The sequence below is a fragment of the [Limnothrix rosea] IAM M-220 genome (genome assembly GCF_001904615.1).
Classification (GTDB): Bacteria; Cyanobacteriota; Cyanobacteriia; order Cyanobacteriales; family MRBY01; genus MRBY01.
Map to the genome: position 1 here is coordinate 1 of NZ_MRBY01000037.1, position 42,685 is coordinate 42,685.

Sequence of the window (42,685 nt, forward strand, 5' to 3'; positions counted from 1 at the left end):
GACGCGGTGAATGGGAGAGCGAGAGATCGGGAGATGTTTCTATGCAAACAATCCTACTAGCTTTCAAAAAATGCAAATTTTCGTTGCTTCCCCGTGTCTTTCCCTCTCCGTGTCTTTCCCACTCCGTGTCTTTCCCTCTCCGCGTCTCTTTTTCTCTAGAGAATTTTGGCTACATTCTTATCCATAACTGACGTTATAGTAAGATTCTCGCGTCTCCCTTTCCCTAAGAATTTTAGATACAATCCCTTAACCCAAACTGGCGCTAGATCAATTAAAGTGCCAAATTAAAGCGCCGCAATTTGTTTTGCAAGCTGGGTATGTAGTTTATGGCTAGCTTTGTAGGCAAGGTAGTGAGCCGTTGGAATTCTTCCTAACAAGCTTAAGTCACCAATTAGATCTAGTAATTTATGGCGGGCAGGCTCATTGTCAAAGCGTAGAGGTGGATTAAGCCATTTTTCGTGATCGCAAACTAGGGCATTATCTAAACTCCCCCCTTGGATCAATCCCGCTTTTTTTAGCTGCTCGATTTGATCGGCAAAGCCGAAGGTGCGGGCAGGGGCGATCGCCTGTTCGAACGGTTCTTTTGTTGGGGCCCAACTATGCCACTGATTACCGATAGGTTTGTAGGGAAAATCAATACCATAGCTAAACCGCACCTCCTCTGAGGGGAGCGCTGCCACAAACATATCTCCTTCGCGTATCCAGATGGGTGCTGGGATAGATTTAGCTGGCTTAGGATCCGTATCTAATATATGGACACCTGCCGAGGCGATCGCCGCGACCCATTCCTTTGCAGAGCCGTCTAATAAAGGTAATTCTGCCCCCGAAATTTCTATACGTGCGTGGTCAATCCCTAAACCCGTTAGGGCAGCTAATAGATGCTCCGTTGTTCGCACCGTGACTTCGCCATTACCGAGCTCTGTGGAAAGCATTGTTTGGCCGACAATCTCTATACAGGCAGCAATTTCCGGTTCACCAACGAGGTCTGTACGCACAAAATAACGACCCTTGAGGCGATCGCAGGGCATCAGCTTTACCGTCGTTTCCTTCCCAGAATGTAAGCCGACACCAGAACAGACCACCGTCGTTTTAAGAGTAGTTGCCATATCAAAAAGGGGGAATACTCCCCCAGAATTTACTTACGAATGACACGCGAGCCATGTTTGCTAGAAGCGCTCACCAATACCGAAGTGAATGCGGCTATCACCCTCATCATTGAGGCCATAGTCCACACGAATATTACCGAGGGGAGAATCCACACGAACGCCGATACCATAACCAAAGCCATTGCCGGGCTTGCCACGCGTTCCAGCCGGATCACCGGGGACATCATCGCCAGAACCAAGATCCGTAGCATAATCTACAAATAGCGCCCCACCCACGACAGAAAAGATCGGGAAGCGATATTCCGCTGTTGCTTGCAAGTAGCGACGACCACTACCCACATCACCTTCCTCAAAACCACGGACTGAATTACTACCGCCTAAAGAAAATGCTTCATAGGGAGGCAAATCACCAATAATGGCACCACCTTGAATATTGAAAGCGAGGGTATGGGGTTTATCTTTGCTAACGAGGGGCAGTTTTAACGGCGACGGGACGTAAAAGCTATGGCTACCGCGCACTCGATTGAAGAGAATACCACCGGAACCGAAAGGTAAAGTTTGGTCAGTGCCGATACGAGTAACCGAGCCACGGGTAGGAGCAGCGGGATTATTGCGCTTATCGCGCACAAGGTTAAAGCGCAGGGTAAAGAGATCGTCAGTACCATTGTCAGAGAAGCTGAGTTGATTACCAGCCTCGTCAATAAACTCTTTATCGCCATCGCTGTCAGTAATGCTCACTCGCTGATATTGGAAGCCTAGGGAACCGCGCCAATCGGAACGTGCGAAAACGTCTTTGCTGAGGGGACGGCTAAAGGTTACGCCACCACCAAGACGGTTAATTCTGGGGCGATCGCCACTTTCTAGAAGATCAACATCATTGTCACCGCCATCAAAAATTAGCGAAATCGAACGGCGACGGAAGGCATTAACCGTATAGGACGTACGGAAAGGATCATTAGCAATCCAAGGATCGGTAAAAGAGACATCAAACAAAGCTTCCCTTGTGCCAAGCTGTAGCTCCGTCGCGAGTCGCTGATTATTGCCGCCGAGATTTTGTTGTTGATAACTAACCGTTCCGAAGAAACCACTGGCCGAACTGATACCACCACCTGCGGCGATAGAACCAGTATTCGCCTCAATGACATTAAGATTCAGAATGGCTTTCGTGGGGTCTTCTTCGCCAGTGGTGAAATCAAGTTGTACATCTTCAAACAAGCCGAGGTTAAAGACACGCTGGAGGTCACGCTGGGCTGTATTGCGGTCAAAAACATCACCGGGTTTTAGCTCGACTTCACGGGTCACAATAAATTCACGGGTTTTGCCTTCGACAGGTTCATTATCTGAGTTGATGAAGTTAACGCGGATATCTTCAATAACCCCTTCAACGACAACGAGGGTGACAACACCATCAGGACTAGGTTCATCGATGCCAACGACTTTCGCTAGGTCGTAGCCATTTTCTTGATACCAGGCTTCGAGCTGACCAAGTTTGCCGCTGCCTTCTTGGAAATCGTTGAGGTTAATAATCTGACCATAGCGATCGCCGAAAATATTATCGACAACTGCCGGTGGTGTAATGCCCCGGTTATCGTCGAGGGGTAAAGCCTGCACCTGCACATCTGTCAGTACAGGGTTTGGCACAACATCGTAGGTGACCTTAACGCCAAGGACTGTATCTTCAGGGGTCGCTGTGACGTTGGCGAAAAGCCCTGTGGCATAGATACGGTTGACATCAGCACGAATCTGGGAAACGGTTGTGGGTCGTCCCGCTTGGGTTTCGATGGCTTGGACAACAGCTTGCTCTAAGTCAACATTATCGCCAACACCATTAATTGCAATTTCTGCGACTAAAACCCGTGCTTCGTTGGGCGCGCCTTGGGCAATGAGGAGTGCTTCGTCTTGCTCCTGTAAGTCAAAGCCAAGGATTTCTTTTGTTTCTAGGGCAGTAAGGTTTGTTGTTTCAACGAATGTCGCTGCGGGCGGGGAAATAATATCTTCTTTTTCAACAAGGCTTATTTGCGGGGCGATCGCCCTAGTATCCATCTCAAGGGCTTCTTGCTCTACAGACAAAGCCGCAATGGCTTCTATGGATTTTGTTTTAGTTGGTTCTACTTCACTACCACCAACCCCAAAGGCTCCATGGGGCGCTGATGTTGCGGTGAGCTCTTCATGAGCTTCCGGAGTCGTCGCCGCCACATCAAAGGTCACATTGGCTAGGCCAGACGAAACTTTCTTTTCTGGAATAGTAAGGTCAACAGAGGCTGTCGGTTTGACTTCACGCTCGATTGAAGATGCCGCAACCTCGACGGGTATTTCTGTCTTTTCCGAAAGGGTTTTTAGCACCACCTCCGGTGTTCTTTGACGGGTCTCAGCTTGAGCTGGTGACATCGAACCGAGGGCCACAATGGTTGCCCACAGTGCAAGGGTTCGGGAATCAAAACGGTCTTGAGTTTGTTTTTTTTGCACGTCCACACACCAAGTCAAACGAAAGTTTAAGGGCACTGCACTGGTTAGTAACAGTTGGGTAAAGTTTTCCAACAGGTTAATCTATTCTGCTGGATTGTACCAGAGTCGTTAGACGTGGAGTCCATCGATAAGTTTCACTGGGATATTAGGTGGCGATCGCCAATCTCACCTTAAGCCATAAGAGCTTTAGCTTGATCCAAGACCCTGGTCTGCACAGCTTGGTATGCATCTTCAACGTTCCCAAGATCTTTCCGAAAGCGATCTTTATCCATCACACGGGCATTGGCATCGGTAATGGTGTTGTCCCAGAGGCGGCAGGTATCGGGGCTAATTTCGTCAGCGAGCAGGATGACACCATTTTTATCTGTGCCAAATTCGATTTTAAAATCCACAAGGGTGATGTCACAGCTTGTAAAAAATTCCTGCATTAACGCGTTAATTTTCAGGGCGTAATTTGTTAATTCTTGCACCTGTTCCGGTGTGACAATATTTAGAAGGGCAAGGCGATCGCGGGTTAGGAGGGGATCACCGAGATCATCATCCTTAAGGAAAAATTCCACTAAAGGATTGGGCAACACAGTCCCTTGCTCCAGCCCCGTTTGCTTACAAAGGCTACCTGCTGCAATATTTCGCACCACCACTTCCACTGGCAAAATTGTCACAGCTTTCACCAACATTTCGTCCGGCTTCGGTTGGTCAATAAAATGCGTGGGAATGCCCTTGGTTTCTAGCCATTTGAGTAGCACCGAGGCGATCGTACAGTTCACTTCGCCTTTACCGCTAATGGTTCCTTTTTTTTGGGCATTAAACGCTGTCGCGTCGTCTTTAAAATAGGTCAGCAGTACCTCTGGATCGGCAGTACTGTAGAGAATTTTTGCCTTGCCTTCATACATTTTTTGCGGCTGATGATCACTCATAGGGGAGACTCTTCGATTTAAACCATTCACCATTGTATGTGCTGATGCCCGAATGGTTTTCTGAATGCTTTTGCTAATGGTATGCCACAATAATCGCGGCAGAATTTTCCCTTTTTTCCTGTGATCGCAATTTATCCCGGTAGCTTTGATCCCATTACCCTTGGTCATCTCGATATCATTCAACGGGGCGATCGCCTATTCGAGAAAGTCATTGTCGCAGTCCTCTGTAATCCCAGTAAATCACCCCTTTTCAGCCTTGAGAAACGTGTCGAGCAAATTAAAGACTGTACCCAACATTTACCCAATGTCGAAGTCGAAAGCTTTACTGGACTCACCATCGAATACGCCCGCCAACGCAACGCCGGAGTTTTATTAAGAGGATTGCGAGTGCTCTCGGACTTTGAAAAAGAGCTACAGATGGCACATACAAATAAGACACTTTGGGCTAACATCGAAACAGTATTCCTCGCGACGTCGAACGAGTATAGTTTTCTTAGTAGTAGCGTCGTCAAAGAAGTTGCTAAATTTGGTGGTTCTATTGATCACCTTGTCCCTGATAACGTCGCTAACGATCTCTACAAATGCTTCAGAGTTCCACCCCAACCGAAACCCCAGTAACTCCAGCGGAATCTTCGACGCTTTATAAAGATGTTGATCTTGATGTGCAGCAGCAGCTGACACAGTTAGAAGATATTATTTTTGATAGTCCCCATATTCCCCTGACGGGTATCACGATGGTGGAGGAGGAAAAGCTCCTCGAGCAACTCGATTTAGTGCGTGCCAGTCTCCCTAAGGTTATTGAGGTTGCCATGGAAGTACTCCAGCAAAAGGCACAAATTATTGTTGAGGCGGAAGAATATGCTGAAGAAATTATGGCCGCAGCAGAGCGCCGGGCAGCCCAACTCCTCGATGAAATGCCTTTAGTACGCCAAGCTGAACAAAATGCTGAGCAGATGCGCCAGGATGCTGAGCAAGAATGTTTAAATATGCGTCAGTCTTTAGCGGCGGAAGTGGAAGAAAATCGTCGCAAAGCCTATGAGGAAATTCGGGAAATTCGGGAAATGGCGATCGCCGAATCGACCGAAATCCAACAGGGGGCAGATGATTATGCCAATCAGGTATTGTCCGGCTTGGAGGGGCAATTAACGCAAATGTTAGGGGTTGTCCGCAATGGTCGCCAACAGCTACAGCCTTCATCGAGCAAGCAATCTGAGGCTAGTGAGCAGAAATCTGGGAAGGTACAGCGCAAGAGAAAACCTCCCACTTCCAACTAGATTCAAGTTTTCAGGGGAGTATTTTTCGGAATGCTCTTTTTTAATGCTTGCGATTACCTAAAACCTGCTGTTTTGCCATAGCGGACTGTCCGAAAAATCAGCTTATCGGTCTCTGGGTTGTAGAGGGTATAGGTAGCTTCTTTGGGCTGTCTACCCACATTTCCCACACCAATAATCAGGCGATCGCCCACATCATAGTTTTGCTCTTCTTCTACAGAGTCAAGGGTTGTGACAGTAGCAGCTAGCTTTGCCTTGGCAACTTGATATTTAAAGGTTTGACCCGATCGCCCACAGAATAAACGATTACTGCCAGTGCGCGCTAATCGATCCAATAAAATCAACGGCGATAGATCCGGTGTCAACTTTTCAAACACACCCAAACTACTCCCGTGAACCAGCAAACAATCTAGCTCTGCAAACCCAAAATGCAGACGACTAAACCATTGCACCATTTCCCTCGGCACATTATCCCAGAGTTGTCTGAGTACGAAACCTCCTTTCTCTAATACAAATAAATTTTCTTCCGGTTCCACTGCCAATCCCCGCACAATTAAGCATTGTTCTTCCCATGCGCCTTTACACACTTGGGGGACTAATTCGCCTTTTTTGGGGTGGCGAATACGCTCAACAACCACATTTCCCTCAGGAGTGCCATCGATGAGATCGCCCAAAATAAATAAATCCGTCACGGTGGGGGTTTGTCTGTGGACATCCCGCAAAACCGCTTCATAGGCTTCTAGATTGCCTTCAATGCCGCTTAAAATTGCCCAATGCATATTATTTATACCCCCCGCTCACAAAGATGGGTGGGATCATCGGCGCGTTCGGCAAATTCCATGCCCTTCGCTAATCGCCAAGCAAAGATTTTTGGTAAACCTTGCTCAATAATCGCCGCACAGGTTTTTTTGTAGTCGTATTCCACTTCCCGCATAGTCACTTGATCTGCGTCGGTGTCGTAAATAATGTAGGTGGCATTGGGGCGGCCATGGCGGGGTTCTCCGACTGACCCAGCATTGATAATTTGTTTAATCGAAGTGGTGAATTCCTGTTTGGCGGCGATCGCCTTACTAGAGTCAGTTTGCACAGAGAATTTCAGAGACCCTTCGTCTAAAGTTCGCACATAGGGCACATGGGTATGGCCACAAAACAGCACATCGGCTCCAGTACTTAAAACCCGTTCCAATGCAAGGAAACCATCTAATTCTGGCAAGAGATATTCATGCTGACTTTGGGGACTGCCATGGGTAAAGGCGAGCTGATCTTTTTTAATCACCTTGGGGAGTTGGGCGAGATATTCACGGATTTCTGGGTGAATAATTTTGTCTGTCCACACATGGGCGGCTTTACCGCGTTTTTCGGCCAAAAGGGAAGGATAGCTACAATCGCAGGCATTCAGCCCATCAACAATATCTTCATCCCAGCAGCCTTGGACGGTGGGGATATCCAGCGATCGCACTAAGGCTGCCACCTCATTGGGATAGGGACCGTAGCCGACAAGATCGCCGAGGCAATAAATTTGGTCTACTTTTTGCTCTTCAACGTCATCTAGGACGGTGATCAAAGCTTCGTAATTCCCGTGGATACAGGACAGAACTGCTAGTTTCATGGTTTTGGGTCAGTAAATTTTGGTAAAAGATTTCTGGGGAATTTTGATGATTAAAGGCTAGTGATTTAAACGGGATTTGCTTGGTTCTGTTGCTGAATTTGCTGGCGAATTTGCGCCTGATAGTAATCGAGCAATTCATCGTTTAAACAACAGTCAAGGATGGTGTCGGCGATCTGTTGTCCGTCGAGTTTTGTCCCGACCACCTCCAAGCCGCTAAATCGCTCAGGTCTACCGTCCAACCAGGGTTGCACGGCTAGCTCGTGGTAAAGGCTTTCGGATTGGTGGGAAACGTAGTCTAGATAAAAGGCGCGGCCATCAACGATTTCGAGAATCCCCTTGGCGCGCTGGATCTCGCCGTAGGCTCCGTCCGTTAATTCTTCCCAGAAAATATTGAGGCTGTCTGGGTCAAACACCTGTCCTCTTGTGGGCGATCGCCACACTTCTAGATTGCGGGAGGGTAAGGGCATGGCTACTTCGATCAGGTGATCTGCCCAAATATGCCACGGAGAAGTCGCCATTTGGTCGGAGACAAACGCCACTCGTTCACAGTTAAACCCTTCTGCTTCAAGCATTTTGAGTAATGGTTCGCCAGATTCCGGCGCGACATAAAAACCCAACTCCAATACGGCGATCGCCCCCTGTTGCAAGGCTTCGATGAGCTGCAATTCTTGCCCTTCCTCTAAAAATTGCCACGAGGGAAAATCTAGGGCTAGGCAATGGCGATCCACTGGGCAATCGGTCGTTTGGGGCGCGAAATAGGTCACGGCGATCGCTTGATCCGGAAATTGCTCTCGCAACCATTGGGTCTTTCCAGCTCCAGCCAACCCGGCGATCGCCAAAATTTTCGTTTTAGTCCAATCAATCATAAAGTTCTGCATTGTTGTCAGCCGATTCACTGGCTGGTGATCACATGAGATGTCATCCTCTATATTATGATAATGATTCTCATTCTTGCTTTTTTTGTTTTAAAAATGTCCCTCACTAGATCTGCCACCAAAGAAAAAACACAACAATGTGATATCGCAGTAGTCGGTGCTGGAATGCACAGCCTGACTTTGGTGCTGCATCTGCTCAAAAAGCGTCCGAAATGGCGTAAGCGCATCAAGGTTTTTGATCCCCATGGCCAGTGGCTTACTTGTTGGCATCATCAGTTTGCTGCCCAAGCTATTCCCCATCTGCGATCGCCTGCGGTGCATCATCCCCACCCCGATCCCTTTGCGTTAAGGCGGTTTGCAGAAAAGCGTGCCCAAGAATTATTTCCGCCCTATGATTTGCCCGGTACAAAATTATTTGCGGATTTTTGTCAGGCGGCGATCGCCGAATTTAAGATTGAAGAACAGATTGTTTCAGCCGCTGTCACCGATTTAGAGCCACCCACGGGAAACCAGCGGAAATTCACCCTTAATTTAAAACATGGTGATCCGTGGCAAGCACGGCGGGTGGTTCTCGCGACGAACCGAACCCAACGGCAACTACCTGATTGGCTCGAAACGATTGAAACACCCTATCCCGCAGATCGTCTGTGCCATAGTGACCAAGTGGATTTGCGGGGATTATATCTCCGAGGCGAACGGATTATTGTGGTGGGTGGCGGTTTATCGACAGGTCATCTCGCATTAGGGGCGATCGCCCGTCACGGAAAAGTCACAGTGATTGCCCGACGAGCCTTTCAAGAAAAATTATTTGATGCCGATGCGGGTTGGATGGGGCCAAAATATTTAAAAGGATTTCACGCGGAACCCGATTGGGAAAAACGACTAGGGATGGTACTCAATGCCCGTGATGGCGGCTCTTTAACGCCGACGGTGATGCGGAAACTCCGGCAGGCTGCACGCCAAGGTGCGGTCACCCTAAAACCCGATTGCCAAATTGCAACAGCTCAGTGGCGAGGTGATCATTGGCAACTCTATTGCGATAACGGTGAAATTATTGAGGGCGATCGCCTGTGGTTAGCGACAGGGAGTCGTTTCCATCTAGATGCGGAACCTCTATTGGGGAAAATCCAAGAACATTATCCCCAGAAAAGTATCCAAGGGTTTCCTCTCCTCGACCAATATCTGCGTTGGCAAGGCTGCGATCTATTTTTAATGGGAGGATTAGCGGCGCTTCAGGTTGGCCCCACTGCCCGTAATATTTCTGGCGCACGAATGGCCTGCGATCACCTTGTGCCAGCCCTCACCAAATCAAGTTTGCAAAGGGTTTATGGAGGCGTTGGTTGTAATCGAGTCAGTGCTTAACCCGCTAAAAATTGGTCAAGATTTGGCACGTCTAACCAGCGGCCTTCATCGTTGGATTTGTGGGTTAAATCCATCAGCAGCTGGGAATAAACACCTTCCTTGAGCGTGGGGGCGATCGCCGCATTATTTTCACCAATACATTTCGCGAAATGATCCACAACGCGAATAAACGGCGCTAAACGGCCATCATCAAAGGTTTTGGGGAATTGGTATTTTTCAGGGATAGAAACTTCTGTTAGCTCTTCTCCGGCTTTGCCCGCCTGAAGCGTAAAACCATGAACATAATCTTTGAGATTACTGCTGCCCAAAACGAGAGACCCCTTTTCGCCGTACACTTCCACCCAATGACCCCGACCGTGATAGGTCACTGAGCTAATATTCAGTTGGCAGGGCGTGCCGTCGGCTAATTCCAACATAATCAGACAAGTATCATCGGCATCGACAGGCTTGAGTTTATTGTCATCATTGGGATCGGGGCGTTCTTTAATGGCGCAACTGAGATGTCCGGAAATTCGCTTCACACCACCAAATAGCCAATTAATGTAATCAAAGGCATGGGAGCCCACAGCCCCTAACGCGCCGCCCCCTTGGGATTTCAGCGCATACCAATTCCAAGCTCGGTCTGGGTTAGCGCGGCTGGTGACAATCCAGTTGATGGTGATTAAACGTTTTTTACCAACAAAATCATTGTGCAAATATTCCGCGAACACCTGCCATGCGGGGACAAACCGAAATTCAAAATCGGGCGTAACGACTAAATTTTTTGCTGCCGCAATTTGATAAAGCTCCTTCGCTTCGGCGGCATTGAGGGTAATAGGTTTTTCGAGCAAGAGATGTTTGCCTGCTTCTAAAACCTGTTTTGCCATAACGTAGTGCAAAAATGGCGGTGTCGAAACAGCAACGGCATCCACCGCAGGATTGTTTAAAACGTCTTCGAGGCGATCGCCCCAATGAGCCACACCATGGGCTTCCGCAATACTTTGAGCTTTAGCAAGATCCCGGTTATAGATGGAAACGACTTCTGTGCGGTGATGATGTTGAAATCCCGGAAGATGAATCTTTTGTCCGAATCCTGTGCCGGCGATCGCCACTCCAATTTTTTGTTCTGCCATGATTTCCCTTCGCATTTTTCCCACGGACATTATCCCGGAAGAAGGGTAGCTTCGGCAAAATCGCCCTTAGACCTGACGCATCTGTAACCAAAGATTTTGGTATTGGGCTTCGGAGCTGGGCGGCAAAGATTCGATAATTTCGCTATTTTTATAGGTCTCTGGATTGACGAAAATGAGGGAATTTTCTGTGACCTCCGCGTCCAGATTTTCGGTTTGATAAATTAATGGTGAGGCGGCAAAGGTGGACTGGGCAAATTGGGCGATCGCCGATTCACTGCCACAAAATTCTAACCACGGCTTTAGATCAGCAAATTCTCGCTCGCTCTTTTGCGGTTGCACCCAGAGATCACACCAGAGCGCTGTACCACTTTTGGGGACAACTGCGCCCAAATTCGGATAGCGTTTCATTAAAGATAAAGCATCCTGAGACCAAGCTTGGGCCAGCCAAGTATCACCGGTGATTAACGGCTGGAGATAATTGCTAGAACTATAAAATTTGACGTTTTGGTGGAGGGTGGCGAGTTCTCCCTCTAGCTCGGCGATCGCCTCTGGATTTTGCTCATTGTAGGAATAGCCCAATTTTTTTAGCACAAAGCCAATCACTTCGCGGGACTGGTTAAGCAAGGAAATTTGACCCGCAAGATCTTCCCGCCAGAGATCTGACCAATCTGCCGGCTGCCAATCGAATTTCTTCAGTCTGTCCTTGCGATAGAGCAGCAATGTTGTGCCCCAGCGGTAGGGAATGCCCCAAATTTCACCAGATTGTGGGTCTTCAATAAAAGAACGCCAAGGGTTTTCGAGGGATTGCCAATTTTCGAGCTGCTCAATGTCTATGGGTCGGATCAGTTCGGCGGCGATCGCCTCCTTAAACCAGCCATTACCGATGGTGACAAGATCCGGTGGTTTGGGGGGCGTGTCAGATTGCCAAGGAAATCTTTGCTCGTAATTTTCGGGCGTAGTCGTTTGGATTTCTTCGAGGTCAGCAAATAATTTTGTTAGCTGTTCGACGGGTTTAAATTTAATCGGGTTTTGGTCAGGATAAGCCTGCCGAAAAGCCTTGAGCACTTGGGGTGAAACACTACCTTCAAGCACTCTCATCCGCAGCCGAGAATTTCGCGCCGCACCACAACCACCCAACATCGTAGCAAGGGCAACAGTTCCTGTAGAGATTAAAAATTGGCGACGACTGCTCATAGATCTATGGAGGACTTCAGCCTTTGATCATATAAGCCTTTGCCTCGAACCGGCACAGTCACCGCCGTAAAAATCCAGCGATTGTCGCCTGACTACTTTTTATAATTGCGGGTCGGGGGATATTCGCCATCGTAAAATTTGCGCTCATATTGACCCAGTTTCCACCAAGCTAAACCACCCAAGGAAATAATGGCGGCGATCGCCCCCATCACCGTCGTCGATAATCCCAAGACACCATGGAAAGGTAAAGCTAGCCATCCTAGGAATCCCACAATAATTAACCCTGCGCGAATCTTTTTGATATTAGCCAGCGCCGCTTTGCAGCTCGAACAATTTTCCGTGTGGGAATGGTAGCGCTCCATTAGCTTTTCTTGGCTCACTTCCGCCGGCGCAAAAGTTTGGTCGGCAAACGGTTCTCCAAAACTCTCCACCCATTTGCGATAGGCCAACACAAACAAATCCGAACCCGTCGGCAGATAACAAGTTTGCGCGTAATTTTTGTTGGATTTTTCTAATTCCCGCTCCTGGAGATGGAGGAAAATTTGATCATCTTCGAGAATCCCCATCTGGTTAACATGAGACCACCAACGCGGCGTGTACTTAAAAATTAGCCGTGGAATTACCGACTTAAAGCGAAAGGGTAATCGCACGATCGCCCGGCATTTTCCTTTCTCCGTCGGAATCGCGTAAACACAAGTCATCACCTGCCCAAAGGGACTATCCTCAATGTCATGCCACATGGCAGACGGCGCAAAAAATGTGGTTTTCTGAGAGCCTAATTTTCCCATGCGGGGGCCTTCTTCCCAGATGCCCGTAAAGCCAGTGTTTGCCACTTCCGAAACTTCTAACTCGAAGTCTTTGGCATTCTTACGATTCCCAACACGGGGATGGTGCGTAAAGGCCACATGACTCGTATCCAAGACATTTTCGAGTAATGTCGTTGCGTCGTAGGGAATGTCTCGAAACACATCCGCCATCACCCATTCACCGGGATATTGATCGAGGGCTGGAATCGTCGGCAATGGTTGGGTCTCCGCATTTTCGAGCTTGCCGAGATACACAAATAATAATCCTTGCTCCACGCGACAAGGGTATGTGGTTGCGGCTGCGCGCGGGCTTTCATTGGCTGTGCCGTCTCCCTTTTGGAATGGAATCTTTTCGCAGGAACCAGACTCCGAAAATTGCCAGCCATGGTAAGGACATTCGAGGCAACCATCGACGATGCGACCTTCCGATAATGGCACTAAACGGTGGGGACAAACATCAGCAAACACTTTCCATTGCTGCGATTCAGCGTGCCACCAAATCACCAGAGGCTTTTCGAGGAGCACAAAGCGTGTGGGCTCAGTTTTGCTGAGATCCTGCTCAAAATGAATGGGATACCAAGCCTCTAACCAGTCAAATTTTTCAGCGGAAACTTCCGGGGCGATTGAGACAACGTTTGCAACCATAGCCAGCCATTTAACGAAACACAGGCTCTAGCTTAACAAATCGCAATATTTCTCGGCAGGGCGATCGCCTCACTCAGCTTGAAAACATTGGCGTGACTAATAAATCTCTTTGCTTTGTCGTATGACGCTGCATAATCAATCCCGGAGAGCCATTAATCACTTAATCCCCTAACATTCTTTATTGAAAAAGCAATCTAACTAATCTGTTGTTTTAAATTTGTTATTTTAAATTTGTTATTTGAATTATTAGTTGATTAGTTTTTTCAGATCATCAACTAAAAATATCGCTACATTTTTTAATTCTGCGAAGTATCTTCCCCAGCAAAACCCTTTAATTTTTACCAAGGATTGCCCACCATATTAAAAGCGCTCCAGTAATAGGGATGGGAAAAATCTTGGGTCTGGACAACGGCTAACTCTGGGGCAATATGGGGTAACGGTTTTATTTCGCCACGGGTAATGCGATAGGTACTCTTCTTGAAAGTTACGTCGCCTCGCAACATCGCTAATTGTGCTTGGCGTAGGGCTTCTGCTTTGATGGGTGATGTTTTCAGGGCTCGGTAAAATTCTGTCATTAGGCCTAAAGTCCCTTCATCACTGACATACCAAAGACTGCCTAATACGGATTTCGCACCGGAGGCGATCGCCAAACCAGCAAAACCTAATTCAGCATCTTGGTTGCCAAGGGCAGTGCGACAAGCCGATAGCACCAGTAAATTTACGACCGGGCTACTCAATTCGAGTTTGGACAAATCTCGCAACGTTAAACGCTCATCCCAAAACTGAATATAGGAATTTTCCAAATTACCCGGTAAAAATTCACCATGGGTCGCCAAATGCACAATATTGTGGGGATAATGACGGCGAGCGGCGACTAGATTTTCCACCGTAAATTGTTCGTTGAGGAAGATCTCACCTTCACCAACCTGATCACGGACTCGACGGAGCTCCAAAGGCACCGCAGGCAAATCCAAGGTCTCATCAAACTCCGATGACCCCATCGCCAAGACAGAACTACCGTTTAGATCAACATAGTTAGTATTGGTCAGCTCAAAGCTCGGCATCGTACCCAAGCTATATTTCTCCACTAAAAACTGTTGACCATCATGTAGCGCAGCTAGGGGCAGTACCCGCAGACCAGAATCCATAATATAGGTGAGATTATCCACACCTGCTGCTGCCATTTCAGCCTCTAGAGGTTCCACCAGAATGCGGTGTAGTTCCCGTGCCGAATATAGGTAGGCGTTACGTAGACGGAGATTTGTGACGTGGCTAAAAAAGCGATTCGCTTGGAAGATAACCTCTTGGCGAGTGGCACCACGGATACGTTTACGTGTCTTTGTACCATCGGCTGTAACCATGACTAATTCCAAAACATCACTGGCTTTTCCTTGGGGTTCATCTTGAAATCGCCAGCGGCCACTGGGTCGGAAGCGCCATTCAACTTCTCCTTGCTCCTCGGCTTGACTATCGGTGCTGATATCAGGCCGAAAGAAAGCGTAGACCACAGCTGGTTCGGTATTGGTTTGGGTTTTAATTGTTTGTAGGGTTTTTTCTACTTGATCGCTGGGACGACTACTTTGTTCTTTTAAATTGAATTTTTCGATGTATGCATCTGCAAATTGGCGCTCTACATTCACTAAATCTTCAGTCGTAATGGCTAAATCTTCGACTGTAATATCTTTAAAGAAATCAACGGAAAAGCCTTCTATTTGTTGGCCATTGGCACTCGGTAATGTTTTGGGGAAATCCTCTTCACGGAACTCTTTAATATCTACTGTATCAATATCGGCTTCGAAGGAAGAACCGGCGGGAATGGTGATGTCGCCTTGGACTAATGCGCCGGCACTACCGTTGATACGACTGTCTCCAACTTGAAATTTTTGGTCATCGCCGCCACCGTGGGACAATTTGATTTCGCCGTTTGCTCTGCCGCCAATGGTCGAAATGCTGGCTTCGTCACCACTGGCCGCCTCAAAGGTTTCGGTGAGACGGATATGTTGTCCGGCAATCATCTCTACGTCACCGGCTCGGCCTAGTGGAGATTCGGCATTAATGTAGCCTGTTTGGATATCTCTGATCGGATCAATAAAGATATCTCCTGCATCTCCGGCCAGTGCACTGCTGTCAATATTGCCCGTGGCGATCGCCTGAATGGCTTTTACTGTAATGTCGCCGCCATTGGTCGTGATGGATTTGCTCGTTAAATCGCCGCTTTGGATTTCATCGCCAGCTGTGAGGGCGATCGCCTGTCCTTGGGTCGTAATATCTTGCGTTGTTAAATCACCTCGTTTTGCTGTTACCGTAATTTGCCCTTTTGCTGTGACTTTTCCGACATCGACATTTGTATCAGCAGCAAGCTTCACTTTCCCCTTTGTTGCAGTGAGATTATTGGTGGCGATCGCCCCTTGTTTACTTGTTAAGTGAATATCCGTTGCTGCGGTCAGATTATCGGCGATTAAATTTTGATCGGCTGTGACTTTTAAAGCAGCATTTTTTGCCGTGATATTGCTCGTTTTGATGCTGCCCGATGTGCTCTCTAAATTAACTTTTTCTGCAGCGATATTACCAATATTAAGATTGCCGACAGCGGTAACGTCTGCATTATTATTTGCCAGCATATTTTTGGTGGCGATCGCCCCGTTGAGACTTGTTAGATTAAGATTCGTTGCAGCGGTGACATTATCTAAAACTAAACCTTGCTCTGAAACTAAGGTCAAAGAGGAATCGCGCGCCACAACATTATTAGTTTGAACTAAGCCTAATTCACTTTTGAGATCGACTTGAGCTGCTGCAATATTTTTTGTCCTAATATTATTCTGCGCAAAAATATTGGCATTTTTCGCTGCCGCTAGGTTTTCTGCTTGTATAGAACCAAAATTACTTTTTAAATCTATTTTGCCACCAGTATTGGCATTTTTAATAGAAATATTATTCGCTGCAAAAATATTAATGCTACCCGTATTTGTCCCAATATCACCGCTGGCTATTGTACTGGTTTGACTAGACAAACTTACTAAATCTATTGCACTAATATTGGCTATATTAATACTTTGAATGGATGATATATTGACGCTACCATTTGATGTAGTTAGCGCCTCAGTTTGGACACGATTGGCTGTAAGAAGAATGTCTTGGACGGTATTTAGATCTTTTGTGTCAATGAACTCTGTTGCCGTAAAGGACAGGGAGCCAGAGACTTCTAGTAAATCTGAGGCTTGAATTGAGGCCGCGGCGGTTTGTAAATTTCCAGAAATATTACTGCCAATGAATTCGACATGGTTACGGTCTTGAATAAAAATATTTCTTGCTCGTACTAAATCAATTTGATAAAAATTATTATTGATATTATCTAAAATTACATCGGCATCAGTATCTATTGTTAATAAATCGGCGATTGCCAGTGGGTTTGCCCCTACAATATTGCCTGTCGCGCCGAGGGTTAGATTTTCTGTTTCAATGGAACCCAAAATCAAATTACCGCCGGAAGATAGACGGATTTCCGGAGCCTGAAGCTCAAAATTATTGGCTTGAATATTTCCAGATGTCGTGGTTAAGGTCAGCTCATCGCTAAAATTTAAATCGTTTAGAAGCTCGATGTCTTGGGCAGCAAAAGTCAATTTACTAAAGCCATCTCCTAAGCGGTTAAGTTCAAGGTCAGAAAGGTTTAGGCGACGATCTTCTACATCTGAACCAAGGGTCAAGGAAGTACTATTCGTTTTAGTGGATAAACTAAATTCTCCTGTGCCAAAAAGGCGATCACCGACATTAAGGTCATCTGTGTTTAGGGAAATATTTTTTAACGGGGTATTTTCCCCAAGTGCGTCAAGAAAATTAATTTCAGAGGCAGTGACAGTCAGATTATTAGCACCATCGACTTGGCCTTGAAATTCGACAATTTCGGTATTAGTACTGCCTAGAGTAATATCGCCAATATTAATATCTGATGCAAAGAAAAGCTGTCCTGAGCCAACGTCTATATCGCCATTAATAAACGTATTATTTTGGGATTTTAAGGTGATATTGCCACCACCTGTTTGAAGTTTTTGGTCAACTGTCAAATTATCTTGGCTATGAAAATTTAGGGACAATTTCCCTGTTTGATTTAGGCTGGGGGCGATCGCCCCATTGAGGGTTAATTTTTGGGCAGAGTCAAGGGTGAGCTGATGATCGGCAATATTATCTGTCGGCAGCGCAGAACTGAGCATCATGTCCCCGCCCTGACTCATGATGCCGCCGTTGCCGGCGATGAGGGATGCATTGAGCCATGTGGTATCTAGATAGCTGGTCGCCAAATCGGTAGCAAAGGGATTGGCAACATCAATGGTGGTGGTGTTTTGCGGTGTGCCAATCTCCACTGCCTGCGTCGCAATTGACCAATTATCAACTTGAAAAGGAGAGGTGATTTCCAGACCTTCTGGGGCGCTTAACGTGAGGGAATTTGCGGTAATGTCACCGTAAATGCCGACCCTTTTTGAGGCGATCGCCCCACTACCATTCGCAAAGTTTAAGCTGCCATTGGGCAATAAAACAAAGGTATGGTCTGCGTCAATATTTAAACTCTTCCCGGTAATGTTTGAATCAATGCCCACCTGGGAGCCGGCGATCGCCACATTACCAACGCCTGCATTAAGGGCACTTTCCGAGAAAAGAAGGCCAGCTGTTGGCGGGAGAGACACCCCAGAATTGAGTTGCAGTAAATCATTTTCAACGGCGATGCCCAAGGCAAATTCCACCGGATCTAAATCCAGATCATTGCCAGTCAGTAAACGGGCAAAATCGAGGGGGGTTAAGGTGCTGCTGCCGTTGGGGACAAACTCTAGGTTGATGAGACTACCCGCTTGAGACAATTTAACCGTGCCTGTTTCTGGCAAGGCTGTTAGGGTAATGCTGCCGTCGGTCGCCGTGAGAGTACCTGTGTTGACAATGCTGTGGGCGACAAGGTTAATTGCTTTTCCGTCTGCCACAGCCAAATCTGCACCATTGAGAATGATGCCTGCTGTTTCTAAAAATTCCAATCCAGTGGGTGTGCCGTTCAAAGCTTGATAGTCAGCGGCGGTACTCGTGGGAAGCCAAGTCCCATTACTAAACTGGAGGTTGTCTGCGGTGGTAGCGGTAAAGTCGCCGGGAATATTGAGGCTCGCATTTTCCCCAAAAATAATGCCCGCAGGATTGAGCAAAAATAAATTTGGATTGTTGCCGCCGAGGATTTCTAGAGCACCATTAATTTCCGAGGGATTGTCTCCGAGTACCCGGTTCAGGATATTGGCGATCGCCGGCGTGTTTTGCAGATCAAAAACAGCAGTTTCCCCAGTAGGCAGATCAAATTGATTGAAATGGTGGAACACATTGGTGCCATCACCAGAAATAATGCCTTGATCAATGGTGTGGCGATCGCCCGTCCCATTGACCTGAACCCTCGTTTGTGTGGCAGTATTCGGGTCAGTATCGGGCACAATCTGGGCGGAACCGAGCGTTGGCAGCACCAAAATAAATGAAGAACAAACCCAAATCCACACCCGATACAAACGAGAGCTAAAAAACATAAAGAGAACAAGTGGTAGAGCTTAAGAGATACTTTATCGAATCCCTTCGAACTTTTGATTAAACATTAATAAAATATATCTGTTCTAGTATGCCCTTAGCCTTGGGAAAAGCAATCAGCTATTAAGGGAAAATACTTAGATAAAATCAGTTTATTCATTGTTTTTCGGGTGTCGTCCTTTGTCATGGTCAGCAGCCTTTGGGGTCTAACCCCCTAGATTTTTGTGACGGCAGGCGTTTTGCGTCCCACACTTCCCCAAGAAAAAAACTCATTTGTTGTGGCATATTTTTCCAAATCTGGGCAACCACAAAGATTTATATGACTATTTACATGCCATGGCAACAAAAAAATCAATAACGTTAGTTTTTTACTGGATTTCAAGCCTTGATTCTTTAATTTTTAGAGCGTTATTTTGACAGATTGAATTGACAATATGAAGGCGTTTTTGGCATCCTTTTAGCAGAATTATCGAGTTGTTTATAGGAGTCAAAGACGTGATGTCTATTCCAAGCAAAAAACCAATTAAATTTGGCACGGACGGTTGGCGTGGAATAATTGCAGCTGATTTCACGTTTGAGCGGGTTCAACGGGTGGCGATCGCCGCGGCCTATGTCCTCAAGGAAAATTACGCAGACCAAGCAACATCCGATACTGTCATTGTGGGCTACGATCGCCGTTTTCTGGCTAATGAATTTGCCCTCGCTGCCGCCGAAGCTATCCAAGGGGAAGGGTTTACCGTTAAGCTCGCCAACTGTTTTTCCCCGACTCCAGCCCTCAGTTACGCCGCCCATCACCAAAAAGCACTGGGGGCGATCGCCATGACAGCCAGCCATAATCCCGCTGGTTATCTCGGTTTAAAGGTGAAGGGCGCATTTGGTGGCTCAGTATCGGGAGAGATTACGGCGCAAATCGAAGCGAAACTTGACGCTGGTATTCCCCCCAGCAACGGCACAAATGGCTCTTTAGAGTATTTTGATCCTTGGGCAGATTATTGTGATGGTCTCCAACGGTTGGTAGATGTGGAAGCCATTCGGGGGGCGATCGCCGCCGGGAAGCTCGAAGTCTTTGCCGATGTCATGTATGGCGCAGCATCGGGCGGTTTAACCCAGCTCCTCAATGAAACCATTCAGGAAGTCCATTGCGATCCCGATCCATTATTTGGTGGCCGCGCCCCAGAACCCCTAGAGAAAAATCTTTCCCAACTCAAACGAGTCATTCGGTCTGCGCAGGCACAAAATCCTGAGGCCATTCAAGTGGGATTTGTCTTTGATGGTGATAGCGATCGCATTGCCGCCGTAGACAGTGCAGGTAATTTCCTCAGTTCTCAAAAATTGATCCCGGTTTTATTGGCGCACCTCTCTCAAAATCGCGGTTATGGCGGCGAAGTGGTTAAAACAGTCAGCGGTTCGGATCTCATTCCCCTGCTAAGCGAGAGCTTTAATTTGCCGTTATTTGAAACGCCCATTGGCTACAAATACATTGCCGAGCGGATGCTGGACGAAAAAGTTTTACTGGGTGGCGAAGAGTCCGGCGGCATTGGCTATGGTCACCATATCCCTGAGCGGGACGCGCTGCTGGCAGCCCTCTATGTCCTTGAGGCGATCGCCACCTCAGGCAAAGACTTAGGCGATATTTACCAAGGGCTTCTAGATCAAGTCGGATTTTCCTCGGTCTATGACCGCATTGATTTACACCTGAAAGATTTCTCCATCCGCGATCGCCTCCTGAGCGAGCTGAAAGACAATACCCCGACCACCATTGCCGACAAAAAAGTCTTAGATTGCAACACCAAAGACGGCTACAAATTTCGCCTTGCTGACCAAAGCTGGCTCTTGATCCGGTTTAGCGGTACAGAACCCGTTTTGCGCCTCTACTGCGAAGCCCCCACCATAGATGACGTTAACAACACTCTCGCCTGGGCAAAAACTTGGGCAGAATCCTTTAACTAAACACCAACGGCTTGCCGCACAAATCCACCATTAGCCCTGCAGTCCAGCCAAAACATAATTAAAGGCGTAGGACGCAAACCCGCATTTTTATTGCAATATTTTTGACCAAAAAGTCAATTTTAGAGCATTAAATTCACCTGAGTTTGGGTTAAGCAACGTCAGTTATGGATAAGAATGTAGCCAAAATTCTTTAGAGAAAAGGAGACATGGAGAGGGAGAGACACGGGGAAGCAACGAAAATTTGCATTTTTTGAAAGCTAGTAGGATTGTTTGCATAGAAATATCTCCCGATCTCTCGCTCTCCCATTCACCGCGTCGTACTTCCGAGCATGCTTAAGCAAAACTCACGTTAAGCAGAGTTTGTCATGGCGGCACAGTAGACAGCCGCCAAGGTGGTGGGGAGCTCTCCGCAACTCATAGGTTTGGACAAAAATTGCGTGGGAACAATATCACTATTCCCGATGTCTTCGACTTCCCACATCTCCTTGTCCCAAAGAGTTTTAGATGCAATCTTTCAGCAAAACTAACGTTAAATTATGGCGGCGATCGCCCTAGAGTCCGTACAAGAAACCATGAATACAATCAATGAAATACTTAAAAAAGCCAAAGGCTAACATCGCATCTTTTTTTGCAGTAACCATGACCAACTAAGCCATCCTGACATTAGATATTTCTCAATTTAATTTGTGTTGGCGATCGCCTGTTGTTTAATAAGTTTTTGAACAGCAACAATTGTGCGATTTAGCTCTACATTTCGCCGCTTCGGATTCGCAAGATAAGCCTGTTGCTCCTGCTCGATCATTTCCACATCTTGCTCCACTAAACCATCCAATAACTTTTGTGCCGCACCAAAGAGAGAATCTTTCACAAAACGGCGGAATTTCACAGGTAATTTATGGAGCCGCCAAAACGCATTTAAAGACGTAAAGTGAATCAAATAAGCCTTTGTATGGGTCTCACTAGTCGGGCAAAACAAACAAGTAATCTTAAAATCATTCCCCAAAGTTGCATCCCAATTCGGGTAAACATAACTGACATCTAGCGGCTCAGGATGGAGCCTGCGCAGAGCCGGAAAAAAGAGCTGGGAAATAGACCAAATTTTGTCAATCTTATAATAACTCTGGGCTTCATAATGGGCATCAACCCTTGAATCCGTTGCTTCTAAATCCTCTAATTTTGCTGATGTCCATGCCTGATAATCATTGTGCAAATGACCATGGTACATATCCATCAAATTTTCGATGAGATAGGAAAAATGCCCCTCACATTCAATCACTGAAACCGTGACAATGTAATTCAAATGATCCCATTCAGGTAACGCAAAAGGCTCAATATTTTGGGCTTCTAAAATATCTGGATCACCGGGAAAAACCCACACAAAGCCATCCTGCTCCCGCACGGGTAAAGAACGAATCTTGCAGCTCGGACGCTGTTGATTTTCCGCCAAATAGGGCACATGGGCACAGGTTCCGGCCGCATCAAATTGCCAGCCATGGTACGAACATTCAAGGCGATCGCCCTTTACCTCACCAGAACTCAGCTGAACTTGACGGTGGGGACACCGATCCTCCAAGGCATGAACCTCTCCCCGTGTATCGCGAAACAACACAAACTTTTCCTTCCAGAGCGTAAAACCAAAGGGTCGATCCACCACCTCCGTACTACGGGCGGCCACATACCAATGATTTTTATTGATGCCACACTGCCGGACATCAGAAGACCCCGATACCGTGACCACTGATCGCTGAGTTGAAATTTGTTGCATGGGAAGGAAATCTCAGGGAACTTGGATTTATTTAAACAGATCCCTCCCCGAAATTCACTGATTTTCAATAAATTTGCAATTCTTATTTTTCTAAAAAAAGATCCCTCAGGCATTCCCCATAGTTTCCCCAAAGTACTTTCACCTTTTCCACAGTTTTCCCAAAGTTTTCCACAGCTTTAAACGTGTTTCTACGAATTACGATGATCCTTGGGAAATTCGTTTTTTTTCTATCCACAGCCGTTGATTACAGTTGTATTATTTAAGTAATAACAACAAAAAAGTGCTGAAAGCCTTATTCTTTCGTTGTCAGTCGCCAGAGGAGCACTGCCTTGTTACATTTTGCAATATTGACAAAACCACCCCTAGTTAGACAACAATAGGGCGGCATGGAGAAAAATTTACCCCGCTTTAACCTCGTAACAATCCCCTAAATTTTTGAAGCGAATTTTTTCTTGCACAACATATTTTTCACCCGTCCATTGAGTAGAGTTGGCAAGGTATAAGGCAATGATGAATAGCACCACTGTGAGCATTTTGGCAGAAATCCCTGAGGCACTCCACGAGTCACTACAGGTTTATCTTGAGAACCATTCTAGTTGGGATCAGGACCGTGTTTTTGCGGCTGCTTTGTCTCAGTTTTTGCTCCAAACAGGAGAGGGGAAAACACCGGAGGAGGCGGAGAGCTATCGTTCTTGCGCCAGAGTATACTTAGAGACGCTGTTTGAGCAGTCAAAGTCTTACTAAGGGCATTTTTCGTATTTTTCATGGGTCAAACGACATCGTTAGTTATTCCCCAGTTAATTGTGGGTTTAGGGAATCCTGAGCCGAAGTATGATCGCACTCGCCACAATATTGGTTTTGAGTTTGTTGATCGCCTCGCAAGTGACTGGGGTGTTTCTTTGCAAGAGAATAAAAAGTTTCATGGCTTCTGGGCTGAGGCACGCCATGATGGTAAAAAGCTGGGTTTACTCAAGCCGACAACCTATATGAACCGCTCTGGGCAGTCGCTACGGGCTGTGGTTGATTGGTACAAGATTCCGCCGGAGTCGGTGTTGGTGGTCTATGATGATATGGATTTGCCTTTGGGTCGGTTACGGCTACGCTTAACTGGGTCTGCGGGTGGTCATAATGGCATCAAATCGATCATTTCTCACCTCGGCACGAAAGATTTTCCGCGGCTACGCATCGGCATCGGTAAGGCAAGGTTTCAAGGCGATCGCCAAACAATTTCCCATGTTCTAGGTAAATTCTCACCGGACGAACAACCAATCCTTAAAAAGGTTTTAACCCTGTCAGAGGATGCCCTCTCCATGAGCCTCAAAGAAGGCGTGGAGAAAGCTATGAGCCTTTACAATGGGCGCAGTGTTGAACAGTGAACGGGTATCAGTGAACAGTGAACAGTGAACAGGTATCAGTGAACAGTTATCAGGTGTTGAGGGTCGGAGGTCTATTTTTAGGGTCTTGAAGGTCTTATTGAACAGGATTAAGCCTTATTTGCGTTGGTTGATTTTCGGACTAACGCTATTTTTTTTGCTATCAGCTTTACGAAGCCACTGGGAAGAAGTTGCCAAGGTTCGGCTGGAGCTTGAGGATTGGGGTTTAATTGGTCTCGCGATTATCGTGACGGCGATCGCCTATGTTTGGTCGGCGGTTGTGTGGGGCGGCATTTTAAAGTTATTTCGCGTCAATATTCCCCTCTGGGCAGCGACACGTATTTATATCAGAACGAATTTAGCTAAGTATTTGCCGGGTAATGTCTGGCATTTCTATGGGCGCATGACTAAGGTGGTTGAGTCGGGTAGTTCGTGGGGGGTTGCCAGCTTATCGGTGTTGCTCGAGCCGCTGCTTTTAGCCGCTGGGGCGGTCATGATTGCGGTTTTGGGGCTGGGTGCTAATCTCGCAGAAGTGACGGCCACGCCTTGGTTGAAGGTGTTAATTCCGTTGGGTCTAGTCGCTGTGTTAGTCGGTATTCACCCAAAATTTTTCAACCCGGTTATCCAAAAGGTTTCTACAGGAAAAACGAAGGATCATGTTCCCGTAATTTTGCAAGTTTATCCGTGGCAGCCACTCCTCGGCGAAATTGGCTATGTGTTGCTACGAGGGGTTGGTTTTCTACTCATTTGGCAGGCGATCGCCCCGTTAAATATCACTCAAATTCCAGCGCTTTTAGGTATTTACAGTGGCGCATGGCTAGCGGGATTTATTGTGCCGGGCGCTCCGGGGGGCATCGGTGTCTTTGAACTGGTGGCGATCGTGCTACTCGAAACGGTGGGACAAACAGGTGTGACGGAAGGCAATCTACTTATTATTGTGGCAATTCTCCGACTCGTGAGTACCCTCGGTGAACTTCTACCTTTTGTTTTTCTAGGGTGGCGATCGCCCGCCATTAAAGCCAATCTAGAAACAGAAAAAATATCAAAAGATCAAGCCAAATAGTCACGCTATCTACCACCAAATCCAACAACTTTTACGGCGAAACAAAGAGAGATAAATCCGATGACACAGGTAACCGGACGCGTTAAACTTTGCCACAGAATATTGATCTAAAAAAAACACCAAGACATTCACCACTATGCAACCTATCCCCATGCCTTCCCACATTCATTACGAGACAATTTTGCAACTTCTCGAACGCAAAACCCAGCGGGAAGCTAACCAAGACCGCATGACCCAAGAGCAAGTACAAGCCCTCATCCTGACACTACGCAAGGCATTTTCCCAGCAAAAACAGCTAGAACGCAGTTGTGACCAGCTCCGCATTCCCTACGAATATCATTGGTCTCTGTCCGCACAAGACCCAGAACAGCCAGCGGAGTAGTGGCAAACAAAGAGTTACCCTAATGTTGAGTGCAGCGGCAGGGTAACGCCAAGCAAAAATAAGCGCCTCAATTTCAGGCAAAATGCAAGGCTAAGGCAAATTATTTAATGAGTTTTTTCTGAAAGCGGGTGAGGGGAATCGAACCCCTATCATCAGCTTGGAAGGCTGAGGTTTTACCACTAAACTACACCCGCAAGTGGTTTAGACACTTCCATAAAGGTAACATTTCACCTAAAAAATGCCAAGAGCTGAGGGCAAAGTTTGCTAGAAAATGGGTTTGATGACCAGCTGGGCACGGTAGGACTGATAAACAGGTTGTCCGCCCATCTGCGTCGGTTCAAACTGCCAGCGATTCAGGATTTCGCTGACTAAAGTTTTAGCTTGAGATGAATTTAACAAAGGTGGACGGATAACGATATCGTCGCTTGGATCATTCTGCTCATCTTGAATTGCATCAAATCGGCCATTTCGATCAATTGTGAATACAAATTCAATAGTAATGGTTTCGCTAAGAGATAGATTTTCTGTTTGGAGATAGGCGATCGCCTCTAATTGCTGCTGAGTACGAATTGGTTTTCCCGTCTGATCCGGAATAGTACGGGTTGAGTCACTCAGCTCAAATTTGCCAAAACTTACGTTGAGGGAACTTGGCACAGTGCTAACAGGTGCTGGACTAGGAGGTGATGGTGTTGGAGGACTTGGGGTAGAGGGAACTGGCGTAGGTGTTGGCGGTGCAGGTGTCGGAGTCGGTGGGCTAGGAACTGGCGGCGTAGGTGTTGAGGGAATGGGAGTTGGAGATGTCGGTGTTGGAGTGGGTGGACTAGGGGGGCTTGGTGGTGTCGGCGTGGGCGCTGGGGGATTTGGCTGGGGCGTAGGCGGTGTCGGCGTTGGAGTCGGTGTAGGCGGAGTTGGTTGAGGTGCTTTAGGTGCGGGAGTTGGTGGTGCTGGGGATAAGGGGGCTTGGGGAGTGGGTGAAGGTTGTGGACTGGGAGATGATGGTGTGGGTGCAGGTGTGGCGATCGCCTCGGATTCCAAATTCGGTGTAACGGTTAATGGGGTATCGGTGGGAATGTCACTCGGTACAGCCACAATTTCAATGGGTACAAAAGTTGTCTCAGCAAAATCTAGGCGAATAACTTTTTGTAAAAAAAAGAAGGCGATCGCCCCATGAAGACCAAGGGAAACTATCCCCAGTAGGAGCCAAAAGGGCGTGGAATCATAAAATCGCGGCGTTCTTTGCATCATCATTACCGCAAAAAATGGCGATGGACAATCGTGCGACGTTCGAGATATTGCGTCAGGAGCAAACTGAGTAAAGACAATATCGTGAGAATTCCCACAAAAATAAGCGCTAAAGCATCATTGCCTGTTTGTACGGCTTCGTAAATTGCCATGGGCATCGTTTGGGTGACGCGGGGAATATTGCCCGCCACCATTAATGTTGCACCAAATTCTCCCAGCGCCCTCGTAAAGCTCAAGAGGATTCCCGCTAAAATACCGCGACTCGCTAAGGGTATCCAAATTTTGGAGGCGATCGCCCATTCGGGTTGTCCCAATGTTGCCGCTGCTTCAAGGAAAATCGGATCAACACCTTGCAATGCCGCTTTTGTCGTTTTAAACATCAACGGAAAAGCCATTACCGCCGCCGCAATTGTTGCCCCCTGCCAAGAAAAAATTAACCGTATTCCTAAACTTTGATCGAGCCATTTTCCTAGAAAATTTTCGGTGCTTAAAGCTTGTAATAGAAAAAAACCAACCACCGTCGGCGGCATCACTAAAGGTAACGTGGCGATCGCCTCTAGCCAAAACTTCCCCCAAAACCGATAGCGCACTACCGCATAGGCTAGTCCTCCGCCAAAAACCATTGATAAAACCGTTGCAAAACCCGCCACCCGCAGCGAAATCCAGAGCGCTGGCAGCACAATATCCAAAGATGCTCCCAAACCTCACATACTCCCCTGTTCAATTAATAGCTGTAAATACCTATAAGCCTTGAAATCACCTAGTTTTAAATACCTATAAACCTTGCATTCCCATGGAACTTTTACACAAGCTTTACGCTGTCTTCGCATGAATTCGCTCCAACTGTTACCTAGATCACCGTTTATCCAGAAAGGTTTGTCGATACTGGAATTAAGTTAAACAACACTCTATCTTTCTCCCGCAATTTTAGGCTACGACATTCGATGATTGCTTGGGGATCAAAAGCGGCTTGTGTAATTCGTGATTGAAACCTTGAAGAGAAATGTAGATGTAAGACTTCGATTTTAGAACCGATAAATTCTGTTTTTCGAAGCCTTCTTGAAAACAAACATCCCTAAATTCGTTAGGCGATCGCCATGGAACTTTCAAATCAGAATCGCAACAATCTCCAGTATTCCGGCTCCTTCAAAAATCATCGCATTGATATTTTCCAATCCCTACGTTTTTGGTTAAACGCCATCGAATTTACAACGCCAGAATCCGCCCACCTCGTTTGCCGTTTGATTCCTGCCCAGTGTCCCTTCGCCCGTGACGTGAGTTTTCTCGGTCGTGTACTATTTAGTATTCCGCCTCTTTGCAAGCTAAACCCTGTCTATGAAGAGCTTGTTGCCCTTCGTTTCCGCGCCTTGTGCTATCTCGCTGATGAAGTAGGTGAAGATATCGGGGTTTACTGCTAAGATCATCTGTACTGATTTTGATCGAGCTTATCCCGAATGGCAATTATTGCGCTTAAGGCTTGGTATCTAGAGCATTACCAACCCGTCGCTGAGGTGATTCAGCGTCCCCACGATTTACGACTAAACCGGAATAGCCTCTTGAAATCGGCATTGCGGGCAGATTTCCTCGACGAAGCCAAAACCATTGAAAGTTCGGTTTGGTTTCAGCGCTACTTAGAAGGAGAAACGGTCGAGTTTTATATTGAGGGGAGTGGTTCCTACGCAATTGCCAATGTTGATTTACGCTCCCAAGAAATTTATTTCGTTAAAAATCAAGCGACAAACTGGCTACATCCTTACATTTTTGTCAGTGCCCAAACCGTTCAATCGGACAAGGGTAAGGCGATCGCCACAGAATTAGAAAAAGCTCTCAGTACTTTAAATAAATCCAGCCGTATTCCTATCGAATTAAAATTTTCCGAGTCGTCAGCGAATGAGCCGTGGCGCGTAAATAATACACAACTCCGAAAAATTCGCCAAAGCTTACTGCACATTGTGGATATTACGGCGATCGCCGCCAGTGAAGGTCGTTTACTCTGCGATCCCCAAGTCGCTTTGGAATTAGGCTATAGCTTGCAAAATAAACACACCAATCAAATCTTGTTGCTATCCCAACAGGATCAAAATCTAGAAGGCACGATGCCTTTTGATTTGCCCCAGCATCGTCAACTGAGTTTTAGGAATGCCGCTGAGCTTGGAAAAATGCTCCCCACTGTCCTCGAAAGTAGCCTGCAACCCTATCGTCTAATTTCTTAAATTGCATTCTGGGCAACCTAAGATACACTGAGTCAGGAGATTGTATTTGAGCATTTTCTCTCCGTTCAAACCCTTTTCACTTTTCTATAAACAAGCAGCATTATGCCCAGACAAGCAGACGAATATGCCGTTCACTTCCTCATTGAGGGAGGCCACCGCGAAGAAGTCCGTTTCGCTGACATTAAGGAATTTCAGAAATGGTATAGCAATGTGTTCATTCCGAAGGCTGATGAGCACGGCTTTATCAATGTCCCCATTAAAAATATCCAAGGGGAATTTATGGTCATTCGCCCTGTGAGTGTCCGGGCGATTCGGGTAGAACCCATTTTCCTTGGTAGTGTTGAACGTTTCTAAAATATTGTGATTCTAAAAATTAGGCGATCGCCCCACTGAGCGGTATATTGCGCAGATTTTTCAGAAGGTAGATGCCAGAAAATAAAGACTAAAAATATTTTTCTCTTTTCGAGAATTCATGATCCCTCTTCAAATGTGTAGGTCGCAACGAAGGGGGATTTTTATGGATTTTCAGCAGAAATAAAAAGAAATTTTAGACGATGTAGCATTCGTGTGGTCTTAATATGCCTAGCCAGTCGATGGCCATTAAAAAAATTATGAGACCCCTGAAAAACCCAAGTCCTCCTTTACAAGGGGGATTTAGGGGGATAAAAGGTTTCGCACTCAACTAAAAAGACTATAAATTGGCGTACAAAACACCGCCCGATATTTTAAATTTAGCTGCATCGTAACGAGTAGCTATGGCTCGGTTTCAGCCGGCCTATGGGACAGCGCGGCACAATTCACAAAGTCTTATTTTGAGATCATCCCATCGTGTTAAAAATCGTGGCTTTCGGCAAAGTTCAGGTATTTTGGGGGCGATCACCAAAAATTCACTGAAAACATCCAAAAATTATCCTGAATCGTACGGTTTAGTGGTTCTTTTGTTTGTCAGAATAAGTACTGTCATCTGCGATCGCCCTGATGGTTTATTGTCTCAACTACCGCTGTCCTAATCCTGAGAACCCCGATGGGGGAAATTTTTGTCTACATTGTGGGCAAAAATTATGGCTCGGCGATCGCTATAGCGGTCTTAGCCTAATGCAGCAGGGCATCAAAGGGCGGACAATTCTCGGCTTGGATCGCAGGACAAATCCTGTCAGCTACTGTGTGATCAAGCAATCGCTCGTAACAGAAAGTGTGATGCCGCAGGAGTTTCTCGCTGAATTTAAACAAAATCTGACCCAACTTCAAAAGCTTGGCGATCGCCGCGAATTTCCCACACTTTTGTACGCTGTTGTGCCAAAAACCTTGGCAGACTTGAGTAATATTCCGACCCTAGTTTTCGAGAAAGTGGCTGGAGAATCCCTATTACAACGGTTTAACCGCGATGGACGATTTAGTGAAGGAAAGCTCATTGAATTACTCGAAGCAATTTTGCCGTTGTTGCAAATAATCCACGACCATCAGCTTATCCATCGTGATCTAAGTCCAAAAAACCTAATTTTCACCCCAGAAGGCTACTGGGCAATTGTTGATTTCACCGCCGCGAAAGCCACCTCAAAGGTTGCTAGTGCTCAACCCGGTACGCTCATTGGTTCTGGTATTTACACCGCGCCGGAACAGCTCCACGGCAAAAGTTATCCCGCCAGCGATTTATATAGTCTTGGGGTAATTTGCATTGAGCTACTGACCATGATGCATCCCTTTGAACTCTTTGGAGATACCGAGAGTCGTTGGGTTTGGCGGGATTATTTAATGACACCCGTTAGCGATCGCCTCGCCACATTACTCGATAGTTTAATTTCCGACCGGATCGGCGATCGCCCCATTTCCGCCCAAGCCGCCCTCCACCAATTACAAGCCAAAAATCCGACCCCGCTCCCTAAATTCCCACCAAAAACAAACAACCCTCCACCCATCGCCACCATAGAATCCACCGCCCCTGAACGCTCTCCCCAGCCCCAAGAAAAATGGCATTGCATCAAAACCATGCAGGGGCATCAAGGCTATATCAGCGATTTAAACTTTGACGAAACAGGTAAATTTCTCGCGAGTGCCGCCGCCGATCAAACGATTCGTGTCTGGAATATGGAATACCGCTGGGAAGTGGCTTGCCTGCGGGGACATCGTGGTATTGTTTCGGCAGCTTTATTTTTAGGCTCCCAAGTGATTTCAAGCAGCTGGGACTATACCGTCCGTCTCTGGGATTGGCGCTCCAACACAGAAAGCGATCGCCTCGAAAAACAACAGACATGGCTTGTCGGATTAGCATTACTTGACGATAACCATCAGCTGGCAACCCTCGGCGCAGATCACCATATCGCCCTGTGGGATCTAAAAACAAAAACCTTCATTGAAAGTTGGTCGGCAAACCGCTCACAACTACTGCATGCCGATGGTTTTTCCCCAGTTGTTGTGAGTGCAAATGATCACGATTTATATCTTTGGCAAAATCAAACAGCGATTAGCACCCTATCTGGCCATCTCGGCAAAATTACGGCCTTTCAAATTAGCGCCAACGGCAAATTTTTGATTAGTACCAGCGAAGATAAAACCATTAGAGTTTGGTCAGTGCGCACCCAATCTTGCGACAAAATCTATCCCGTCAGTCATCCCATCCAGTCCCTCGCTATTTTTCCCAATAAACGCTTTTTTGCCGCAGGAGATGACCAAGGTACATTACATATTTGGCAAATTGGACAAGAACAGCCCCTAATTAGTCTCGCTGGCCATGGGGGCGCAATTCAGGCGATCGCCATTTCTCCAGACAGCCAAACCATTGCCACCGGCGGCCAAGATAAAACCATTAAAATCTGGCGATTCGGGATACAATGACCACCTAATTAAAAAACCCAGATCTGTAGAAAAAATCCATGCTACGAGCCGGAATCGTCGGACTGCCCAACGTCGGAAAATCAACCCTATTTAATGCCCTCTGCGAAAATGCAAAAGCAGATGCCGCCAATTTTCCCTTTTGCACCATTGAACCCAATGTCGGTGTCGTTGCAGTTCCCGATCCCCGTCTAGCAGTATTGGCCGAGCTGTCTAAATCTGCCAAAATTGTGCCGACCCGCATGGAATTTGTTGATATTGCCGGACTCGTCGAAGGGGCGAGCCAAGGGGAAGGCCTCGGCAATCAATTTCTTGCCAATATCCGCGAAGTCGATGCCATTGTCCATGTGGTGCGCTGTTTTGACGACGACGATATTATTCACGTTTCCGGCTCCGTTGACCCCGTCCGCGACATTGAAGTGATCAACCTAGAGCTTGTTCTCGCAGACATGTCCCAAGTCGAAAAACGCCTTGAACGCGCCAAAAAGCAAGCAAAAGGAAAAGCAAAAGAAGCAATGTTAGAGGTGGCTGTCCTCGAAAAAATCCTCCCGGTTCTTGAGGATGGCAGACCTGCCCGCCAAGTGGATCTAGATGAAGATGAAGAACACGCCATTAAAGCCCTTGGTCTGTTGACGCGAAAACCTGTCATTTACGCGACAAATGTGTCAGAGGACGATTTAGCCGCAGGTAACGAGTGGGTCGAGCAAGTCCGTGGCGTTGCAGCCACAGAAAATGCCCAAGTGGTCGTGGTCTCCGCTCAAGTCGAAGCTGAACTTGTTGAATTGGATGCTGAGGAAAAGGCTGATTTTCTCGCATCTCTCGGCGTTGAAGAGGGGGGTTTACAATCTCTCATTCGTGCCACATACACTTTGCTGGGTTTAAGAACGTACCTCACCACTGGTGAAACAGAAACTAGAGCTTGGACAATTTTGGTGGGGATGAAAGCACCCCAGGCGGCTGGTGTGATTCATACGGATTTTGAGCGGGGCTTTATTCGCGCTGAAACCATTTCCTATCAAGATTTAGTGGAGTGTGGTTCGACTAATGCGGCCAAGGAAAAGGGTTTACTCCGTTCTGAAGGCAAGGAATATGTTGTGCAGGAAGGGGATGTGATGGAGTTCCGCTTTAACGTTTAAACTCACGGATCGATGGTATTTTCAGTGTGTGCTGAAATGCAGAATCCCCCTAAATCCCTCTTTGGAAGGGGGACTTGAGTTTTTCAGTTATCCTGCAAGTATTTGAAATGACGATGAAACAGGCATCAAAGGCGATCGCCCATCTCCTATTTCGACTGCGCCCACTAAACGTAAAAGTTAGAATTGAACCAACGCTGTTCCAACTGTAATTGTCAGGATATTTTTTGACTATGACTTCTGCCCAATCGACCGATAATATTCCAGCGAATCATCCCCAAGTTGTTGAGTTAAAACCCAGCTACAACATTCCCCTTGTCTTGATTGCGGCGGGAGGGGCGATCGCCTTTTTACAGATTTGGGTGGGCGGTGTGATCGGGCTATTTGGCGTGTTTTTGTTGATTCAAACGTTGACATTACGATTGCAATTTACTGCCACTGATCTTGATATCTATCGTTCAGGCAAGCTGATTCGACAGTTTCCCTATGCCGAGTGGCAGAACTGGCGTATCTTTTGGACAAGCGTTCCAATCCTGTTTTACTTTAAAGAAGTCAAAAGTATTCACTTTTTGCCCATTATTTTTGACCCGCGCACCTTACAAAGCGAACTAGAAAAACACTGCCGTCGCGACTAAATGTGACTGCAATCAACTATTAATTTATGTGCGCCTAGGATTTTCACTATGAGTTCAGATCCCCAAGACCGACCCAAGCTAGATCTCAAGCCTGCTCCTCCTCAACCCCTTGATATTCCTGCAATTGATCAAACTGAGGCGGCAAAAGATTCTACACCAGCAGAGGCGATCGCCGACAGCGTTACGCCAGAAGAACCGACATTAACCCCAGAATTTCAAGCTATCCAAGCAGACATCACCGTATTAGAACGCCAAAAAGCAGCTTTAGTTGAAGAAATTGCAGCCCTAAAAAAAGAAAAAAATAGTCTTTTTAATGAACAGACTGGCGGCCTAGAAACCCAAGTACAACAGTTTATGGCCAAGAGTCTGCAAACCCTCGAAGCAAAACAGACAGCACTACAAAAATCCGTTGACCAGCTCGAACGACGGCGCGATCGCATCCGCGAAGAAATGCGCACTACCTTTGCCGGCGCTTCCCAAGACATTGCCGTACGCGTTCAGGGTTTTCGGGACTATCTCATGGGTAGCCTTCAAGATTTGGTCATGGCAGCGGAACAGCTCGATTTCCCCAGCTACGACGACAATTGGAGCCAAGCGGCGACACCTGTGCCCCCATCAGAACCCATAAAGCAAAAACTAGAGCCACCCCAGTTTGCTAAGAAAAATTTTGCCGCACGGGTGCAACATATTGAGGCAACCCTCAAGCAATATCAAATGTCACCTGATTATTATGGGCCGCCTTGGCAATTGCGTCGTACCTTTGAACCCATCCATTCAGACCGTGTGAAAAAATGGTTCTTTGAGCAGGGTGGCCGGGGCGCTGTGCGGAGCATGGGCAGCCGCTTGCAAAATATTTTGGTGGCCTCAGCAGGTTTGTCGGTGCTCTACAACATGTATGGCGATCGCCTGCGGGCTTTGATTTTGGCCAATACTCCCGAAAGATTAGGTGAATGGCGGCGGGGTTTACAGGATTGCCTTGGTATTTCCCGGAGCGATTTTGGCCCCAATAGCGGTGTGATTTTGTTTGAAAATCCTGACGCGCTCGTTCAGAAAGCAGATCGTCTCGTAGAAGATGATAAACTACCGCTAATTATTATTGATGAGGCTGAGGACAATATCAGTCTGTCGTTATTGCAATACCAATTGTGGCTTGCCTTTGCGCCGGAACCCCAGTCTGATTCTTCCTACTTTTTCTAGCATCACTGTCGGACCTTGGCTATGTATATTCCCTTGGCGATCGCCGCAACTTTTCTCCTTATCGCATATTTATTTGGTTCCATTCCGACGGGCTACCTCGCGGGAAAGTGGTTGCAAGATATCGATATCCGCCACCATGGCTCTGGGTCTACCGGTGCAACAAATGTCCTCCGAACCCTTGGTAAAAAAGCAGCCATTACAGTGCTCTTCTGTGATGCCCTCAAGGGGATGATCGGCATTCTCCTCGTGACACTGCTCTTTGCCCATCCCGAATGGATTGCGATGCCCATAGAATTTAAAGACTGGATGATTGTCGGCGCAGCTTTTGGCGCAGTCATTGGCCACAGTAAATCGCTCTTTTTAGGTTTCGAAGGTGGTAAATCCGTCGCCACCAGTATTGGTGTTTTATTGGTGATGACACCGATTGTTGCCCTTGGTACGCTAGCAACCTTTGGTCTGGTAATTACCCTAAGTCAAATCGTTTCCCTGAGTTCCATCAGTGGGGCGATCGCCGTCATGATTCTCATGATTGTCCTACAGAAACCTTTGCCCTACATTATTTTTGGTGTCCTAGCGAGCATGTATGTCATTGTGCGTCACCGTTCTAATATCGAACGTATCTTTGCAGGCACAGAACCAAAATTAGGAAAAAAATTCAGTCAAGGTAATTCTTGAAATTAGATTTTTATGGCAAATAATTTGTCTTCACAGTCCCCGAATCCCCTTTTCCCTAAGAATTGTAGATTGAGTCCTTAACCAAACCGACCTTAGCCAGAAAAAAGCACTTCAATTTCGGGAGCCGGCAATGGCCGCGCAAATAAATAGCCCTGTCCAAAATCGCACTTTAAGTCAGATAGCAGATCCTGCTGTTCTCGGATTTCAACTCCCTCAGCAATAATTTTTTAACCCAATTGTTGTCCTAAAGCCGCGACAGTTTTTACAATCTCGCAATTGGTATCCCCCGTTTGCATATGGCGAATAAAAGACTTATCGATTTTTAGATTATTGACCGGTAGACGGTGTAGATAGCTTAGAGAAGAATAACCAGTACCAAAATCATCAATACTAATTTGAATATTGCGGGCTTGCAGTTGGGTCAACAAACTAACCGTTTCTGCTAAATCTTTAATCAAAATCCCTTCTGTGACTTCCAAGGTAACAAAGCGACTATCCAGACCAACTTGCGCCAAAATATTATCTATTCGAGGGATCAAATCTGCATTTAAAGTCGCCATCGATAAATTCACACTAATTTTACAGGCGGCAAACTGGGGAAATTGACTCTGCCATCTCCGCAGTTGGGTCGCCGCAGTCTCTAACACATACAAATCCAAGTCTGCAATTAAACCTGTTTCCTCTGCAATATAAATAAATTCATCAGGGGGAATTAGACCTTCTTCCGGGTGATTCCATCGTACCAAGGCCTCAAAGCCGACGGGTTCGCCAGTGCTGAGGGTGACAATGGGCTGGTAGTAAACAACGAACTCTTTGCCGGCGATCGCCTGCCGTAGAGCATTACTAAGATTCAGACGACGTACCGCTTGGGTATGTAATGTTTCATTAAAAATTTCGTAGCAAGCCCGGCCCTTGGCCTTAGCCTGATACATCGCTAGATCTGCATCTCGCAAAATGTCAGCAGCTTCCTTATAGCTATGCTCAGCCAGCACAATACCAATGCTCGGCGACATAAAAATATCCCGTTGATTAAGCCTAAATGGTTGTTTAAATTGCTCTAAAATCTGTTCTGCCACTTCAACCGCAACACGAATATCACGCACATCATCAAGCAACAAAATAAACTCATCACCACCAATACGTACTGCAAGATCTGGTAGCTGAATAGCATTCTCCAAACGACGTGCCACTTCAATCAAAAGGCGATCGCCCGCCAAATGCCCCAAACTATCATTAACAACCTTAAACTGATCTAAATCGAGAAATAACAACGCACATTGATAATCAGCCGATTTTTGTAAACGCGCCACCGTTGTATCTAACTGCTCCATCAGCAAATTACGGTTCGGTAAATTAGTGAGAGGATCATAAAGAGCATTATGGATAAGTTGACTTTCCATCTCTTTGCGCTCACTAATATCCTGAAAAACAGCAACCACCTCTCGAACCTCCTGCTGTTCGCCATAGATCGGCGAAGCTTGCACCTCCAGTGAAACCACCCGACCATGACGATGCAACTCAATATCATCAGTGCGAACAAACTCTCCCTTCAATGCCCGACTAATAGGAATCTCCTGGGACGAATAACGCCTTGTGGTTTGAGCCGAATAAATACCGTAGTCATCAAGCTGATGCCCCAGAACCTCAGCCTGAACAAACTCATCAGTCAGCAACTGATATCCCATTTGATTTAGGTAAGTCAATTCACCATTAGGATTATGAACCGCAACACCCACAGGTAAAACATCCAGCAACTGATTAAGACGACTTTCATTTTCAGCGAGAACCTGATTAAGGGATCGCAACTGAGTAAAAGAAGCCTCTATTTGATCCGTCATTTGATTAAATGACTTCGCCAACTCACGCACCTCTCGAACACGACTCAAGGACACAGTCTCACGTAAATTCCCCCGAGCAACCCCCTTAGCCGCCTCATTAAGATGAGCAAGGGGACGGGCAACCAAACGCGCAGTTAAAATGCCCGAGTACATCGCGATAATTAGAGCAGCTAGGCACAATAAGATCGTTGTCCGAGTATTCTCATTGATTTGAGCCATAAAATCCGACTCTGGAATTGCGACAATAATCAGCCATTCAATGCCCCAATCATCTCTATAGGGCAAGACATCAATAAAGTACTTTTCTCCAGCTAGCCGATAATTAAATTGCTCCGTCTTTTCAATAGCATGGAGACTACCAAAACTGCTTAAAAGATATTGCGTTATCTCTCGAATAACAATATTTTCGCTCGCCGTAGATTGGATGCGTTGCGTTTGATTATTAGCATCGGTTAAAAAAGGTTGAGATAGAGTTGAACTGGCAACAAGATTGCCATTTTTTTCCATAATAAACGTTTGCCCCGACTGCCCGACCTCTAACCCACTGAGAAACTCACTTACCGCATTTAAAGAGAGATTATTACCTAGTACCCCTTGTAATTTTCCTCCAGCATTCCGTATGGGTACACTCGCCGGCAAATCAATTTGAGGGACAACTTGGAGGGCAAAAATATTGCCCCATGTATTTGTTTGGGCTTCGGTCGCGGCTAAGTACCAAGGACGTTCTCGAATATCGATAAAGTTTGGAATATGGCCTTGCAAGGCTGCTAGCTCACCTTGGTCATTGGCTTGGTAAATTTCAGCAGGGGCTGTTGAAGATTCTCGTTTGACAAAAATGAAATCGCCATTATTTGCAATTCGTTGGGCTGCAATAAATCGCCCTTGTTCGTCACCGTAGTAAATAACGCCTTTTGATTCAAAAAGCTGGAGTTGTTGCCAAAAATATTCTCCTAAATCTGACAAATCATCTGTTGTGAGGAGACCAGATTGGATGTTGCTTTTATTAATTTCGTTAACGAGATGGGATGTTTCTAGATAGGAGTCTAAATGTTGTTGGATTCTTGCGGCAACTTCTGCTTGGAGCTGACGAGAAAGTTCGACTACAGCCTGTTGCCCATTGCGAAAAGATAGGAGCCCGGTAAGACCAACGATGGTCACAATTTGCATTACAAATGGCGTAACCAGAACAATGTTGAGGGGGACTTTTTGGAATATGCGTCTGATTTTATCGGCTATATTCCTTTGAGTCATACTGGATTTGGAAAATGAGTATTGTTGCTATTACACCACAAGTGACTAGAAGATTCATGCTAAAGATCACTAAAATTTAGTGTTTTCGATCCTATGGGTAACAACCACCACCCCTAATATTCATCGAAGGTATTTTGTTGACTTAAAAACAGTGGGTATTTTAGCTATTGCTCAGTGACTCAAGCATTAGTCTTTAAGGGTTGCTACCTTGTAGGGCTTGCATCAAAGCTTGTTGGCTAGCGATGGCATAGACTTGTTGAAGATAATTTTGAAAAGCTTGTGCTTCTTCATAGGGCAGGTTCAGTTGACCAAGGATCTCTAATGTGGTTTTGCCGTCGGTCGGTGGCGTTAAGACGACGAGACTAGGGTCAAGGGGTTGGTCATATTGCCAAAATTTTTCGAAATTGATGGATTGTTTCGCTGTGTTTTTTTGTTTTGTTTTGGTTGCAGGAGAGGTTTTTGATTTTTCTATGGTTGTTTTAATGGTGTCGTTTTGATTTAAACGAAATTCTTTTAGGGCATCTAATATCTGGTGGCGCGTGCGGCCACGTAACTGAAAAATCACGAAGGGATCTTCACTAAAGCGATCGCCGAGCTGATAGTAAACGGCACCGATATGTTTGCAGGGATTAGCTTTGTCGGGGCAACTGCATTTCGATTTCACATCACCTAAGGTAAAAGGAAAAAGGTTTAAACCGTTTTGGGTAAAAACTTGCTCGATCGCCGCAGGCATTTCCCCCGCTAGTAGTTGTGCGGAAAAAATTGCTTTTTGCCCTAAGGATTCGATGACATATTTCCAATCTTCGTCATTGAAGGTCGCAAGGGTTAGGGATACGCGGTAGGGATCTGGTTCACTGCCCTGAACGGCGGCGATCGCCTTAGAACCCACAAAATCAATACTGAGGACATTTCCTTCCTTAGCATAGATACGGGCTCGCTCCAATCTTTTTTTGAAACGATAAGAATCCAGTAGTTCTAACCAACGTTGTACCCACCACTGGGTTTGGGGAAAAGAATCAGCCATGAAAAAAGTTTAATGATGGGACTTGCAAAAGAAATTAATTAGTAGGCGATACATCTGCATCAGTCGCATTGTCGCTAAAACGACGTGACTTATAGAAAGTTTCAAGACTATCTGGATCGCCAACAAACCGCCAATGCCAAGGTTCATAGGCAATTCCTTGGGGATTACCGCGAGGAAACGATAGCTCAAAACTAAACCGCGCAGCATTGGACTCTAGCCAGCGAAAAGCCGCGGTATTTTCAAAACTTTCACTCAAATTTGTGCCCGGCACATTCGCGTCACCAATATCAACAGCATAGCCCGTATGGTGTTCGCTATGGCGGGGGGGAGCACTCACTTCGGCACGCTGGGAAATATCCTGTGCCCGTTGTTCTCGCACTGTGAAAAAGAGATATTTTTGTTCTTCAATGGAACGAAAGCCCGAAATCAAACTGAGACTAATACCATCTCGACGAGCAGCTGCCGCCATTTGCCGATATTTTTCTGCTGCGGCTGGACGTAACTTTAGCGTGCCACTGGGATAAACAAATTCGAGTTCCCAGCTTGGTGCTTCATCATAGGCAAAATGACCGAGTAATTGATCCGACTCAGGTTCCGGCGTTGCTCCCGCTTCTGGGTCTGTTGTCCCGGCTGTCGATACCTCCGTCTCTGTAGAGGTGGTGTCACTCATCTCCGTTGGCATAGATCCTACCAATACCAGCTGCCACAGGGCGATCGCCCCAAGGGTAAGAAGTCCGACAGCCAACCCTCCAAAAAGCAAAAAAGACGGAATGCCGCTACGACGTTTTTCATTCGATAATGGCGCGACCGATTCATCCCGCATCACCTCTGGGATATCTATTTCCTCTAATACTGAAAGATCATCAAGTTCTTCAGACACGTTTATACCCAGGCTCTAGGTTTCATAAATTTCGTGGTTATATATTATGCTGCTTTACAGCGAAAAGGAACTCATCTCGCAACAAGGCGCTTCAATCATTACAGCCACCTCACATCTCAAAAGAAATTAGCCCATATCATTTTCTATTTTTTTAAGCCGTTTTTTCCCTACCACAGCCAGACCACTAATTACCGGCAAAACCGCAGCAGGAGCTGGTACGGGCACGACAGCGAGTGATCCCGTGCCATAGCGCAAAACAACAGTTAAATGGTTGCCAACAGAAGATAACGCGACAGCCTCCGAAAATATCGCATCAATGATGAGTTGGCGATCGCCATTAATCAAAGCCGCCAGACTTAACCCAAAATCACGAACAAACAAAAACTCCCGATCAAAAGCACAACCTTCACCACTCATATCCCCATTGAGATTAATAATCCCAAACGCCTCATAACAACCAAAACGACCAACAAAATTACCATCAATTTCTAAATCAAAAAATTCCCCCTGTTCATCAAGATCAAAGTCCACATCGAACCCCCCCGGAGTAAACCGATTATCACCAGACAAAAGCCTTAATAAACCATTTACACCAACAGCAAGATCCAAACTATGAAATCCAACAGCCAAACGCCAACCCCGATCCAATACCATCGCCCCTGCAGAGCCAACAACCAAACTATTAACCATCAATGACCCAGCACAAACAAGAAAAATCCTTTGCCAATGATTCATCTCCCAACTCCAATCCCTACATAAAAATTACTATCACCCACCCCACCCTTGATGATGCTTTCATAATCCTCAACCTAACAACAATCAAGCCAACAAAATCACACCTAAACCTTATCCACATGCGAAAGCAACTATATCCAAAAAACAATTAACTTACAGTAAAATCCCCACAACAAAAGCCCAAATAAATCTTATAAATCAGCGTTATACAGTACGAATCGGTAACATAACCACAAACTCCGCTCCAGCATCCGGAAAAGAGTTGCAAGAAAGCATGCCACCATGGCGTTGAATAATTCGATAAGTGACAGATAGTCCGAGACCCGTACCACTACCGATTGGTTTTGTCGTAAAAAAAGGATCAAAAATATTTTCAAAGGCCTCAGGTAATACCCCCGTGCCATTATCAATAATCGATATTTTTAATTTTTCCTCTGATAAAACTGACGTTTGAACTGTTATTTTCCCCCGAAACTCTGACACTAGCCCTTGTTTCATCTCAATAGCATCAATTGCATTAGAAAATAGATGCATTAACGCTTGATTTATATTGCGAAAATGACATTTGATTGCGGGCAACTCTTCGTATTGGCGCATAACATCAATATTTTTTTCTTGTAGTTGATGTTCCAGAAGACTCAATGTATTATCGAGGCATTTATTTAAATCAACCGATTTAATATCCGCTTCATCCAACCCAGAAAAACTTTTTAATGAAGCAACAATATTACTAATTCGTTGTGTGCCCGTTTTCATTGATGCCAAAATATTAGGAAGATCTTGTTTTAAATATTCAAGATCAATCTCACCAAGCAATTCTTCAATATGCGGTGGTAATTTATCGTATTCTCCACAAAACAATTCAATTACTTCTAGTATTTCTTGAAAATATTCCTGTAGATACTGAATATTGCCATAGATAAAGTTGGCTGGATTATTGATTTCATGGGCAATCCCAGCAACAATACGACTCAAACTAGACATTTTTTGAGTTTGAATAAGTTGCGCTTGGGTTTCTTTTAAAATTTTGTTAGTAACTTGAAGTTGATTGTATAGTTGTTTTTGCCGTAGACCGGCATGAATCCGTGCCAATAGCTGACTTTTTTCCACGGGTTTATTTAGAAAATCATCAGCACCAGCCTCTAGGCCAAAAACTTGGTCATCAACAGAGTTTTTCCCGGTCAGCAGAATAAAAATGGTGCTGGCTAATTTAGGGTTAGATTTGATTTCTTTGCAAACATCGATGCCTGAAATACCCGGCATTACCCAATCGCACAATACAAGATCGGGTCTCTCCTCATAAATAATGTCTAAAGCTCTTGTACCGTTATCTGCAAAGTAGAAGGTAAAGTTTTGATCTTTGAGTAGTTTTTTGAGAATAATCGCCTGGGTTGAGTCGTCTTCAACCACTAGAATCGAGGCAAAACGGTTTTCATTGACCATCGGTTCGGTATCAAGTGCAGGGTCTATAGTAAAAAACCATGTTGGTAAATTACGGCAACCTTGGCATTTCTGATTTGGATACGAAATTAATTAATTAACGTGAGTTTTGCTTAAGCATGCTCGGAAGTACGACGCGGTGAATGGAAGAGC

General features: G+C 46.1%; 35 protein-coding genes, 1 tRNA gene and 1 pseudogene. 18 read left to right on the forward strand and 19 right to left on the reverse strand.

What is annotated here, in order from left to right; all coding sequences use genetic code 11:
• Positions 1-284: 284 nt before the first annotated feature.
• From lpxC to purC, 3 genes are all read right to left on the reverse strand, one after another.
• On the reverse strand, positions 285-1,106 hold the full coding sequence (lpxC, locus tag NIES208_RS13450; protein ID WP_075893503.1) for a UDP-3-O-acyl-N-acetylglucosamine deacetylase: 822 nt from the start codon (positions 1,104-1,106) through the stop codon (positions 285-287).
• A gap of 60 nt (positions 1,107-1,166) precedes the next feature.
• The gene (locus NIES208_RS13455; RefSeq protein ID WP_235641394.1) at positions 1,167-3,572 is read right to left on the reverse strand and encodes a BamA/TamA family outer membrane protein; all 2,406 of its coding nucleotides are present in this window, start codon (positions 3,570-3,572) and stop codon (positions 1,167-1,169) included.
• 170 nt (positions 3,573-3,742) lie between these two features.
• Entirely contained in the window at positions 3,743-4,489 is a 747-nt protein-coding gene (gene purC, locus NIES208_RS13460; protein ID WP_075893504.1) for a phosphoribosylaminoimidazolesuccinocarboxamide synthase, read from the reverse strand.
• A 120-nt stretch (positions 4,490-4,609) separates the two neighbouring features.
• Here purC and coaD point away from each other — a divergent pair, with 120 nt between their 5' ends.
• On the forward strand, positions 4,610-5,107 hold the full coding sequence (coaD, locus tag NIES208_RS13465; RefSeq protein ID WP_075893505.1) for a pantetheine-phosphate adenylyltransferase: 498 nt from the start codon (positions 4,610-4,612) through the stop codon (positions 5,105-5,107).
• Positions 5,071-5,763, forward strand: coding sequence for an ATP synthase subunit B family protein (locus NIES208_RS13470; RefSeq protein WP_075893506.1), 693 nt, complete (start codon positions 5,071-5,073; stop codon positions 5,761-5,763). Before coaD ends, NIES208_RS13470 begins: the two co-directional genes overlap by 37 nt.
• A 53-nt stretch (positions 5,764-5,816) precedes the next feature.
• Here the strand turns inward: NIES208_RS13470 and NIES208_RS13475 are convergent, their stop codons facing one another.
• The 3 genes from NIES208_RS13475 to NIES208_RS18660 form a co-directional block, all read right to left on the reverse strand.
• Positions 5,817-6,539: a metallophosphatase gene (locus NIES208_RS13475; protein WP_075893507.1), complete on the reverse strand. Its 723-nt coding sequence runs from the start codon at positions 6,537-6,539 to the stop codon at positions 5,817-5,819.
• Positions 6,540-6,544: 5 nt separating this feature from the next.
• Entirely contained in the window at positions 6,545-7,369 is an 825-nt protein-coding gene (locus tag NIES208_RS13480; RefSeq protein WP_075893508.1) for a metallophosphoesterase family protein, read from the reverse strand.
• Between the two features lie 65 nt (positions 7,370-7,434).
• Entirely contained in the window at positions 7,435-8,235 is an 801-nt protein-coding gene (locus tag NIES208_RS18660) for a GTP-binding protein (protein ID WP_075893509.1), read from the reverse strand.
• Between the two features lie 105 nt (positions 8,236-8,340).
• On the opposite strand from NIES208_RS18660, the gene NIES208_RS13490 reads away from it, so the two are divergent.
• Positions 8,341-9,606 carry an FAD/NAD(P)-binding protein gene (locus NIES208_RS13490; RefSeq protein ID WP_075893537.1) on the forward strand — a complete coding sequence of 422 codons (1,266 nt, stop codon included), beginning with the start codon at positions 8,341-8,343 and terminating at the stop codon, positions 9,604-9,606.
• On the opposite strand, the gene NIES208_RS13495 is transcribed toward NIES208_RS13490, so the two are convergent.
• The 4 genes from NIES208_RS13495 to NIES208_RS13510 form a co-directional block, all read right to left on the reverse strand.
• The gene (locus tag NIES208_RS13495) at positions 9,603-10,721 is read right to left on the reverse strand and encodes a Gfo/Idh/MocA family protein (protein ID WP_459382889.1); all 1,119 of its coding nucleotides are present in this window, start codon (positions 10,719-10,721) and stop codon (positions 9,603-9,605) included. The two genes, NIES208_RS13490 and NIES208_RS13495, sit on opposite strands and share 4 nt — an antisense overlap.
• Positions 10,722-10,784: 63 nt before the next feature.
• A complete protein-coding gene (locus tag NIES208_RS13500) occupies positions 10,785-11,912 on the reverse strand; it encodes a substrate-binding domain-containing protein (protein ID WP_075893511.1) in 1,128 nt (375 codons plus the stop codon).
• Between the two features lie 92 nt (positions 11,913-12,004).
• Entirely contained in the window at positions 12,005-13,363 is a 1,359-nt protein-coding gene (locus tag NIES208_RS13505) for an aromatic ring-hydroxylating dioxygenase subunit alpha (RefSeq protein WP_075893512.1), read from the reverse strand.
• A 338-nt stretch (positions 13,364-13,701) separates the two neighbouring features.
• The gene (locus tag NIES208_RS13510; protein ID WP_075893513.1) at positions 13,702-18,909 is read right to left on the reverse strand and encodes a CHAT domain-containing protein; all 5,208 of its coding nucleotides are present in this window, start codon (positions 18,907-18,909) and stop codon (positions 13,702-13,704) included.
• Between the two features lie 496 nt (positions 18,910-19,405).
• Between NIES208_RS13510 and NIES208_RS13515 the strand changes: the two genes are divergently transcribed.
• Positions 19,406-20,857, forward strand: a complete 1,452-nt coding sequence (locus NIES208_RS13515; RefSeq protein ID WP_075893514.1) for a phosphoglucomutase/phosphomannomutase family protein — start codon at positions 19,406-19,408, stop codon at positions 20,855-20,857.
• Positions 20,858-21,536: 679 nt separating this feature from the next.
• Here the strand turns inward: NIES208_RS13515 and NIES208_RS13520 are convergent.
• The gene (locus NIES208_RS13520) at positions 21,537-22,622 is read right to left on the reverse strand and encodes an aromatic ring-hydroxylating dioxygenase subunit alpha (RefSeq protein ID WP_075893515.1); all 1,086 of its coding nucleotides are present in this window, start codon (positions 22,620-22,622) and stop codon (positions 21,537-21,539) included.
• Positions 22,623-23,132: 510 nt separating this feature from the next.
• Between NIES208_RS13520 and NIES208_RS13525 the strand changes: the two genes are divergently transcribed.
• The 4 genes from NIES208_RS13525 to NIES208_RS13540 all read left to right on the forward strand — a co-directional run bounded on the left by NIES208_RS13525 (position 23,133) and on the right by NIES208_RS13540 (position 25,440).
• Positions 23,133-23,366 (forward strand): DUF2811 domain-containing protein, encoded by a 234-nt coding sequence (locus NIES208_RS13525; protein WP_075893516.1) that lies wholly within the window; start codon positions 23,133-23,135, stop codon positions 23,364-23,366.
• A 20-nt stretch (positions 23,367-23,386) separates the two neighbouring features.
• The gene (gene pth, locus NIES208_RS13530; RefSeq protein ID WP_075893517.1) at positions 23,387-23,998 is read left to right on the forward strand and encodes an aminoacyl-tRNA hydrolase; all 612 of its coding nucleotides are present in this window, start codon (positions 23,387-23,389) and stop codon (positions 23,996-23,998) included.
• Positions 23,999-24,152: 154 nt separating this feature from the next.
• On the forward strand, positions 24,153-25,058 hold the full coding sequence (locus tag NIES208_RS13535) for a putative bifunctional lysylphosphatidylglycerol flippase/synthetase (RefSeq protein WP_225875312.1): 906 nt from the start codon (positions 24,153-24,155) through the stop codon (positions 25,056-25,058).
• Between the two features lie 136 nt (positions 25,059-25,194).
• A complete protein-coding gene (locus tag NIES208_RS13540; protein WP_075893519.1) occupies positions 25,195-25,440 on the forward strand; it encodes a DUF5340 domain-containing protein in 246 nt (81 codons plus the stop codon).
• A 123-nt stretch (positions 25,441-25,563) separates the two neighbouring features.
• Here the strand turns inward: NIES208_RS13540 and NIES208_RS13545 are convergent.
• From NIES208_RS13545 to modB, 3 genes are all read right to left on the reverse strand, one after another.
• Positions 25,564-25,634 (reverse strand) — tRNA-Gly (locus tag NIES208_RS13545).
• A gap of 70 nt (positions 25,635-25,704) precedes the next feature.
• Entirely contained in the window at positions 25,705-26,688 is a 984-nt protein-coding gene (locus NIES208_RS19240; protein WP_139325066.1) for a hypothetical protein, read from the reverse strand.
• On the reverse strand, positions 26,688-27,383 hold the full coding sequence (gene modB, locus NIES208_RS13565; protein WP_075893523.1) for a molybdate ABC transporter permease subunit: 696 nt from the start codon (positions 27,381-27,383) through the stop codon (positions 26,688-26,690). Before modB ends, NIES208_RS19240 begins: the two co-directional genes overlap by 1 nt.
• A gap of 396 nt (positions 27,384-27,779) precedes the next feature.
• Here modB and NIES208_RS13570 point away from each other — a divergent pair, with 396 nt between their 5' ends.
• The 10 genes from NIES208_RS13570 (at position 27,780) to plsY (ending at position 35,364) form a co-directional block, all read left to right on the forward strand.
• On the forward strand, positions 27,780-28,100 hold the full coding sequence (locus NIES208_RS13570; protein WP_075893524.1) for a Mo-dependent nitrogenase C-terminal domain-containing protein: 321 nt from the start codon (positions 27,780-27,782) through the stop codon (positions 28,098-28,100).
• A 36-nt stretch (positions 28,101-28,136) separates the two neighbouring features.
• Positions 28,137-28,895 carry a hypothetical protein gene (locus tag NIES208_RS13575; RefSeq protein WP_075893525.1) on the forward strand — a complete coding sequence of 253 codons (759 nt, stop codon included), beginning with the start codon at positions 28,137-28,139 and terminating at the stop codon, positions 28,893-28,895.
• A gap of 102 nt (positions 28,896-28,997) precedes the next feature.
• On the forward strand, positions 28,998-29,249 hold the full coding sequence (locus NIES208_RS13580) for a hypothetical protein (RefSeq protein ID WP_075893526.1): 252 nt from the start codon (positions 28,998-29,000) through the stop codon (positions 29,247-29,249).
• A 401-nt stretch (positions 29,250-29,650) separates the two neighbouring features.
• On the forward strand, positions 29,651-29,905 hold the full coding sequence (locus NIES208_RS18670; RefSeq protein WP_139325067.1) for a hypothetical protein: 255 nt from the start codon (positions 29,651-29,653) through the stop codon (positions 29,903-29,905).
• Positions 29,874-31,727, forward strand: coding sequence for a WD40 repeat domain-containing serine/threonine-protein kinase (locus NIES208_RS13585; RefSeq protein ID WP_075893527.1), 1,854 nt, complete (start codon positions 29,874-29,876; stop codon positions 31,725-31,727). Before NIES208_RS18670 ends, NIES208_RS13585 begins: the two co-directional genes overlap by 32 nt.
• 38 nt (positions 31,728-31,765) lie before the next feature.
• Positions 31,766-32,860, forward strand: a complete 1,095-nt coding sequence (ychF, locus tag NIES208_RS13590; RefSeq protein ID WP_075893528.1) for a redox-regulated ATPase YchF — start codon at positions 31,766-31,768, stop codon at positions 32,858-32,860.
• 74 nt (positions 32,861-32,934) lie between these two features.
• Positions 32,935-33,069: a hypothetical protein gene (locus NIES208_RS19700; protein ID WP_282956467.1), complete on the forward strand. Its 135-nt coding sequence runs from the start codon at positions 32,935-32,937 to the stop codon at positions 33,067-33,069.
• Positions 33,070-33,090: 21 nt separating this feature from the next.
• On the forward strand, positions 33,091-33,492 hold the full coding sequence (locus NIES208_RS13595) for a DUF3119 family protein (protein WP_075893529.1): 402 nt from the start codon (positions 33,091-33,093) through the stop codon (positions 33,490-33,492).
• 48 nt (positions 33,493-33,540) lie between these two features.
• Positions 33,541-34,689, forward strand: coding sequence for a DUF3086 domain-containing protein (locus tag NIES208_RS13600; RefSeq protein ID WP_075893530.1), 1,149 nt, complete (start codon positions 33,541-33,543; stop codon positions 34,687-34,689).
• Positions 34,690-34,716: 27 nt separating this feature from the next.
• The gene (gene plsY / locus NIES208_RS13605; RefSeq protein ID WP_315861642.1) at positions 34,717-35,364 is read left to right on the forward strand and encodes a glycerol-3-phosphate 1-O-acyltransferase PlsY; all 648 of its coding nucleotides are present in this window, start codon (positions 34,717-34,719) and stop codon (positions 35,362-35,364) included.
• Positions 35,365-35,456: 92 nt separating this feature from the next.
• Here plsY and NIES208_RS13615 read toward each other — a convergent pair.
• From NIES208_RS13615 to NIES208_RS13635, 5 genes and pseudogenes are all read right to left on the reverse strand, one after another.
• Positions 35,457-38,453 (reverse strand): annotated as a pseudogene (locus NIES208_RS13615) (bifunctional diguanylate cyclase/phosphodiesterase).
• A 193-nt stretch (positions 38,454-38,646) separates the two neighbouring features.
• Positions 38,647-39,477 (reverse strand): SWIM zinc finger family protein, encoded by an 831-nt coding sequence (locus NIES208_RS13620; protein ID WP_075893533.1) that lies wholly within the window; start codon positions 39,475-39,477, stop codon positions 38,647-38,649.
• 34 nt (positions 39,478-39,511) lie between these two features.
• Positions 39,512-40,357, reverse strand: coding sequence for a M15 family metallopeptidase (locus NIES208_RS13625; protein ID WP_225875313.1), 846 nt, complete (start codon positions 40,355-40,357; stop codon positions 39,512-39,514).
• A gap of 126 nt (positions 40,358-40,483) precedes the next feature.
• Positions 40,484-41,092, reverse strand: coding sequence for a PTPA-CTERM sorting domain-containing protein (locus NIES208_RS13630; protein ID WP_139325068.1), 609 nt, complete (start codon positions 41,090-41,092; stop codon positions 40,484-40,486).
• 204 nt (positions 41,093-41,296) lie between these two features.
• The gene (locus NIES208_RS13635; RefSeq protein WP_075893535.1) at positions 41,297-42,535 is read right to left on the reverse strand and encodes a response regulator; all 1,239 of its coding nucleotides are present in this window, start codon (positions 42,533-42,535) and stop codon (positions 41,297-41,299) included.
• Positions 42,536-42,685 lie beyond the last annotated feature (150 nt).

What these genes read in the sequence shown, in the direction of transcription:
- pth (WP_075893517.1), top strand. Translation starts at nt 23,387, where the DNA reads ATGGGTCAAACGACATCGTTAGTTATTCCCCAGTTAATTGTGGGTTTA.
- NIES208_RS13595 (WP_075893529.1), top strand. Translation starts at nt 33,091, where the DNA reads ATGACTTCTGCCCAATCGACCGATAATATTCCAGCGAATCATCCCCAA.
- NIES208_RS13510 (WP_075893513.1), bottom strand. Translation starts at nt 18,909, where the DNA reads ATGTTTTTTAGCTCTCGTTTGTATCGGGTGTGGATTTGGGTTTGTTCT.
- NIES208_RS19240 (WP_139325066.1), bottom strand. Translation starts at nt 26,688, where the DNA reads ATGATGATGCAAAGAACGCCGCGATTTTATGATTCCACGCCCTTTTGG.
- NIES208_RS18670 (WP_139325067.1), top strand. Translation starts at nt 29,651, where the DNA reads ATGGCTCGGTTTCAGCCGGCCTATGGGACAGCGCGGCACAATTCACAA.
- NIES208_RS13620 (WP_075893533.1), bottom strand. Translation starts at nt 39,477, where the DNA reads ATGGCTGATTCTTTTCCCCAAACCCAGTGGTGGGTACAACGTTGGTTA.
- NIES208_RS13630 (WP_139325068.1), bottom strand. Translation starts at nt 41,092, where the DNA reads ATGAATCATTGGCAAAGGATTTTTCTTGTTTGTGCTGGGTCATTGATG.
- NIES208_RS13570 (WP_075893524.1), top strand. Translation starts at nt 27,780, where the DNA reads ATGGAACTTTCAAATCAGAATCGCAACAATCTCCAGTATTCCGGCTCC.
- purC (WP_075893504.1), bottom strand. Translation starts at nt 4,489, where the DNA reads ATGAGTGATCATCAGCCGCAAAAAATGTATGAAGGCAAGGCAAAAATT.
- NIES208_RS13525 (WP_075893516.1), top strand. Translation starts at nt 23,133, where the DNA reads ATGAATAGCACCACTGTGAGCATTTTGGCAGAAATCCCTGAGGCACTC.
- NIES208_RS13515 (WP_075893514.1), top strand. Translation starts at nt 19,406, where the DNA reads ATGTCTATTCCAAGCAAAAAACCAATTAAATTTGGCACGGACGGTTGG.
- NIES208_RS13575 (WP_075893525.1), top strand. Translation starts at nt 28,137, where the DNA reads ATGGCAATTATTGCGCTTAAGGCTTGGTATCTAGAGCATTACCAACCC.
- NIES208_RS13520 (WP_075893515.1), bottom strand. Translation starts at nt 22,622, where the DNA reads ATGCAACAAATTTCAACTCAGCGATCAGTGGTCACGGTATCGGGGTCT.
- NIES208_RS13580 (WP_075893526.1), top strand. Translation starts at nt 28,998, where the DNA reads ATGCCCAGACAAGCAGACGAATATGCCGTTCACTTCCTCATTGAGGGA.
- NIES208_RS13500 (WP_075893511.1), bottom strand. Translation starts at nt 11,912, where the DNA reads ATGAGCAGTCGTCGCCAATTTTTAATCTCTACAGGAACTGTTGCCCTT.
- NIES208_RS13480 (WP_075893508.1), bottom strand. Translation starts at nt 7,369, where the DNA reads ATGAAACTAGCAGTTCTGTCCTGTATCCACGGGAATTACGAAGCTTTG.
- ychF (WP_075893528.1), top strand. Translation starts at nt 31,766, where the DNA reads ATGCTACGAGCCGGAATCGTCGGACTGCCCAACGTCGGAAAATCAACC.
- lpxC (WP_075893503.1), bottom strand. Translation starts at nt 1,106, where the DNA reads ATGGCAACTACTCTTAAAACGACGGTGGTCTGTTCTGGTGTCGGCTTA.
- NIES208_RS13505 (WP_075893512.1), bottom strand. Translation starts at nt 13,363, where the DNA reads ATGGTTGCAAACGTTGTCTCAATCGCCCCGGAAGTTTCCGCTGAAAAA.
- NIES208_RS13585 (WP_075893527.1), top strand. Translation starts at nt 29,874, where the DNA reads ATGGTTTATTGTCTCAACTACCGCTGTCCTAATCCTGAGAACCCCGAT.
- NIES208_RS13490 (WP_075893537.1), top strand. Translation starts at nt 8,341, where the DNA reads ATGTCCCTCACTAGATCTGCCACCAAAGAAAAAACACAACAATGTGAT.
- NIES208_RS13470 (WP_075893506.1), top strand. Translation starts at nt 5,071, where the DNA reads ATGCTTCAGAGTTCCACCCCAACCGAAACCCCAGTAACTCCAGCGGAA.
- NIES208_RS18660 (WP_075893509.1), bottom strand. Translation starts at nt 8,235, where the DNA reads ATGATTGATTGGACTAAAACGAAAATTTTGGCGATCGCCGGGTTGGCT.
- NIES208_RS13540 (WP_075893519.1), top strand. Translation starts at nt 25,195, where the DNA reads ATGCAACCTATCCCCATGCCTTCCCACATTCATTACGAGACAATTTTG.
- NIES208_RS13475 (WP_075893507.1), bottom strand. Translation starts at nt 6,539, where the DNA reads ATGCATTGGGCAATTTTAAGCGGCATTGAAGGCAATCTAGAAGCCTAT.
- NIES208_RS13600 (WP_075893530.1), top strand. Translation starts at nt 33,541, where the DNA reads ATGAGTTCAGATCCCCAAGACCGACCCAAGCTAGATCTCAAGCCTGCT.
- NIES208_RS13635 (WP_075893535.1), bottom strand. Translation starts at nt 42,535, where the DNA reads ATGGTCAATGAAAACCGTTTTGCCTCGATTCTAGTGGTTGAAGACGAC.